Genomic DNA, 45,965 nt, shown 5'->3' with positions numbered 1-45,965 from the left:
GCTCGTGCTCATTAAAAGCTTGTACTGTTGCAGAAGGCAAAGCAGATTGTTTTTTAAGAATTGGTCCAACGGGAGAGTGGGATACAGGTGCTTCACAAGTTATTGTTGAAGAAGCCGGTGGTTGTATTACCGATGCAGAATTTAACCCGCTAACGTACAACCAACGCGAGAGTACTGAGAACCCTGACTTTATAGTGATGGGACATCCAGACTGGGAATGGCAAAAAATGATTAATCCGCATCAAAGGTTGAGCGCAGAATAGCAATTTGATTGCTTTTTGTTCGGTTGAACAACTTTAATTAGTTTAGGCCTTGCATTAAATGTTTATTCCTATATAGTAGCGCTCTCTTCAAGGCAGGCTCGTAAATATTACGAAAATGTTTTAAAGAAATTACAGGCGCGGGATGGAGCAGTCTGGTAGCTCGTCGGGCTCATAACCCGAAGGTCGTCGGTTCAAATCCGGCTCCCGCAACCAATTTTTATAAGATTTGGTTACTGTAAACTCTAGCTTAAGAGATAAAATAAAGTAGTCGATAGACTTAAAATATACAGGCGCGGGATGGAGCAGTCTGGTAGCTCGTCGGGCTCATAACCCGAAGGTCGTCGGTTCAAATCCGGCTCCCGCAACCAATTTTTAATTGGAAGCCAAGTTGTAATGTAAGCAACTTTAAATAAGTCTACAAATTTCAGGCGCGGGATGGAGCAGTCTGGTAGCTCGTCGGGCTCATAACCCGAAGGTCGTCGGTTCAAATCCGGCTCCCGCAACCACTGAAATAAATAAGAATGAAACGACACGCTTAAAGCGTGTTTTTTTATGCCTGAAATTTGATGAGTGTGGTGATTTAGCTTATAGGTTAAAGATAATCTTCACTGCATGAGGCATTCACTTCTCATAAGCGCAAGCTCCCGCCCCCTGAGATACACTTCAAAAATGTTATAAACTTCTTAAAATAAATCGTTATTACTTAAAACCTTGTTTGGTTTGTGTTAAAACGGCACAAATGTTTTTGGGTTGTTACAAATATGACTGAACTTTACCACTGGTTTGATTTAATAGGCATTGCGGTGTTTGCTGTATCGGGCACTTTGCTAGCGTACGAGAAAAAAATGGATGGCTTTGGGGTCGTAGTTTTAGCGACAGTAACTGCTATTGGTGGTGGTACAGTGCGAGATCTAATTTTAGATGTTCCTGTGTTTTGGTTACACGATCAAAGTTACTTTTTTGCCATACTCGCTTCAGTATTTGTTACAACACGCCTTATAAATAAACAAAAGCCGATACCTCATTATATTTTACAAACAGCGGATGCGTTTGGTTTAGCTTTTTTTGCAGTAATGGGGGCACAAAAAGCGCAGCTTGTTGGTATGCCCGATATGACTGCGGTAATTATGGCTGTAATTACAGGCTGCTTTGGTGGATTAATTCGAGATGTGCTTGCACGCGAGATCCCTATGCTATTAAAAGGTGAGCTTTACGCTATTACCTGTATAGCGGGTGGCACTGTTTATACGCTTGGCATTAGTTTTTCGTTAGTAACCGAAATGGCGATGGTATTAGGTATGTTAATGACCTTATTACTTCGTTTGGCTGCTATAAAATGGCAAATCACATTACACGTTTTTAAATATCCTGACTAAACTGGTGTAATCACACCATTTACTAGGATAAGGAATGTCGTTAGCTCGTATATTTTCTCGTGCTCAAGTGGGTATAAATGCCCCTGAAGTTATTGTAGAAGTTCACCTAGGAAATGGTTTACCTGCTTTTCATATTGTAGGCCTGCCCGAAGCGTCTGTTAAAGAGTCGAAAGACAGGGTACGTAGCGCACTCGAAAACTCACAATTTGGTTTTCCCGATCAACGAATAACTGTAAATTTAGCCCCTGCCGATTTGCCAAAAGATGGTGGACGGTTTGATCTTGCTATTGCGGTGGGTATTTTAGTCGCCTCTGGACAAATAGTGTGTCCTGATATTCATAAGTATGAGTTTTATGGGGAGCTTGCTCTTAATGGTGAGGTGCGTGGTGTAAACGCTATTTTACCTTCGGTACTTGCTGCAAAAGAGCAAGATCGCTGCTGCTTTTTACCTCTTGCAAACGACAGCCTAGCAAGCCTAGTTAATGGCGTTAAACGCAAAGCCGTAAGCTCTATTCAAGAAGTGTGGGGGGACTTACTTAATCAACAACCCTTACCATTAAATATAGAGTATCCCGACTGCACACAAGCCCCTGATTTTTTACTCGATTTAAGCGACGTGAAAGGTCAGCCCGGTGCAAAGCGAGTACTCGAAATTGCTGCAGCTGGCGGGCATAATTTACTATTTTTAGGTCCTCCAGGTACTGGTAAATCGATGCTGGCCCAGCGAATGGCAACTATAATGCCTACTATGTCGGACGATGAAGCTATTTCGACAGCTGCGCTTTACTCTATTATTGGACAATCTATAGATTTAACTAATTGGCGACAGCGGCCATTTCGTAATCCACATCATACGTGCTCAGCTGTTGCTTTGGTGGGGGGCTCTTCAAATCCCAAGCCTGGTGAAATTTCTCTGGCACACAATGGCGTACTTTTTTTGGATGAATTGCCTGAGTTCGAACGCAAGGTACTTGATTCACTGCGTGAGCCAATGGAAACCGGTACGGTTACTATTTCACGTGCAGCTAGGCAAATGGAGTTTCCGGCGCAGTTTCAGCTTATTACAGCATTAAATCCAAGCCCAACAGGGAGTCATACAGATAAGCGGGCAACTCCCGATCAAGTTATGCGTTATTTATCGCGTGTGTCGGGGCCTTTTATTGACCGTATTGATTTGCAAATAGAACTACCTCGTTTAACGAGTGTTGAACTACAAAGTACTCAGCCAGAGGAAAGTAGTGCTGAGGTTAGAGCAAGAGTTGAAGCGGCTTATTACCTACAGCTAAAACGCCAAGGTAAGGTTAATGCGAGGCTTAATAATAAAGAAATGAGTGTGCACTGTGTACTGGCGCCAGCAGAGTTGCAGTTTTTAGCCAGAGCAAGCGAAAAGTTGTCTTTATCGCCACGCTCTTATCATAGAGTAATTAAGGTGGCGCGAACTATTAGTGATTTAAAGGGGGCTGAAAATATTAGTTTAAATGAGCTTAAGGAAGCTCTTAATTACCGTGCATTTGAGCGCCTTATTGCGCAATTAACTAAATATTAAATAGAGAGCATATAGCCTTTACCGCGAACGGTAACAATACGTTTTTGATCTTTTTCGTCATTTAATTTTTTACGTAAACGACCAATCAGCACATCAACAGTACGATCGTTTGGACTCCAATCGGGCTGGCCTATTTCTTCTGATATTTTTTCACGGGATGTGGCTTTACCCGCATTACTAATTAAGCAAATAAGCACTTTATGTTCGGCTTCAGTTAAGCGTGATTCAACGCCTGCAGCAGTAATTAGTGTGCGGTTATCGGGGTGAAGCTTAAAGTCAGCATATTCTATAAATTCTTCGCTTTCGTCGTCTTCTAGGTTAACGGCAACACGCTTATAGAGCGCGCGCATGCGAAGTTCTAACTCAAGTAAATCGACAGGCTTACAAATATAGTCATCAGCACCTTGTGCAAGGCCTGCAATACGATCGGCTTGGGAGTCACGACTCGATAATACAATAACGCCAATATCGGTAAGTGTGTTTAATTCTTTTGCCAGCTGAAGCCCATCGCGCTTTGGCAAAACAATGTCAATTATGGCTAATGATATAGCACCGCGCAGGTTTACCCGCTGCCTTACAATGTTAAGTGCATCAGCGCCAGTTGGGTCTACCTCTATTGTAAATTCGGTATCTGCAAAGTGATTTTGGATGCGTTTAACGAGTAGTTCATCGTCTTCAACCAATAAAACATTAATAGCCATAGTACTTTATTTTGAATGCTTATAGCTCTGTATGGTAGCACCATTAGGTAAATGCTGAGAAGGGGGTTTATTAGTTTTAAGTAACTTAATATTTCAAAGGTGTATAAGACGTTATTAGAGGATGAGGTTAGCACCTTTAAACTAATTAAAAGGTGCTAAATAATTAATACTACTATTAATAAATCTGTATTAAGTCGTTATTTTAAAGGTTCAGGCTCAGTCATTTTTATACATTGAGTCCCACCATTGAGGTTCATCTTTTAGCTTTTTATCAAAGTATGCGAGCATGGTGTTCCACCAATCAAATCGTTTATCGCGTGCAAAAATTTGGTGGTCGGCGCCTTTGTATTCGATTAACTCTACGTCCTTATTAAGCAGTTTAAGCGCAGTGTACATTGTTAAGCTTTCGCCAACAGGTACATTGGTATCACTATCACCATGAAGAAGTAGCATAGGTGTTGTTACTTTGTCGGCATGAAATACAGGGCTATGTTGGCTGTAAAGCTCTGGGTTATTCCATGGGAAGCTATTTTTTGATGCTTCGCCAGAATATAAGTAGCCCCACCAACCTTCACCCCAATACGAGGTAATATTAGAAATACCCGCATGAGCTATTGAAGCACTAAATATATCGGTTTTAGTTGCCAATAACATGGTCATGAAGCCACCGTATGATGCCCCTAAATTTCCTACCTTTTCACTATCAACATAGTTGTATTTCTTTAAAAAGGCTTGCGTGCCTTCGATAATATCGTCTGCAGTGTAGTCGCCCCAGGCATTAACATGCTGCGCTGAAAACTTTTGTCCAAACCCTGTTGCGCCAGTAGGTTGTACTACATAAACAACGTAGCCATTTTCTGCCCATAAGTTAAACGGGTAACGACCTGTAAAACCACGCGTAACTGGTGAAGTGCCGCCGTAGTAATACACGAGCGCCGGGTGCTTTTTAGTTTTATCTAAATTGCTAGGAATATAAACGCGGCCAGTGATTTCGACACCATGTTTATTTTTAAAATTAAACTCTTCTAATGTAGGGAGTCGTGTATTTGCATAGCTACTTGGTTTTGAATCCCATATTAAATCTGTTTTATTTTTACTGACGTTAAGGCGCTTTAGCTGTTGTGGCGCTAAAGCGTTAGTGCCACTTAATAAAATTTCGGTATTACGGTCGTGTGAGTAACTAAATTGTTCAACAATATCCAATCCTGTATTTAACTTTTTAAAGCGTTGTTTACTTAAATCAAATAGGTAAAGCGGTTGAGTGTCTTGCTCTGTTACTTTAATGAGCGCATCGCCGTTTTCTAAAACTTGCAGTTGGCCAATAGCAGAATCGAATTGTTTACTAAGTGCTTTTACGTTTTTACCACCTTCAGTAAGTAGGTAAAGTTGCCCGTCATAGTTATTAGCAAGCATTGCTTTTGGTAGAACTCTGCCTGTGCCATTTTTAAAATCGGGGCCTGCAACTACATAAATATCTTTATTTGCGTATTTGGCTAAATTAAACGTTTTGAATTTACCAAGCGATGAAAGCTTGTTTGATTTTAAATCGAGTTCGGCTAACTCTGTTTCAGGGTGAGTTGATGCTTGCATTGCCATTACTGGGCGGCTCATTAATATTTTGCCACGGTTACTATTTGAATCTTCAAGGCTGTAAGAAAGAGGACCTTGGCTAAGTGCTTTTGTTAAACCACTTTTAGTATCAAACATATAAATTTGGCTGGTGGTACGTGCATACGACCAGCGATCTTGTAGACCTTTATAGTGCTTAGTTAAGCTGTTAGTGCTCTCAGGTGATTTAGACCAGCTAAACAAAAGGCTGGTGTCGTTATAAAAGGTAAAGCCATTGGCTCCTTCTAAATCGTTTGCTAATGTTTTTATTGAGAAGTTTTTACGGCTAAGTTGTTTAAGCTCACCATTTAACAAATACACTAAATATTGGTTATCTGGACTCCAAATAATGTTACTTGGTTGGCCTGCTTCGAAGCGATAAAGCGTTTGATTATCTGAATCTTTAAGTACTGTAACTGTATTTGCTTGGTTTTGTGCTTTATCGCTATAAGTGCGAGTAGTAGTAACGTACTGCTTAGCATTAGGTGCGAGTGATAATTGGCTGATTGTAGGGGCATCAAACAATTGTTTTGCAGATAAGCGTTTTGTTTGTGAGGCGCTAAGCGTAATTTTATCAACGTCGCTTTTAGGTGCAAAATCAAGCATTACGTCGTGCCAATTAGCTACTTGTTGGGCTACTATTAAAATAGAGTGAGTACTGTTATTTAAAGCTAACTTATAGCTATTTTTATCGCCTGTTTGTAGTTCGCCATTAATAAATAACTGGCCTTGTTCAATTCCTTTTAAGGTAAGCGTACCTTGTGTGAAACGGGTTGTTTCAATATTAAACTTTAGTACCTGTAACCCACCTAAAGTGAGCGCATTGATTTTATTAAATGGCTGCCAATTTTGTTTTTTCCCAAATATAGAAAAGCTATCTGAGTTTGCTTGTAGTTGCGGCAATAGGTTATTAATAATGGCATTGCCATGAGGTGTTTGAAAAGGCTTTAACTGCATGTCTTCGGCAAGTGGGCCGATAAACTGAATTTTTGATTTATCCAATGGTGCAGCTATTGCAGCAAAGCTTAAGCTGCTAAGCGTTAAAAGAGTCGCTGCATGCTTAAATAGCTTATTTTGATGACACCATGGTGCGCTAAATTTCATTATTATGCCTATTATTATTGGAAGTTTGGCCAAATATAGCATGTATTGTTACCATGCTCACATATCCAATATAGAGGAGAGAAAGTGACTTTACTGATAGTTTATATGGTAGTGGCGATTGTTATTTCGTTTTTATGTTCTGTGATGGAGGCTGTGTTATTAAGTATTTCGCCCAGCTATGTTGCATCACTTAGGAAAGAGCACCCTGAGCTGGCTAAACAGCTCGAAAAGCTTAAAAACAATATAGATCAGCCTTTAGCTGCTATTTTAACTTTAAATACGGTTGCCCATACTGCGGGTGCTGCTGGGGTAGGCGCACAGGCAGNGTCGTGTTTTCCGATGCGGCTGTAGGTATTGCATCAGCCATTATGACATTCCTCGTATTAATACTTTCTGAAATTATCCCTAAAACCTTGGGGGCTAATTACTGGCGAGCTCTAACGCCAAGTGTTACTTACGCTTTGCGGTTTTTAGTTATATCGCTAAAGCCTTTTGTATGGTTTGCACAAAAGCTAACAAATTTAATGGGTCCAAAGCACGATGAGGCTTACTATATTCGTCAAGAGATAGAGGCAATGGCTGATATAGGTACGGAGTCGGGTGCATTACATCAGGATGAGTCCGAAATAATTCGTAATCTATTGCATTTTAGACATGCAAAATTATGCGATTTAATGACGCCTCGAACTGTTATTTTTAAAATCCACAAAGACTTAACCGTGAATCAGTATTTAAACGATCACGGCTCGTCGTCATTTTCTCGTATATTGGTATTTGATAAAGACAGCGACGATATTGTAGGGTTTGTGCATAAAAACGATATTATGCTGGCATTTCATCGTTTAGGTACCGATTACAAAATTAGCAAATTGATTAAGCCTATTTATACGGTGCCGAGTTCTCAAAATGTATCGTCGTTACTGCAAACTCTTTTAACAAAGCGCACGCATATATGCCTAGTTGTAGATGAGTACGGTGACGTGCAAGGTATTGTAACGCTAGAGGACATGATTGAAGCTTTAATGGGGCTAGAGATTGTAGATGAGCGTGACCAATCTACTAATATGCGCGCAGTAGCAAGGCAGCGTTGGCACAAACGTTTAGCAAGCAGTGCGCATATAGTCAGTGAAGAAGATAAACACACTCGGGGTGATAATTAGTTAACCAGCCCCGATTAAATATTAATACCTCTTTAAGCTGGACTGCCATCAGTTTTCAGCCAATCTTTAGCCCAAGATATAAATTCGTCTTGTGGTTTAGGGCGGCTAAATAAAAAACCTTGTATGGCTAATTTTCTTTTATAATGCCTTAAATAAACGAGCTCTTCTGGGCGTTCAACACCTTCTGCCACTAGATCTAAATTATCTTTACTCGTAATATTAAATAACGAACTTACGACCACTTGAGAAAATAAATCTGTTTCTATATGGCTAATAAGTGAACGGTCTATTTTAATTTCAGTAAAAGGAAGATTTCGAAGCTGATTCATATTAGTAAAACCAACACCAAAGTCGTCTAGTGATATACCAAAGCCATGCATTCTTAATCTGTTTAGTGTTTCTAATTGCATGAGGCTTGAGAGTGCATGTTGTTCTGTTATTTCTATAATTATATTACTAGGCGTGAGTCGGTTTAGTTCTAAAATGAGTAGTAATTTATTAGGGCAGTTTAAGTCGTCGAGCTGAGTTGGCGATAAATTAAATGCCATTTTAAAATCATGACCTAGTTGCGCTTTCATATTTTTGAATTCGCTGGTGGCCTTTTCAAAAAGAGAAAATGTAATTTGATTAATTAAGTTGTGTTGTTCGGCAGTGTTTATAAAACGGTTAGGTAAAATAATATTGCCGTCTTTACTTGATAAAATACGCGCTAAGACTTCAACGCTCTCAATTTTATTGTTATCAGCGTTTATTTTTGGTTGGTAAAAAGGCGTTATTTCATCGTTTTTTAATGCATCAATAAGCTCATCTTTTGAAATGGCTGACTCTTTTAATAAAGTGTGGCTGTTTAATTGCGCCACTTTAATAAGTAACCTACTAACCTGAGACAGTTGCACTGGCTTTGAAATATTACCAATGAGGTGGGCGTTATGTTGTTTCGCGAGGTTGGCGGCTAAGCTAATAACTTTATGGTCCATTTCAGAAACAATAATAATACCGCCTTGATAATGTAACTCTCCTAAGTGGCGGATTAATTCCATGCCGTCCATTTCGGGCATATTGAGATCAGTAAAAATAGCATCAAAGTAGTTAACATCTTCTGTTACTTTTTCAAGAGCTTCAGCAGCACTCAAGCAGGTGACTACATTATCAGACATATTTAATTCATTTAATATGGCTTCCATAACAATCAAAATCGCTTTTGAGTCGTCAACAACTAAAATGTTAGGCACTATTTTGTTCACTGTTATCCCTTTCAATGTATAGCTTATGGTTACTATAAAAGTAGTAGTGTTTTTTTATTTTGTCAGTATCAAATGCTTTTATTTTGAAAATAGTTATAGAACACCTTTACTCGTGTTTTTAAGTTGATTAGGTATACTAGCGCCATTATTTTAAATGGTCTTAATTATGATAAGAATAGATCTTACTTTAGCCGAGCAGCCATTTTCGCTTATGGTGTCTGGGCAAAAAATTGTGCAGGTATTTCACGCGCAACAAGCCATTACCTTTGATAACCCTCGTGAAAACTATTATCAGTTTACTTACGACAACAAAGTAATAGGTATTGATACAGAGACAGTCGAAGAGCAAAGCATTTCGCTCTTTGTAGATGATCAATTTGCAACACAACTTGCGTTACCAGCACCTACAAATGGATCACCTAAAAAAGGCTTTTTGGGGCTGGCTGCATTAGGTTTTAAGCTTTTTAAAAGTGCTAAGGTAATTAAAGTAGTGCTTGCAGGGGCTTCTGTTGCAGGCTATGCGTGGTTATTTAGTATAGAATTTGCATTAATGCTAATTGGGTGTTTAGTTGTACACGAATACGGCCATGTGCGAGCAATGAAATACTTTGGCATAAAAACCAAAGGTATTTACTTAATCCCATTTGTAGGTGGGCTAGCTGTAAGTGACGACAAAATAACGACTCGTTGGCAAGATGTCGTTATATCGCTAATGGGACCTGCATTTGGTTTAATTACCTCGGTACTGGGTGTCGTTTTATATTACGTCACCGAAATGGAAATATTTGCAGGTGTGGCGGTTCTTAGTGCGTTATTAAATTTATTTAACTTGTTACCAATTTTACCGCTTGATGGCGGGCATGTATTAAAAAGTATTAGCTTTTCAATGCGTTCATGGATTGGTTTAAGCGTATGCTTATTAGGCGTACTATTTGGCTTATGGCTGAGCTACACCTTTGGCTTAATGTTACTGGTATTCTTTTTGTTTGTAGGTGCGCTGGAAATTGTATTTGAGTGGCGAGGCCGTCACTACTCACACTTAATGCCGCTAGATAAATATGGCCAAGGCTTTTCAGCGGTAATGTATGTAGTTGTAGTCGCTGGGCATGTAGCTGTAATGATGCACTTTGCCGATTCAGAAAATCCAATATTAAGCCTTCCAATGACTATTTTATCGAGCTAGCATTTATCGTTCTAGGTAAAAGCGGGCTGTAATATTTGTTACAGCCCGTTAAAAATTAATAAAAGCTTAATACCAGCGATATAAAAACCCCAGTTACAAATAACTGCACAACACAAAATCCCATAATATCTTTTGCTTTTAAGCCTGCTATTGCCAATACGGGTAATGCCCAAAAAGGTTGAATTAAATTAGTCCAGGCATCACCCCATGCAACAGCCATTGCAACGCGCGATATATCAGCACCTAGCTCTTGTGCTGCAGGTATTACAATAGGTGCTTGTACAGCCCATTGGCCACCGCCAGAGGGAACAAACATATTAACGAGCCCTGCACTTATAAAACTAAAAAATGGCAAGCTATCAGCATCTGCAACGGCAATAAAGCCACGTGATATCTGTTGTGCTAATCCGCTATCAACCATTACCGCCATGATGCCGGCATAAAAAGGAAATTGAATAACAATGCCAGCCCCGCTTGGAATTGCTTGTTGCAGACTGTTAAGTAAATTATGGGGTGTTTGATGCAGCGTAATAGCTAAAAACAAAAATACGGCAATAACGCTATTAAGGTTTAAGTTTCCGCCAGTAATAAAAAAGTAATAGCCTAAATATGCCAAACCTAATAAGCCAATTGTCATACCGAGTAGTTTACTTTGTTCTAAATGTTGGGCAGGTCTCGTTATTGTAGTAGGCTTAGGTGTTGTCTCTTGTAAAAGAGCTGGGTCGATATATACGCTTTCTTGCTCGCTTGGCAGCATATAGCGATTAACGAGCGGCATAATAATGAATAAACCAACTAATATGGCTATATTAAAGCCCGCAAATAAAGTGTGCTCTGTACTAATAATACCAATGCTGGCCTCTGAAAAGTGACCATCGGTTGCGATAGTTAAAGGAATCGAACCGGCTAATCCGCCATGCCATACAACAAAACCTGAGTAAGCGCTGGCTACTAATAATCGATAATCAACACGAGTATGTTTAGCAATTGCCTTGGCAAAAAGGGCACCAATAACTAAGCCAAATCCCCAATTTATCCAGCTCGCTAAAAGCGAAATAAGCGTTACTAATATAATTGCTTTAGGTGCGGTGCTTGCAAATGTTGCTAGTTTTTCTAATAACTTACTTATAGGTGGCGTACTTGCCAACATGTAGCCTGTAATTAACACTAGTAGCATTTGCATAGCAAAACTTAATAAGTTCCAAAACCCACCTCCCCACGCTTGTAATACTTCAATGTTGGTTGCGGTTGTAAATAAGCCCGCACTGACAAGAGTAATTATTGTAAGTAAAATTACAAATATAAAAGGGTCGGGAAGATAGCGCTCTACAATTTTAGTAAAAGGGCGGGCTATTTTATTAAGCATAAGCACAACTGTTTTGGTTATTATTTTAACGCTAATTAATCATGAAAAATCATCATTGGCAAACAGCATTTAGTCTTATATTTGCGGTTAAAAGCTTAAACATTGCTTAAAAGCATCGCTTACAGTAACGTACTGTTTATAGATAATTTACTAACGAAGATTTTGTATTATGCCGGTGATATTTAAAAGGCTAGCGTTACTTGTTCGCGCTCATATAGATCAGTTGAGTTGGCAAGCAGTGGCATTAGCTATTTTGACTCATATGCTATTAACATGGAGCTTACTATTTATAGCGAATGAGAAAGCGTTAACCTCGCTTACTACCTTTTTTTACTATTACACAGTAACAACATCAACAGTGGGATATGGTGACTTTAGTCCAGCTACTGATCTTGGTCGTTGGGTGGTTGCATTAATACAAATTCCATTTGGTTTAGCTTTATTTGGTGTTTTGCTAGGAAAAGCAGGACAAACTGTTACTTACTTAATTAGGCGCGCTATGACTGGTGATAAAAACTTTGCCCACAGTAACCACCATATTATTATTTTTGGTTGGCACGACACTCGTACAAAAAAGATGATTGATTACATTTTGGCAGATACGAAACGTACTGACCGTCGTATTTTACTCGCGGTAACAGAGCAAATGGATCATCCTTTTTTAGCTAACGAAAGCGTTGATTTTGCACGTTTAACGAGTTTTACAAATTTAGCTGAACTAGAGCGGGTAGCTATTCGTAGTGCTGATAAAGTGATTATTGATGGTCAAGATGACGACCAGACATTTACGACAGCCCTGCGCATAAGTCGCTTAGTAAAAGATGATTGTCATATAAGTGCTCACTTTTTAGATGAAACTAAAGTTGAGATGATGTTAGAGCATTGCCAAAATGTAGAATGTAGTAGTGCAAAATCAGCTGAGATATTAGTACGCTCAATGCAAGATCCAGGTTCGAGCCGTGTGCAAGAGGAGCTGCTATCTACTTTGCACGGCGATACACAATTTAGCTTGAAAGTACCAAGTGGCTGCAAAGATATGGAGTTTGGTACTTTGTTTCATCACTTTAAGCTTGAGCATGATGCAATACTGTTAGGTGTTGCTCATAATTTAAGTGCGCAAAATATGGATTTAAACCCACCATTAGATTACAAAGTAAGTGAAGGCGATATTTTGCACTATATATCGGTAGAACGAGTATTAAATAGTGAAGTAGACTGGTCGAGCCTAGAAAAATAATGAATGAAGTTGTATTTTTAATTGTTGTTTTAAGTGCTTACATATTACCTGTCGTTATTGTACTTAACAGTAAGCGTACACAGGGTCATGAAAAGAATGGCTGGCTAATGGGAATCATTATATTTTCTTGGTTAGGTTTAATGATGTACTTTACCATTGTGCCCAAGCATAGGCACAAAAAGAAAAAGGCTAAATAGAGTAGTTAGCCTTTATAGCAGTTTTCGTTGGAATAATTACTCTTCCAACTGTTTGAGTTTATGCTCAATTAGAGGGTCGTCAGGTAGAAGTTGCTGGGCGACTTCTAATAGCTGAATAGCATCATTAGGGTGCTCATCTTGGTGCTTAAGTGCCACATCTATTAATGGCTGAATATCAATTTTTGCTTGATGCTCTTGTACATACACTTCTTTTTCATCAGCTAAAATTTTATGCGCTGTACTCAATAATGCTAAACGATGGGGGGAGTCTGCATTAGCCGTATTGAGACTTTGATAATAATCTTCTTTTAAGCGTAAGGTTTTGGTTTGCAGGCGAAACTGTGCAATATCGATTTGCTGATGTTGAATGAAATCAACGGCTACTTGCTTATAAAACCCAAACTTATTCAAATATGTAGCGTGTGTGCCATGTCCCATACCAAATACTCGCAAGTGAGTTAACTGCTTATAGCGCTTGGCGTGCATTCGGTCTATACGATTAGTAGGATCGTAAATAATATAGCCTTGGGCATCTCCTAAATCTAGATCGTGATAATCTTGTTGCCAGTCAAACTGCTGAGCTATATCGGTACTAGAGCGGTCATCCCACGGTACTAATTCTTTATTTTTAGTACTTACCGGGTGAAAGAACAGTACTTGGTTTAGCTTTAATAGTTTAGCAAAAGCGCCAACAGCAAATCCGCCACGGCTTAAGCCATAGCCTAATCGACAATTAAACGGCGTAAGTAATGTTGATAATTGCTCGAGAAAAAAGATTAAATTACGATTACGAAACCAATTACTTTTACCTAAATGCTGAAAAGCGATTACGTTTACGTTTTGTTTTTGAGCCAAGTGATAACCCCATGGTGCAAAATCAGGGTGAAGATCTTGCTCTTGCACGTTAGTGCCTGCGGGTGAAAAGGTAAAAAGCAGGGGCTTATTAACGTCAACAAAATCATACTTAACAAATACATCGCCGAGTAAATCACTACCCGTCATGGGTAATCGAGTTTGTTGCTCATTGCGCGGGAGAGTTAACCATTCATCTAACCAATACAGTAATTTCATTAATCCTCCAGCTATAAGTCAGCGTAGATCATATCAAACTCAATGAAATTAGGTCAAACCGAGAGGGTGTTACTGCGCCATTTTGATTATTTCATCCCAGTCATTTTTAGTAACAGGCATTATTGATAGTCGTCCGCCTTTTTTAAGTGCGATTTCAGTAATATTATTATTGGCTTTAATATCTTTAAGGCTAATTAATTTTTTTAAATGGCTTTGGTAAGTAACCTCAACAACAACCCAGCGTGGTTTGTCGCTGGTGGCTTTTGCATCGTAATAGTCGCTACTTAAATCAAACTGAGTAGGATCTGGGTAGGCATCGTGTGCCACTTCGGCAATACCCGCTACACCTACGTGTTTACAGCTTGAATGGTAAATCATCACTGAATCACCGACCTTAACGCCATCACGCATGAAGTTTCGCGCTTGGTAATTACGCACGCCTTCCCAAAGAGTCGTTTGTTTTGGTGCGTTTTTTAAATCATCTAATGAAAACGCATCGGGTTCAGTTTTAAATAGCCAGTAAGCCATAACAGTATTCCTAACAAATATTTACTTCCCACTATTGTATAGTATCATTTAGATACTAGGGTAATGAGGAAGAAGTAATGAGCCAAGTATTAGATGATTTATTGTCGTTGTTAACACTTGAAGAAATTGAGCAAGGTTTATATCGAGGACAAAGCCAAGATTTAGGCTTTGGTGCTGTGTTTGGCGGTCAAGTTATGGGGCAGGCGCTTTCTGCCGCTAAAGAAACTCTACCTGAGGGGCGTATAGTTCATTCATTACATTCTTACTTTTTACGCCCAGGCGATCCAGCTAAACCGATTGTTTATGATGTAGAAACTATTCGCGATGGAAAGAGCTTTAGTACTCGCCGAGTAAAAGCGATTCAGTACGGTAAGCCAATCTTTTATATGACAGCGTCATTCCAAGGTGAAGAAAATGGTTTGTCGCATCAAGCAACAATGCCTGATGTACCCGCACCTGAAGAGTTACGTTCATCACTTGAGTTTTATCAAGATAACGCTTCGCATATCCCTGAAGTCATTCGTAATAAGTTTACGCGTGAAATGCCAATTGAAATGCGACCAGTTACTTTTCATAACCCATTTAAACCAGAAGTTATGGAGCCAGTAAAGCATATTTGGTTTAAAGCTAATGGTGAAATGCCAGACGATCAGCGCATCCACAATTACTTATTAGCATACGCCTCTGATTTTGAGTTTTTACCAACAGCATTGCAGCCTCATGGTGTATCGTTTATGCAGTCAAATATGCAAGTAGCTACTATAGATCATGCAATGTGGTTTCATCGCCCATTTAGAATGGATGATTGGATTTTGTATTCAATTGATAGTCCAAGTGCGAGTAATGGGTGTGGTTTGGTACGCGGGCAGTTTTTTGATCGCCAAGGCAACTTGGTTGCCTCAACAATGCAAGAAGGGGTTATGCGTCAGCGCTAACCCCCTTTTATAGATATAGTACTAGGGCGTGTTGAACTTTGGTGGGTGAATTTACAGCAGTATGTTTGGTTTTTAGGCAAGGCAGAGTCTATGCAGTGTGGTTATTCCCCATAAATAGGCGATAACGCAGCATAAAGACCAAACATGCGCTGCCCTTTGGGTTCTTTCTAGGGACGATTAATTCTTTGTTGCTCGGTTTTTACTTAGCCCACTAGGTTACAAACCTCGCGCCGCGATTTAATCGCCCCTAGATTGAACAAATTTCAATCCACAAAGATCAACACGCCCTAGTTACACTGATCTTGTACTATATCGCTGATTGACTGCCAGACGCGTGCTGGCAGTAATGTTTTAAGGTGTGCGTAGGTTTCGCAAAGTTGTGTACTGCCTACTAAGCCTTTATCACCATCTGTTATTAACGACTCGCCACGTAAGTTTTCGATAAAACTAACAAGTACTTTTTTATCAAAAAATTCAGGTGTTTTAATACCATGCAGTGTGCCTAAACGTTGTGCAAGCACTTGGCTCTCTCGTTCTAATTCTGCTTTTTCAATGCCATCACTTGTTTGAATAAAACCAATCACAATAGCGTAACGTTGTAGAGTAAAACTAAGTGCTCGTCCAAGCATTTCTAGCTTAGCTAAGCAGTCATTACTGTTCGTTATATGAATGTTATCGCCATCAAACTCAATTAAATTTTGATCAGCAAAATTAGCTAAAATACGCGTTATATAGTTTTCATCAAGAGGCTGTAAATACCATTCTTTAGCAAATAACGGATAAAACGTTTTTACAAGTTGCTGGCATTGCTCAATAGTTGTGCTGTGTTGTTTGAATAGATGTAGTGCAATTAAGCTTGGTACTGCAAACAAGTGCAAAATGTTGTTTCGGTAGTAATTAAACAGTACTTTTTCTTTATCGCTAATAGTAATAATTTCGCCAAATTCATCACTGATAACTTCAAACTTATTCAGCTTTAATGCATGCGTTAGTAATTGCTCTGGTGTTTCGTCTGGCGCGGTTACTTTATCGCTATAGCTTGCATCGCGCTGTAAGCGCAGATAAAAATCAAGTTGTGCTAATAGCTTTGGTTTACTCAATGCTTGTTTATCGTTAACCAGCAATATCATCGCTAGTAAGTTAACCGCATTAAGCGCGGCCGCATTATTAATTTTAACCATTACTTGGTCGGCAAGTTTAGTTACTTGTGGCGCTAACCATTGTGGCTTTTGCACATCGGTAGGGTGTATTGAATCACGCCAATCAGGTTGGTTATCGTTTAAGTATTGGTTAATCGAGATTGGATCACCAAAGTTTAAATTACCACGACCGTAGTTTTTAAGGTTTTTGATTGCCTTAAAAATACCAAATATAGATTCGCCTTTTTTATCTTTTCCATCCAGCTCTTTAAGGTAGGTGTTAATTTCCATGACGTGCTCGTAGCCAATGTACACAGGAACGATAGATATTGGTCTGTCTATTCCGCGTAGCATTGCTTGTAATGTCATAGATAGCATACCTGTTTTAGGTGGAAGTAAGCGCCCAGTTCGGCTTCGACCGCCTTCCGTGTAAAACTTAACAGAGTAACCTTTAATAAACAGTTGGCTTAAATACTCTTTGAATATGGCAGAATAAAGTTTATTGCCTGCAAACGAGCGACGAATAAAAAATGCCCCGGAGCGTCTAAATATGCCACCGGCAGGGAAAAAATTAAGATTTATANCCTGCCGCTATATGTGGTGGAACTAAGCCTAAATGATAAATAGAGTAAGTAAGCAGTAAGTAATCCATATGACTGCGATGACAAGGCATATAGATTATTTCATGGCCTTTATCTGTTAGTTCATGAATTTGTTCTGCGTGTTTAATATCAATACCGTTATAGAGCTTATTCCACAACCAAGTTAAAAATCGCTCGGCCACACGTATCATTGCTTCAGAGTAATTAGCAGCTATCTCATCAAGTAGCTTAAGTGCATTTTGGCGGGCTTCTGTTTGGCTAATGTTTTTAGCTTTAGCTTCATCTTGAATTGCTTTTTTTATTGTAGGTGACGCTAATAATGAATTAAATAATTGTTCACGAGAGGGCATTTTAGGGCCTGTAGCAGCTAGCTTTTGGCGCTTAAAGTGAACACGTGCTACACGTAATAATTTATGTGGTAACTCGCTTACATCGGCTTTTTCATTAACTAAAAGCGATAAGTCGAGTGGTTGGCTAAAGCGAATAAAGTTGTCGCGTCCTGAAAACAACACCACAAAAAACTTTCTAAACCAGCTAGGAGTTAGAGAGTGCGTAATTAAAGTTCGTAGCCCCGGCTTTTCTTTACCCGGGTCGCGACCCCATAAAATAGTAACCGGAACCACTTGTACGTTTTGCTGCCCACTTTGTATTAGGTATTCAATAATTTGTTTACCTTGAGCTAAAGCATTGGTTGGCTTAGCTTCATCACCAAACAGTGGTGGTGGATTTTTAATACCAATAAAACGGTCTAAATCTTGGTTACCTAATACTTGCTCTTCAGTTGGGCTAGGTAGACCATTTTTTTTACACGCATGTGCGAGAGCCGCTAAATCAAATCGTGAATTTAAACGCACTATATAAAATGTAGGATACTCAGGGTTTAGATCATACTGTTTAATAGGATTTTCTGGCAGCACTTTGCTTTTTACAAATAAGCGGCTAAATCCAGCAGACATAACATTTAAACAATAATTAAAAATACGCATCGACTCACCATATTGAGAGTATTAAGGGCAAAATTAGCGCAGTAGGATACCATAATATCTAAAAATCACTTAGTTTGCGTAATTAAGGTGTTAACTTGTTTATTGACTAGCAAGTAGAGCTATTAGTTCAAGTATAGCTAATAAGCATGTATGGGCGCTTATTTAATCAAATTTACAGCCATTGTATTGTTTCTAAATAGTTGTTGCATTTATCACCAATACCTCTATAATACGCAGGCTTTCAAAATTCCTCTGGGAATTAGAAAGGATAAATTAAGCTTGGATTTCAAGCTAATAAACAGGAGTTCCGATTTGGAACTCAACGTAGATATAATCAAACAGCCGACATCTTAAGTTTTAAGATTGTTTCGGTCGTTTTTTTATGCTCTTTTATATGCTCTTTATATTGAGGTTAAGAATGTCAAATCAACGCATTCGTATTCGCCTAAAAGCTTTTGACCACCGTTTGATTGACCAATCAACGGCAGAAATCGTGGAAACTGCGAAACGCACTGGCGCACAAGTACGTGGTCCAATCCCACTACCTACACGCTTTGAACGTTTTACTGTACTAACTTCACCGCACGTTAATAAAGATGCGCGTGATCAGTACGAGATCCGCACCCATAAACGTCTGATAGACATCGTAGAACCAACTGACAAGACTGTAGACGCGCTTATGCGTTTAGATCTTGCTGCTGGTGTTGATGTTCAAATCAGCCTGGGTTAATCGAAAGATTAGAGAGGTTTTAGGAAAATGGCATTAGGTCTAGTCGGTCGTAAAGTGGGTATGACACGAATCTTCACTGAAGATGGTGTATCTATCCCTGTGACAGTTATTGAAGCGACACCTAACCGCATTGCTCAGATCAAATCTGACGCAACAGACGGTTATAACGCGCTTCAAGTAACCGCAGGCACTAAAAAAGCAAGTCGTGTAAACAAAGCTAAAGCGGGTCATTTCGCTAAAGCTGGTGTTGAAGCGGGTCGCGGTCTGTGGGAATTCCGCCTTAACGGTGGTGAAGGCGATTTTGAAGTAGGCGCTGAGCTTACTGTTGAATTATTCAACGAAATCAACAAGGTTGACGTAACCGGTACTTCTAAAGGTAAAGGTTTCCAAGGTGGTGTTAAGCGCTGGAATTTCAGCATGCAAGACGCTACACATGGTAACTCTCTATCTCACCGTGCTCCTGGTTCAATCGGTCAAAACCAATCACCTGGTAAGGTGTTTAAAGGTAAGAAAATGGCCGGTCATATGGGTGCTGAGCGTGTAACGACTCAAAACTTAGAACTAGTTCGCGTTGACGCTGAGCGTAATTTGCTTTTAGTTAAGGGTGCAGTACCTGGAGCTATTGGCGGTGACGTTATCGTTAAACCAGCTGTTAAAGCATAAGTCCTGGAGATTTAGTGATGGAATTAGCAATTAAAGACGCTTCTGGCGGTCTTGAAGTTTCTGAAGCTACTTTTGGACGTGAGTTTAACGAAGCATTAGTACATCAAGTAGTTGTTGCATACGCAGCAGGTGCTCGTCAAGGTACTCGTGCTCAGAAGACACGTTCTGAAGTAAGCGGTGGTGGTAAAAAACCATGGGCTCAAAAAGGTACTGGCCGTGCACGTGCCGGTACAATCCGTAGCCCAATTTGGCGTTCAGGTGGCGTTAGCTTTGCAGCTAAACCACAAGACCACAGCCAAAAAGTAAACCGTAAAATGTACCGTGGTGCGATTAAAAGCATCTTATCTGAATTAGTTCGTCAAGAGCGTTTAATCGTTGTTGAAAGTTTTGCTCTAGCAGCACCAAAAACTAAAGAACTAGTTGCTAAGCTTAAAGAACTTGAGCTTAAAGATGTTCTTATCGTGACTGAAGAAGTAGATGAAAATCTTTTCTTATCGGCACGTAACCTTTATAAGGTTGACACACGTGATGTAGCTGGTATCGATCCTGTAAGCTTAATTGCTTTCGATAAGGTACTTATTACAGCCGCTGCTGTTAAGCAACTTGAGGAGGCGCTAGCATGATTCGCGAAGAACGTCTTTTAAAAGTGATCCTTGCTCCACATATCTCTGAAAAAAGCACAATTGCTGCTGAAGAAAACAATACTATTGTTTTTAAAGTAGTAAATGACGCAACTAAAGCTGAAATTAAAGTAGCAGTTGAGAAGCTTTTTGAAGTAGAAGTAACTGGTGTTCGCACACTTAACGTTAAGGGTAAAACAAAACGTACTGGCGCACGTTTCGGTCGTCGTAGCGACTGGAAGAAAGCTTACGTTACTCTTAAAGAAGGCAGCGAGCTAGACTTTGTCGGCGGCGCCGAGTAATAAGGGGATAGAATTATGGCACTTCAAAAGTGTAAGCCTACTTCTGCGGGCCGTCGTCACCTAGTTAAAGTGGTTAACTCTGATCTACATAAGGGTAAGCCATACGCACCACTTTTAGAGAAAAACTCTAAATCAGGTGGTCGTAATAACAATGGTCGTATTACGGTTCGTCATATCGGTGGTGGTCATAAACAACACTACCGTTTAATCGATTTTAAACGTACTAAAGATGGCATTCCAGCTACTGTTGAACGTTTAGAATACGATCCAAATCGTAGCGCAAACATCGCTCTTGTATTATATGCAGACGGTGAGCGTCGTTACATTATCGCACCTAAAGGCTTAAAAGCTGGCGATGCAATCCAGTCTGGTGTTGATGCACCAATCAAGCCTGGTAATGCATTACCAATGCGTAATATGCCTGTAGGTTCGACTGTTCACAACGTAGAATTAAAACCAGGTAAAGGTGCTCAAATCGCACGTTCTGCTGGTGCATACGTTCAAATCCTTGCTCGTGATGGTCAATATGTAACATTACGTCTTCGTTCAGGCGAAGTTCGTAAAGTTGAATCTGATTGTCGTGCGACTCTAGGTGAAGTAGGCAATGCTGAGCATATGCTTCGTTCACTTGGTAAAGCAGGTGCAAATCGCTGGCGTGGTATTCGTCCGACAGTTCGTGGTGTTGCCATGAACCCGGTAGATCACCCACACGGTGGTGGTGAAGGTCGTACATCTGGTGGTCGTCATCCTGTGTCTCCATGGGGTAAACCGACTAAAGGTGCGAAGACGCGTAAGAACAAGCGTACGGATAAATTTATAGTACGTCGTCGTACTAAGTAATATTGAGGAATAGCCATGCCACGCTCTCTCAAGAAGGGTCCTTTTATAGACCTACACTTGCTGAAGAAGGTAGAGAAAGCTTTGGAAAGCGGTGAGAAAAAGCCAATTAAAACTTGGAGCCGTCGTTCAATGATCATACCTAACATGATCGGATTGACCATTGCTGTCCATAATGGTCGCCAGCACGTACCAGTTTTCGTTTCTGACGAAATGATCGGTCACAAACTAGGTGAATTTGCACCAACTCGCACTTACCGTGGCCATGCTGCGGATAAGAAAGCGAAGAAACGATAAGAGGGGAAGATAAATGCAAGCATTAGCTAAACATAAATTCGCCTCTGGTTCGGCGCAAAAAGCACGTCTAGTTGCAGATCAGATCCGCGGGTTACCTGTAGATCGCGCACTAGAAATCCTGGCGTACAGCCCGAAGAAAGCGGCTGTATTAGTTAAGAAAGTACTTGAGTCTGCTATTGCTAACGCAGAGCATAACGAAGGTGCTGACATTGATGAGCTTCGTATAACAACGATCTTTGTGGACGATGGTCCTACAATGAAACGTATTATGCCTCGTGCTAAAGGACGCGCAGACCGCATCCTTAAGCGTACAAGCCATATCACTGTTATGGTTTCAGATAGCTAGGAGTATAAGTAATGGGACAAAAAGTTCATCCTACTGGTATTCGCCTAGGTATATCTAAACCTTGGGTTTCTACCTGGTACGCGAGTTCAAAAGATTTCTCTGCACAGCTTTTTGGCGATCACAAAGTTCGTACATTCCTTACTAAGGAATTGAAAACGGCTTCTGTGTCTAAAATCGTTATTGAGCGTCCAGCAAAATCAATCCGTGTAACAATTCATACGGCTCGTCCGGGTGTTGTTATCGGTAAAAAAGGCGAAGACGTAGAAAAATTACGTCAAGCGGTAACTAAAATCGCTGGTGTACCTGCTCAGATTAATATCTCTGAAGTACGTAAACCAGAACTAGATGCACAACTAGTAGCAGACGGCATTGCCTCTCAACTAGAACGTCGTGTTATGTTCCGTCGCGCTATGAAGCGTTCGGTACAAAATGCAATGCGCATCGGTTCTAAAGGGATTAAAGTTGAAGTTAGCGGTCGTCTTGGCGGCGCTGAAATCGCACGTTCAGAATGGTATCGTGAAGGTCGTGTACCTCTACATACTCTTCGTGCTGATATCGATTACGCAACTTCTGAAGCCTTAACCACTTATGGTATCATTGGTGTTAAAGTTTGGATCTTCAAAGGCGAAGTTATTGGTGGTTTACCACTAGTACAAGAGCAAGAGAAGCCAGCTAAACGCGCACCAAAGAAAGCCAAGAAAAGTGCTAAGTAGAGGTAGCGACTAATGTTACAGCCAAAACGTACAAAATTCCGTAAAATGCACAAAGGCCGCAACCGCGGTTTAGCGCAAAACGGTAACAAAGTAAGCTTCGGTACTTTCGGATTGAAAGCAACTGGCCGTGGCCGTATGACTGCTCGTCAAATCGAAGCAGCTCGTCGTGCTATGACGCGTCACGTGAAACGTCAAGGTAAAATCTGGATTCGTGTCTTCCCTGACAAACCGATTACAGAAAAACCTCTTGAAGTTCGTATGGGTAAAGGTAAAGGTTCTGTTGAATATTGGGTTGCTGAAATTCAGCCTGGTAAAGTACTTTACGAAATGGAAGGTGTTTCAGAAGAGCTTGCTCGTGAAGCATTCGACCTTGCTGCTCGTAAATTGCCATTCAAAACAACTTTCGTAACTCGGACGGTAATGTGATGAAAGCTAGCGAACTAAAAGACAAAAGCGTAGAAGAGCTTAATGCTGAACTTCTAGGACTACTTCGTGAGCAATTTAATATGCGCATGCAAGCTAGCACTGGTCAGTTAGCTCAGACACACACGCTAAGAACAGTACGCCGCGATATCGCGCGTGTAAAAACAGTTATTAACCAGAAGGCAGGTCAATAATGAGCGATAAAATTCGTACTCTTCAAGGCCGTGTAATCAGCGACAAGATGGAAAAATCTTTCACTATCGCTATCGCACGTTATGTGAAGCACCCAATCTATGGGAAATTCATTAAACGTACGACTAAGTTACACGTACATGACGAAAATAACACAGCAAAAGCGGGTGACGTAGTTACTATCCGTGAATGCGCACCAATTTCTAAGAATAAATCTTGGACTTTAGTAGACGTTATTTCTAGTCCAAAACAAGCTTAATTTTTTAATTAAGTTAGTTTTGTAAAAAAGCCCCGGCATTAGCTGGGGCTTTTTGTTTTTAAAGCACCTGCAAACAGTAAACTAGGATGAGCGGGTCACCTGGATCAGTCTTATATCTGAAAATACAAAGTTATCTTGGGGAGTAGTGAGAGTTTCATGTACCAGTTACTTTTTTGCTAGCAGAACCATCTACTGAATCAGAAGAAGTTAGATAATAAACTTACATATCTCAGTTAATTTAATGCCAACATGGGGTCATCTAATTCGTGGTGTTACTTTTCTTTTACAGTCTTTTAGTTTGAGAACTCACTTACCTTATTTTATTACAATGATACAGTTTCAAAGTATCGAAAATAGACATCCATACACAACTTTCATCATCAGCTTATCTGGTTTTTTTATGTCTAAAACCTCAATTTATCGCCTTAAATTAATATTCTGGTATGATTAGCAAATATGCGCTTTTGAATGAATTTTTGAGGTAGTAATGACGCGTAGTTTTGAATTTCATTTGACTGATGAAGTAGCCACGGTCGCAATGGGTAATCGCGTTGCTGATATTATAGAGCAAGGTGCGGTTATTTATTTACATGGTGATTTAGGCGCTGGTAAAACAACGTTTACTCGAGGTGTAGTGCAAGGCTTTGGACATACAGGCAAAGTTAAAAGCCCAACGTATACACTTGTTGAACCCTATGAACTCGAGCGCGCAAATGTTTATCATTTTGATTTATACCGCTTAGGTGACCCTGAAGAACTAGAATACATGGGAATACGCGATTATTTTTCACCAGATGCAATTTGCGTTGTTGAGTGGCCTGAAAAAGGTGGTGAATTTATTCCTGTGCCTGATTTAGATATTACTCTAAGCTATATGGGTAACGAACGTAAAATTGTTATTAATAGCGCCAGTGAGCGTGGTGTAGCAATTGTCGAAAAACTAAATAACAAATAATAATATAGTTAAGGCAGTAATTATCAAATGAGCCGAGGTGTAGTTAAACTCTTTATTTACCTTATGGTTATTACCATAAGCTTGCCGCTGTGGGCCAAAAATACAATTAATAGTGTACGCGTATGGCCGTCCCCTGATAGTACGCGTGTGGTATTTGATTTAAATGATAAGCCTGACTTTAGCTATTTCATGCTTAAAAACCCAAGCCGCTTAGTAATTGATTTAGAAAACACTAGCGAGTTAAAAATACTACCAGGTGTACCACCAAAACATCAAATAGTGAGCAAGCTACGCTACTCAAAACCTAAAAATAAGCACAGTGTTCGGTTAGTGTTTGAATTAAACGCACCAGTAAAGCCAGTTGTATTTGCTTTAGCGCCTACAGGCCCTTATAAAAATAGGCTCGTTGTTGATTTATACAATAAAAGCCAAGCTGCCACAGTTGTTTCTCCTGCTCAAACAGCCGNAGTTAAGACAAGAACGCGATATTGTGATTGCAATTGATGCGGGTCATGGCGGCGAAGATCCAGGTTCAATTGGTCCCTCTGGCACGTACGAAAAAACAGTAACACTGCAAATTGCAAAACGTTTAGAGCGCATGATTGATGGCGAACGTGGGATGATTTCGCGCATGGTACGAAGCGGTGACTACTTTGTAAAACTTAATACGCGTACCAATCGTGCTCGTGAAAAAAAGGCCGACTTTTTTGTCTCTATTCATGCTGATGCATTTACGAGCCCGGGACCAAATGGTGCCTCTGTTTGGGTGTTGTCGTTAAGGCGTGCTAATTCAGAGATAGGTAAATGGATAGAAGATAAAGAAAAGCACTCTGAGCTTTTAGGTGGCGCTGCGGATGTAATGAAAGATGCCGCTAACGAAAAATACTTAGCGCAAGCATTACTTGATATGTCGATGGATCACTCTATGAAAACCGGCTTAAACGTAGCTGACGAAGTGGTTAAAGAGCTACGTAAAGTTGCTAAGCTGCATAAAAAAGATCCCCAACATGCGAGTCTTGCTGTACTTAAATCACCAGATATCCCATCAATTTTAGTAGAAACAGGGTTTATATCTAACCCACGAGAAGAAAAGCTGCTTAAAAGTGCAAACCATCAAGAGCGTTTGGCTAAAGCTATATTTACTTCAATTAAAAATTACTATTTAAAAAATCCACCTGATGACTCTTTATTTGCTAAATTAAAGTCGCAATATCCCACAAAGCACAAGGTACGCCCGGGTGAATCTTTAAGTATGTTGGCGAGTCGCTATGGCATTACAGTCACTGAATTAAAACAAGTTAATAAGCTTAGCTCTAATACTTTGTTTATTGGGCAAGAGCTCGATATACCACAAAGTTAGTCATTATTATTAGCGCAATGCTTGCTAGGAAATCTCATGAATATTGAAATATTACCCGCGCGTTTAGCTAACCAAATTGCCGCAGGCGAAGTGGTTGAGCGCCCAGCGTCGGTAGTAAAAGAGCTAGTCGAAAACAGTTTAGATGCTGGCGCTACACGTATTCAGATAGATATAGAGCGTGGCGGTCATAAGCTTATTCGTATACGTGATAACGGTTCAGGGATAAGTAAAGATGAGCTAACGCTCGCGCTTTCTCGTCACGCTACGAGTAAATTAAAATCTCTTGATGACCTTGAAAATATTTGTTCACTTGGTTTTAGGGGGGAAGCGCTTGCGTCAATTAGCTCTGTATCGCGTTTAACACTGAGCTCAAAACCAAAAGATCAAGAAGCTGCTTGGCAAGCATTTGCAGAAGGTCGCGATATGGCCGTGCAAGTAAAGCCAGTAGCGCACCCTGATGGCACAACCATTGAAGTAAAAGATTTATTTTTTAACACCCCAGCTCGTCGTAAATTCTTGCGTACCGAAAAAACTGAATTTAGCCATATTGATGAGTTGATAAAGCGTATTGCGCTTAGTCGCTTTGATGTCTCTATTACACTAACTCACAACGAAAAAGTAGTAAGGCAGTATCGTGCGAAGACAGATCCCTCTCAGGCTATTACACGTGTAGCGCAAGTTGCAGGTAAGGCTTTTGCTGAGCAAGGTTTGCATATTCAATCAGGAGAGGGTGGCTTACAGCTGCATGGTTGGGTGCTACCTGTAGGTTCAGCTAATACGACTCAGTATACTTATGTTAATAATCGTATGATGCGCGATAAGCTTATTCTGCATGCTATACGCCAGGCATTTGAAGAAGTAAGTGGAACACAAGAATTACCCGGTTTTGTCATTTATATTGATATAGACCCTCGGCAGGTTGATGTAAATGTTCATCCAGCTAAGCATGAAGTGCGTTTTCATCAAGGGCGCTTAATTCATGACTTTATATTACAGGCTATTAAGCAAGTGGTAGTGCCGCTGCAAGGTGAGTTTACGAATGAACCGCTTAGCTCTGAGATGGAATCTGCGCCTGTGTTTATGGGGTCAGCGCATAGTAGTTCTAATGATACAAAAGCGGATGGAGTATTTGATTACCCTAAATCGCAATTACAGCCCTCTTACTCTGGAAGTGCTGGTAGTTCATCATCAGGTACTAGAAGTGTTGGCGGTGGCGGGGCATACCGTGCTACACCAAGTACGAGCCATCATGATGTAAACGCGTTTTATCAAGGTGTGAGTGAGCAACACGCTGCGCATTTTGATAATGTAGCAAACATACCCGTAGCACAACACCAGTTAGAGTCTGCGCATAATGTTTTAAAGACAGTTTCAATCATCAGTGTTAATGAAGGTGCGTGTGTATTTAGTGTTGAGCAGCAATTGTATTGCTCACATTTCAAATATGCATTGGTAGATGATTGGCATAATCAAATTAAAGAGTCCGGAAGTTTAGAAGGGAAAGCTCTTTTGCTGCCCGTAAGAGTAAACTTATCAAAAGAAGATTGCTTACTTATAGAAGCTCAGCAATCGTGGTTTACTTTACTTGGTTTTGAACTCGTAATAGAAAAACAGTTTATAATGGTTAAAAAATTGCCAGCGTGCTTATATTTACTTGATGTAAGTACAGCGATAGGTGAGCTACTTGATGGGTGTAAAGCAGGGCTTGAAAATATAGAGAATTGGTTAGAGTGGCAGATAAAATGTGTACCTCCCCGGTTTTATTTAAGCAATGTGTTTTTAGCGCAACAAATGCGCTTACAAAATAATCCGCAAACTATTGAACGCTTACGCGAAAAAGCAGTTAAAATAGAGCTAAATCACTATTTAATGCAATTAGATTAAGGTATCAGTGTTGAGTAATTTACCAGTCATATTTTTAATGGGTCCAACTGCTGCTGGTAAAACAGCATTGGCAATCTCACTGTGCGAGCATTTAAATACAGAAATAATCAGCGTTGATTCAGCGTTAGTGTATAAAGATATGAACATTGGTACTGCAAAACCCGATGCAGAAGAACTTGCTAAAGCTCCGCATCATCTGATCGACTTACTTGACCCGAGTGAAACATATTCAGTTGCTGATTTTAGGCGCGATGCAGTACAAAAAATTGACGAATTTCATAGACAAGGTAAAGTGCCTGTATTGGTTGGAGGTACAATGTTGTACTTTAAATCTTTAATTGATGGTTTATCGCCTTTGCCTGAAGCAGATACAGTAATAAGATCAGAGCTAGAAGCACAAGCTAAAGAATTTGGCTGGCCTCATTTATATAAAGAATTAGTTAAAGTTGACCCAAAAGCAGCCGAAAAAATAAGTGAGAATGACTCACAAAGAATTAATCGAGCTTTAGAGGTTTACAGGTTAACTGGTAAGACCATGACTGAGTTGCAAAAGCAAAAACAGCCGGCTTTACCTTATACTTTTCATCAATTTGCGATTGCACCGCAAGAACGTAGCGAATTACATTGCCGAATTGAAGAAAGGTTTAAAATAATGATTGATCAGGGGTTTGAAAATGAAGTTTCGACCCTATATCTACGTAAGGATTTACACCCCAATATGCCTTCTATTCGTTGTGTTGGTTATAGACAAATGTGGGATTACCTTGCGGGTGAAACAAGCCATGATGAAATGGTTTTTCGTGGCATCGCAGCAACACGTCAATTGGCAAAACGTCAGTTAACGTGGCTTCGTAGCTGGCCTGATGTTACTTGGTTAACAACGGGTGACGAAGAAAACTTGCATCGTGTAGTAAGTTCGCTAAGCTAGTAGTAGTTGAATATTGTTTTTTATCAAATAAGTTCAGCCACTTAATTATAATAACACCTAGAACGAAGGAACAATAACATGGCAAAAGGCCAATCGTTACAAGACCCATTTTTGAATGCACTACGACGTGAGCGCATTCCAGTATCAATCTTTTTGGTAAATGGCATAAAATTACAAGGCAAAATTCAGTCATTTGACCAATTTGTTATTTTACTAGAGAACACCGTAAATCAAATGGTTTATAAGCATGCAATTTCAACAGTTGTCCCTGCTCGCGCAGTTAACTTCCAAGCAGTTCAAGGGAGTGAAGACACTGAAGAACCAGAAGCTGGTAACTTTTAATTAGGAGCATAATGTTTGTTTGACCGCTATGAATCCGGCGAACAGGCAATTTTAGTTCATATCGACTTACCTAAAGAAGGGGATCGTGAAGATCTTCATGAATTAGAAATGTTGGTATCTTCTGCTGGTGTTAGTAGTTTGGCGGTTGTGCAAGGCAGCCGTCAAGCACCACATCCGAAACTATTCGTCGGTACCGGTAAAGCAGAAGAAATAGCTGAGATTGTCAAAATCCACAATGCAGATGTCGTAATTTTCAATCATCAACTCAGGCCGTCACAAGAGCGTAATTTAGAGCGTGTTTGTCAGTGTCGTGTGCTTGATAGAACGACGCTAATTCTTGATATTTTTGCCCAACGTGCACGTACCCATGAGGGTAAGCTGCAGGTTGAATTGGCACAACTTCGCCATATGTCGACTCGATTAATTCGGGGCTGGACCCATCTTGAACGCCAAAAAGGCGGGATTGGTTTACGTGGACCTGGTGAAACCCAACTTGAAACAGATAGACGATTACTTCGTGCCCGAATTCAAAATATCCGTGCGCGTTTAGCTAAAGTAGCAGTGCAACGCGAACAAGGTAGGCGAGCTCGTACTCGTAACGAAATACCTACGGTATCGTTAGTTGGCTATACCAATGCGGGTAAATCTACATTATTCAATCGAATTACGAATTCAGATGTATACGCGGCCGATCAGTTGTTTGCAACGCTTGACCCGACTCTACGTAAGCTTGAATTAGGTGATGTTGGTCCTGTTATCTTAGCTGATACAGTGGGCTTTATTCGTCATTTACCGCACGACTTAGTTGCTGCTTTTAAAGCAACGCTAACTGAAACTCGTGAAGCTGATTTACAGTTACATGTAATTGACGCAGCAGACTCTCGTCTTCAAGAGAATATTGAACAAGTACAATCGGTGCTTAAAGAAATTGAAGCCGATGAAGTACCACAGCTATTAATTTATAATAAAATTGATGCGCTGGATAACGTAAGCCCACGTATTGATCGAGATGACGAAGGCCAACCTATAAGAGTATGGCTTAGCGCTCAGACTGGTGAAGGGTGTGAATTACTTAGTGAGGCTATTAGTGAACTACTTGCTAAGAAGATGTTTAACGAAACATTATTTCTTACGCCATTGTATGGTCGCCTAAGAGCTGCATTGTTTAGTTTAAATGCAGTACATGAAGAGCGATTTGATGAGCAAGGTAATTGGCTGTTAGATGTTAGAATGCCAATGGTTGAGTGGAATCGTTTAATTAAAGAATTTGGTCCTGAAATTGCTGGTTTTATCAACCGTAATTAAAAATTGACGTTTTAATGTCGGTTTTTGTATGAGAAACGCGGTAGATTTGTTAGATTTAACACAATTTCCTAATTTATTTAGATAACAATGGAGTATAGCTATGGCCTGGAATGAACCGGGTAATAATGGCAATGACAAAGATCCGTGGAATAATAAAGGCGGACGTGATCAAGGCCCACCTGATTTAGACGAGGTGTTCCGCAAGTTTAGTAACAAGTTCGGCGGCTTATTTGGCGGGAAAAAATCCGGCAATGGTAGCGGCGGTGGACTTGGCGGAGCCGGTATTTCATTCATACTTATTATCGCCGTTATTGTATGGGCGTTAAGTGGTATTTATACGGTTAAAGAAGCCGAGCGTGGTGTGGTTCTTCAATTTGGTAAATATGACCGAATTGCTGATCCTGGTCTGCGTTGGAAAATGACGTTTATTGAAACGGTAATCCCAGTAGATATTGAAGCAGTTCGTTCATTATCGGCTTCTGGTTTTATGCTTACTGAAGACGAAAACGTAGTGAGCGTTGAGTTTCAGGTGCAATACCGTGTTATTGACCCATACCTTTATGAATTTAGCGTAACTAACGCTGATAGTAGCTTAGAAGAAGCACTAGATAGTGCACTACGTTACGTTGTGGGCCATGCAAAAATGGACCAAGTATTAACTAATGGCCGTGAGGTTGTGCGTCAAAATACATGGGATGAGCTTAATAAGATTATCGAACCATATAACTTAGGTTTAATTGTTACTGACGTGAACTTTAAAGACTCTCGTCCGCCAACTGAAGTTAAAGATGCATTTGATGATGCGATTGCTGCACAAGAAGATGAAGAACGTTTCATTCGTGAAGCAGAAGCATATGCTCGTGAAATTGAACCGCGTGCTCGTGGTCAAGTAACGCGTATGACTCAAGAAGCGGAAGGTTACCAAGAGCGTATTACATTAGAAGCACAAGGTGAAGTAGCTCGTTTTGAAAAGCTATTACCTGAATATCAAGCAGCTAAAGAAGTTACTCGTGAGCGCTTATACATTGATGCAATGGAAGAAGTGTTAGGGAGTAGTTCTAAAATATTGGTTGATGTTAAAGGCGGTAATAACATGCTTTATTTACCACTTGATAAGATCATGGATAAGCAAGGGACAGCAACACGTGTTGCACTTCCAAGCTCTAGTGATATTCAAGATTTACGCAATAAAGTAAATACGTCGCGCAATAGCTCTGTTAATAGTGGCAATGACCGCTTTAACAACGACCGCTTCAATGATGGGAGATAATCATAATGAAAAACTTTAGTTTAGTAATACTATTAGCTGCCATTGTTATGTCTTTCTCATCGGTATTTGTTGTACCTGAAGGGCAAAAAGCAATTGTAATGTTATTCAGTAAAGTACAAAAAGACAGCGACGATCAAGCGATTGTATATGGCCCAGGCCTACAATTTAAGGTGCCATTTTTTAGCCAAGTACGTCGCATTGATGCACGTATTCAAACGCTAGATGGTGCGCCGGACCGCTTTGTTACTAGTGAGAAAAAAGACTTAATTGTTGATTCGTTTGTAAAATGGCGTGTTAATGACTTTAGCGCTTTTTACTTGCGTGCCCGTGGCGATAAGCAATATGCTGAAACGCTACTTAAACAAAAAGTAAATAATGGTCTTCGTACAAACTTTGGTACACGTACAATTCGCGAAATTGTATCGGGTGAGCGTAGCGAGTTGATGGAAGAAGCGTTAGTACAAGCTTCTGAAAGTGCACGTGAGCTTGGTATTGAGGTGCTAGACGTACGTGTTAAGCAAATTAACCTACCACAAGAAGTGAGTAGCTCTATTTACCAACGTATGCGCGCTGAGCGTACTGCTGTTGCAAAAGAGCACCGTTCTGAAGGTCAGGAAAAAGCCGAGACTATTCGTGCGGGTGTTGACCGTCGTGTAACAGTAATGCTTGCCGATGCAGAGCGTAATGCGCGTTCTGTACGTGGTCAAGGCGATGCTGATGCAGCAGGCATCTATGCAAGCGCGTATAACAAAGACCCTGAGTTCTTTAGTTTTGTGCGTTCGCTCGAGGCTTACAAAAAGACTTTTAAAAATAAGCAAGACGTTATGGTGCTTTCACCAGATAGCGACTTCTTCCAATATATGAAAGGCGCTAAAGCTCAATAGGCTTTACGCTAATTATTTAAAAGTTAAAAAGCCTCGCATTTGCGGGGCTTTTTGTTAAACACAGTCTAGTGCTTTAAATCACTGTTATTTATGTGGTTATTAGCTAATATTTGGATATAACAAATGCGCGCAGAAAAAATAAGCTGAACAGGGGTGATCTTTACTTTAGTTTTCTGGTAAAATCTCGTCCTAATTTTCTCTAAGTGAATTTACGATGGGTAAAAACGTTGTTGTATTAGGCACCCAATGGGGTGACGAAGGAAAGGGTAAGGTAGTTGATCTCCTTACAGACAAAGCATCTTTAGTAGTTCGTTATCAAGGTGGCCACAATGCGGGTCATACTTTAGTTATCGAAGGTGAAAAGACGGTTCTACACCTTATTCCATCGGGTGTATTACGTGACAATGTTAAATGTGTGATTGGTAATGGTGTAGTTTTATCACCAGAAGCGCTAATGAGAGAAATTGGCATGCTTGAAGAACGCGGCGTACCAGTACGCGAGCGTCTTTTAATAAGTGAAGCATGTCCGCTAATCTTGCCTTTCCATGTTGCATTAGATGTAGCCCGCGAAACTGCTCGTGGCGATAAGCCAATTGGTACAACTGGCCGTGGTATTGGTCCTGCGTACGAAGATAAAGTGGCTCGCCGTGGTTTACGCGTAGGCGATTTATTTAATCCTGAATTATTTGCAGCTAAATTAAAAGAAGTTCTTGAATACCATAACTTCACTTTAGTTAACTACTACAAAGTAGACGCTGTAGATTTCCAAAAAACGTTTGATGATGCAATGGCTGTTGCTGATATCTTAAAAGCAATGGTTGTAGATGTAACTGAGCTTTTAGATCAAACGCGTTTAGCAGGCGAAAACATTTTATTTGAAGGTGCACAAGGTACGTTACTTGATATCGATCACGGTACTTACCCTTATGTAACATCTTCAAATACTACAGCTGGTGGCGTTGCTACTGGTGCAGGTTTTGGTCCATTAAACCTTGATTACGTTTTAGGTATTATTAAAGCGTACACTACACGTGTTGGTTCAGGCCCTTTCCCTACAGAGCTTTACGACGGTCTTGAGAAACAAGATCCAGTTGGTAAGCACTTAGGTGATAAAGGCCATGAGTTTGGCGCTACAACAGGTCGACTTCGTCGTACTGGTTGGTTAGATGCAGTGGCTATGCGCCGTGCGGTTCAAATCAACAGTATTTCAGGTTTTTGTTTAACTAAGCTTGATGTTTTAGATGGCTTAGAAACGCTTAAAATCTGTATTGGTTACAAGCTTGAAGATGGCACAGTTACTAACGTAACACCATTAGCAGCTGAAGGTTACGATAAAGTAACGCCAGTATACGAAGAAATGCCAGGTTGGTCAGAAAACACTGTTGGTGTAACGAGTCTTGACGGTTTACCAAAAGCTGCGATTGACTACATCAAGCGTATTGAAGAAATTACGGGTGTTCCAATTGATATTATTTCTACAGGTCCAGACCGCGTAGAAACTATGGTACTTCGCAACCCGTTTGCGTAATTACCATTAGATTAAAAAAAGCTGCCTAGTGCAGCTTTTTTTGTATCTAAAATTCACCTTGGAACGATCTTTGTATATATTTTAATAAGTTTATTTTTATAAGTGGTGAGCATGCGTTTATTTTACCGTAATTGCGTATTAAGGCTTTCGTTAATTCCGCTGTCTTTATTTATAGCAACCAACAGCTTAGCTACAGAAAGCCCTGCTGCTGTACCGCTGTATACAGAATCTGAGCTAATTGCGTTAATAAATAAAAATACGCATTTAGCGCGGGTAAAGGCAGATGATTGCCAGTTAGTGCAAGATATAGAAGCACGAGCCAATAAAATGGCATTGCCGTCTTATCAATTTTTATACGGCGATATGCTGGCTTATAACGTGTGCGTGGATCGTAATGTAGAGTTAGGTGTGTATTACATGCGAAAAGCGGCTGAGCAAGGCTTAGCGGCAGCGCTAGAGCAGTTAGGGCGTTACTACGACACTGGGCGTTTAGTCCAGCAAGATAAAGCAATGGCAATTACGTATTTGCGTGAAGCGTCGTCGCAAGGCAATTTAAAAGCACAACTACGTTTGGTTAAATTATTTAATGATGGCTATGGCAGCCCGCGAGATTTTGAAGATGCATACCGTTGGCTATTTAATTCTATGGTGGCAGATAAAGCTACTCATAAAAAAATTGAGCGAGCGTTGACTAAGTTAGCGCAAAAAATGCCAGATAGTGTGGTTGCGCGAGCTCGTCTTCCTATTTAATGGCCCTTAAAAACAAAACCCTAACTTTTTAAGTTAGGGTTTTTGAGTTTTTACTACCTGTAAAAGTGTTTAACTTTCTTCTTTAGCCTTTGTTTGCGGGTCTTTTAAAACCGACATTTTAGGCGGCTGTAATGCAACAACACGTTCACCTTCTTGCGGTGGTTTTTCCATGTTGATTGTAAACGGTCTTAGCTTAATAGGCGTATCGTCGTCGCTGTCTTTATCACCTTTAAGAATAAACAAAGGGATAGCCTCAGGGTTCATTTCTAGGTATTGCTCCCAGCTAAACTCATCCGAGATACGTGTTGAACTAACCTTACCGCCTTTAGCTATAATACTGCTTAAACGTGCATACGAGCCTTCGTCTCCAAACAATATTTGTCTAGATAAAAACGTTGCACTGTCTTTATTTGCTTTAGCATGCGACGTTGATGAGCGAAGCGAAAATACATTTTTTTCATTAAGTAAATGCGAAAAGTATTGAACGCCTAGCGCATTATGATGACGGTTTGGCGATAGCGCTAAGACACTGCGAATAGTTGTTAGAGGTAAGTAGCGTTCAGCATGCTCTGATTGCGGGTTACCATAATAACAAGCCAAGCCATCCATACGTGCCATTCTGCAGTTTTCCCATGCAGGGTCTGAAAGGTGAACCGGAATACTCTGCTCTTGTAAGCCACGTCCAATTGCACGCGATACATGGTTTGCACCAATAATTAATATTGTATTTGGTGATGGTTGGCGTACACCTAATAGCTTGGCAACAGGAATGGCTGTTAAGCTTTGCAGCACAACCGTAATGATGATCACCGTAAATATAAGTGGCACCATCTTTTCAGCATCAGCAACGCCAGCTTCCATCATACTTAGTGCAAATACCGACCCAACTGCTGCGGCAACTATACCGCGTGGAGCAATCCAGGCAAGTACCAAGCGAGACTTCATTGGTAAGTCAGTACCAAAGGTCGAAATAGCAATACACAGTGGGCGTGCAACAAAAAGCACAATAGCTAAAAATATAAATACATCGCTGTCGAGCATCATCAAATCAGAAAGCTGTAAACGTGCTGCAAGTAAAATGAACAGCGTTGATATTAATATCATCGACAAGTCTTCTTTAAACTCAAGTACAGAATCTATTTCTAAATCGTCTTGGTTCGCAAGCCAAATACCAAATACAGTTACTGCTAATAAGCCTGATTCATGGCTTAAATAATTTGATACAGAAAAACTAATAAGGACTAGTGCTAAAATCCCAAACTTATGTAATTCAAATGGCAGCCACTCGCGGCGCATTAATAGGGTTGTTAGCCAACCTGCAGCAACACCAATACTTAAACCGACACCTAGGGTTTTAACTAAAGCAATAATAGTATGACTAAATACTTCGCCTTGGCCTACAAGCATTACAGCTTCAAATACCAATACAGCAAATAATGCGCCAATTGGGTCTATTACAATACCTTCCCAGCGAAGTATACGGTCTATGTCTTGTGTTGGGCGCATTGAGTTTAATAGCGGTGCTATAACGGTAGGGCCAGTAACAACGAGTACTGCGCCTAGTACCGCAGCAACACGCCAGTTAAGCTCAAGCAACCAGTAGGCGCTTAGGCTAATAATAATGCAGGTAGTAAGCATACCGATTGAGCAGAGATTCCTTACAACTTTTCCTATCCCTTTTAATTCTCTGAAATGCAGAGTTAAGGAACCTTCAAATAAAATGATGGCAACGCTTAGTGATACTACTGGAAACAGTAAATCACCTAAAAGTGCATCAGGGTCTAAAACACCACTAAATGGTCCAAGTAAAAGACCAGTAAGCAATAAGAAAAGAATAGCGGGTACTCTAAAAGCCCACGCGACCCATTGGGCAAGCACAGAGCAAAGTGCGATACCGGCTATGTAAATTGCTGACATAGATTAAGAATTCCTTATTTATGACGATATGTTTAGAAAGTATAACTTTTGTTAATTATTAATACAGGGGTATACACCGGAAACTCAAATATTACTAATCAATTTTAGCTGCTTATAAAAGATTAGTAGGCTTAAATTATTTAGCGAGAACTTAGCCACCTTATTTTAAAGTGTATTAATTGTTTAATTTATTGAATTTTAATAACAATATAAAGGGTATGAGTGTTTTGTATTAACTTAGTTCGAATTTTAACCTTGATTTTAAAGGGGTATTTGGTGTATTATACTTCGTGTTCTAATAATTAGTCATCTAACGAAGTTTATTGAAGATAAAACAGGCTTGTTAATCTTAACGTCATTTTTAATCTTTATAATCATGTGTTAGTGATGTTTCTAGTATTTGAGCATTACAAAATATCATTTGCCGAATTCTTGGTATGGTTTTGCCAAACAAGTTTATTTAATTATTTAAGTAAATAAAGGTTTGAGTTGAACTATTACTTTCAATATTTAGCCCCCCATCGTGGCGGTTAAATCTCGGTCCTTTGGTCTTCACCCTATCTGTTGGTGTATCAGACTTTAGAGGCTCTATGTATGTTGTTAATAAAAAAGCCACACACAGCTTTTTACAGCGATGCATAAACAACACTTTTAAATTTTTTGATTAGTGCTGCTCAATATTATTGGGTTGTTGCTACTTTTACTTAACCTCAAATCTAAGCTTCTTGTTTTAGATATGGTTTTTGCGTGTGTGTAAAAAAGTGTTGCCTAAATGAAAAGAAAAATTCGAAGCTATGTTTTAAACCTAGCTACTTAGTTTTAGCTCGTCTAATTAAGATGAGCGCAGATAAAATGGAAAGTTGAGCATTTATGCAAAAGTTAAATTGGCGACGTATCGTACTTAAAGTAGGTAGTGCATTAATTGCACCAGATCAAGATGGCTGCCGTTCGCGTTACATATTAACCATCGCACAGTTCATTGTTCGTTGTCGTGCCCGTGGAATCGAGGTGATTTTAGTATCATCGGGTTCTGTAGCGGCTGGAGCGCATTTATTCCCATCAGACAAACCTCGCTCTGTGGTGATGAAAAAAGCAATGGCGGCAGCAGGCCAAACAGAAATGATCGCCATGTGGGACCGCTTTTTTGACTTTCCATCTGCGCAGTTATTATTAACGCATGGCGATTTACGTGACCGCGAGCGTTATCAAAGTATTCGCGAAACAGTGTTTACTTTACTTGAGCATGGTGTTTTTCCTATCATTAATGAAAATGATGCTGTAACTACCGACGACTTAAGAGTGGGTGATAACGACAACTTATCAGCAATGGTCGCAGCAGCTGCCGATGCCGATGCTTTATTAATATTCTCAGACGTTGATGGGCTGTATGATAAAAATCCTAACTTGCATGATGATGCTGTGTTACTGCCTGAAATAAAATCAATTGATGAATCTATTTATGCTATGGCAGGATGTGCTACAAGTGCCGTTGGTACTGGTGGCATGAAAACCAAAATAGAAGCGGCAGAAAAAGCAACGTCACATGGTATAGCGACTTATATTATAAACGGCTTTAAAGAAGAAACATTTACAAAACTGCTAGCTGGGGAAAATCCTGGCAGCATATTTTTACCGTACGAAAAACCGATGCAGGACTCTGTACATTGGATGACACACACAGCAAATGAGCAAGGTGAAGTTGTTGTTGATGGATCATTTGATGAATCCCTTGAAGGTGAAAGTGGATGTATTCGCGGTGATGAAATCATGGAAGTCCATGGTGAATTTGCTGTTGGTGATACCATTTTAGTACGTAGTGAAGACGGTACGCGTTTAGCTAAAGCGACCGCAAATTATAGTAGCTGTTTGTTAAACTTTATTGCAGACAACGAACAGAGTGAATTCAGCGAAAAAATGCAGGATTCAATTGGACCAGTTATATCTGAAAAACATATCGCATTATTGGAGAAGTCATGAGTTTAATTACGGACATTTCACGCCAGACAGCTAAAGCTGCCCATACACTTGCTTTACTCGATACCGAGACTAAAAATCAAGTACTAGTTGAAATGGCAGCGGCATTAAGAGAGCAAAAAGCATTTATAATCAAAGAAAACGAAAGTGACCTAAGCGCAGCACGCGACAATAACTTAGCAGCCTCAATGATCGACCGCTTAACGCTAAACGATGAGCGTATTGAAGCAATGGCAGAAGGTATTGAAGTAATCGTAAGCCTGGACGATCCTGTTGGTCAGCTACGTGATATTACAGAGCGTCCAAATGGCATTAAAATTCGTAAAATGCGCGTACCTCTTGGCGTTGTATGTATGATTTACGAAGCACGCCCAAATGTAACAGCAGACGCTGGCGCATTATGTTTTAAATCAGGTAATGGCGTAATTTTACGTGGCGGTAAAGAAGCACTTAAAAGTTCGCAAGCTATCGCAAGTGTAATGCACAGCGTACTTGAAAAGCATAACTTACCAGTATCACTTATTTCAGTGATTCCAGATCCAGATCGTGCACTATTAATGGAATTAATGCAGCAACGTGAAAGCATTGACTTAATAATTCCACGTGGCGGTGAAGGCTTAATTAACTTTGTTACTGAAAACAGTACGATTCCAGTAATTCAGCATTACAAAGGCGTTTGTCATCTATATGTAGATAAAGATGCAGACCTAGAAATTGCGCTTAACTTACTACTTAACGGTAAAACGCAGCGTACCGGTGTTTGTAATGCACTTGAGGGCTTAGTAGTTCATCAAGATGTTGCAGATGAGTTTTTAAATCTGTGCGCAGTTGTATTACGCCAAGAAGGTGTAAAAATAAATGCTGACAGCTTTGCAGCTAAATACTTTGATAATGCAACTGTGTTAGCCGATAACGAATTTGGTGAAGAATATCTAGACCTAGAAATCGCTATTCGTGTTGTACCAAACTTTACGGCAGCGGTTGAACACATTGCACAGTTTGGTTCAAACCACACTGAAGTAATTTGTACTAAAAACGCAGCCGCTGCAGAGCTATTCCAGCGTAGTGTTGATGCTTCTGTAGTTATGGTTAATACATCATCTCGCTTTTCTGATGGCTCACAGCTGGGTCTAGGCGCAGAGATTGGTATAGCAACTTCTAAGCTTCATGCATACGGCCCTATGGGACTTGAGTCACTTACTACTGAGAAGTACTTAGTGAATGGTGAAGGCCAAGTTCGCGAGTAACCGCTAAAGCTTAATTTCATTAAAAAGCCGAGTATGGAAATACTCGGCTTTTTTGTTTTTTCAGACTACTCTGTAATTAATTTAGTTTTTCAAGCCAGTCGCTTGCAGGTTCAGGCCTGTGTAAATAATAGCCTTGAAGAATAACTTCTGGATATTCCTGCAATAAATCAAAGTGGGACTGGTTCTCAACACCTTCAGCAACTATCTCGAGTTCAAATAAACGGCCTAAGCTTACAATCATATCAATAATTAACTTATCGTTATTATCAGTCGGTGCTTCCAATACAAAAGAACGATCAATTTTAAGTTCTTGTATTGGTAGTTGTTTAAGATAAGTTAAACTCGAATATCCAGTACCAAAGTCATCAATTGATACCCTAATACCTAGCTTCTTGAGAAAGTGAACAGCCTCAATAGCCGCTTCCATGTGATTAAGTAATGTACCTTCAATTATCTCAATAGTGAGTTGCTGAGGATTAATGCTATGTTGCTTTATTTGTTGGCTAATAAAGCTTAAAAAACGCGCTTCATGAAAGTGCCTGCCACTTACATTAATTGATAGGTTTAACTTAGGGTGAGTTTTACTAAGTTGCGTTAATATTTCAAGTGCATTTGAAGTTACCCAGCAATCTAAGTCATAAATTATATCTGATTCTTCAGCTATAGATATAAACTCACCAGGGCTAATAAAGCCTTTTTGAGGATGCTCCCATCTTAATAAAACCTCAGCGCCTTTAAGGGTTTGGCTTCGGTCAAATTGAGATTGTAAATATAGGGATAACTCATTATTTGAAATAGCTTTACGTAAATCTTGCTCTATTTCAAAACGGCGTTTTGCTTGCTCGCCAAACGAAGTATCAAAAAAGGTAACCCTATTGCCGCCTTTCTCTTTTGCCTTGTAGCAGGCAGCTTCACAGTTACGAATTGTTTCAATAGCGCTTTCCCACTGATCTTCTCGAGGAAAAATATACGTGCCAATACTTACTGTTAAGCTAACGTCTTGTTCATCAACCACAAAGGGGTGGTTTACACTTATGAGCAGTTCTTGGGCTTTATTTTCAGCCATAGCTTGGGCTCTGATCCTGCCAACGCCTTTTTCAACTGTACACAGTACTGCAAATTCATCACTGCCTAAGCGAGCAATAACATCTTTTTTACTCACCTTAGAATGAATTCGTTTAGTTAATTCTTTTAAAATGTTATCGCCAGCGAGTAGGCCTAATCCATCATTTATTGAGTGGAAGCTGTCTATGTCAATAATATAAATATAGGCATAACTATTTTCGGTACTACAAACCTGAAGTTGCTGCTCCAACTGCTTTAAAAAACCATTTCGGTTGGGCAAACCTGTAAGTTCATCATGCCATGTGAGGTAGTGAATTCTTTCTTGCGTTATCTTAACGCTAGAAATATCACTAAATACACCAATATAGTGCACGTTGGTATCTTGCTCGCCTTTTACCATACTGAGAGTTAGCAGCTCAGGGTAAAGCTCGCCATTTTTTCGTCTAGTTACTAGCTCTCCACTCCAATAGCCTGCTTGGCTAGCATGTTCCCATACTTGGTCAAAGCTAATACTAGGGTGGTTATTTTGTTTAATATCATGCAACTGCATTTGTAGTGAGTCAGATTCAGAGTAACCTGTAATCCGGCAAAATGAAGGGTTTACGGCAATAATTTTTCCGTTACTGTCGGTAATAACAACGCCATCGGCGGTTCCCGTTAGGGCTTGATAAAATAACTTTTGTTTTGAGGAGAGTTCTTTTAATTCTTCTTCACGCTGACTTAATTCTTTCGCCAGTGACTCTATTTCAAGTAGTTTGTCGTGCAGGTCGAAGTTTTTTTCTATAAGCCTATCTAGCATGCCTTGAGCGGTAATATGAGTGCGAATGCGTGCTCTAACGAGCGCTAACTTGTAAGGTTTGTGTATGTAGTCAATTGCGCCCATAGCAAAGCCTTTTTCTTCAGACTCTTCTTCGGTAAGCGCAGTTACAAATATAACGGGGATGCCTTTGGTATTTTGTTTCGCTTTGAGTATATTACATACTTCGTAGCCGTCCATGCCAGGCATCATTATGTCTAATAAAATCAAGTCAGGCCGAGTTGACTCAATAAAGATCAAAGCCTGCTCACCACTAGTAGAAATACGTACATCGTAGTCAGTTAAAAGTCCTTCTACTAATACGTGTAAATTACTAGGTTCGTCATCAACAATAAGAATTAAAGGTTTATGCTTTTGTTCTGTGGTTAATCCATTATTGTTTGCGAGGTAATTTGAATGCACTATCTGTCCTTCTCTGCGTTCTTTACAATATTAAATCTAGTTCAGGTTAGTGGTTATGCCTAATTTTTATTATCGTTTCTATACTTATCAATAAGCTCAATTACTAACGCGTAGTTAAAATGATCAATTGCTTCTTTGAGCTTAAATAGAGAGTGGCCTCTCTCATATTGATTCATTTCTAGCTGTCTAATCAAACTGCTAGGTACGGGGCGAGCCGTTAATGCTAATGAGTATATATTATCAATAACCGAGTCTTCGTTTTCTAGTTCATGTTGCTGTATATGTTCTTTTTTAAAGCTGTCAGCTATCAAAAATTGTTTTACAGCAAAAAGTGTAAGTATTAATTGCTCATTAAAATGAGATAAATTAATACTTTTCTTATCTATTAAGCTTTTCTCGACACTTTGCGCGCTTTGTTGCAGTAGCTCAAAGCCTAATGTGCCGGCCAAGCCTTTGAGTGTATGTACTAGTCGAATTAAGCTTTCTAACTCTCTATTTTTGATTAATATATCAGCTTTAATCGAAAAGTCATTGTAATCGTTAACAAACTGAGTAAATAATTTAGCTAACAATTCGTCATTGCTTTCTAGGTTTTCTTTTGCTAAAGGCAGGTTTATAGTGCTCAGAGATTCGCTACTTTGCAGATGCTTTTCTATACTTTCGTAAAGCGCATCAAAAATAATCGGTTTTACTAAAAAGTCATCCATACCCGCTCTAAACGCTGCTTTTTTATCATTAGGATCTGCGGNTGCCGTAATGGCAATTATGGGAGTTTTGTAGCCTCGCTCTCTTAATGTGCTTGTTGCTTCAAGCCCATCCATAACTGGCATTTGAACATCCATAAAAATAATATCGATGTCATTTATCTCTACTTTATCTAATGCATCATGTCCATTATCAGCAATGATCACGGTCATATCTAATCTTGCTAAAAGGGCGGAGGCTATTTCTTGGTTAATTCTATTATCATCAACAACTAATGCATTAAAACCCGAGAATTTAGGGTGAGGCTTTAATTGCTTTTCTTTAAAATTATTTGGTGAAAGCTTTCTTAAAATTTCTACGTCACTATTTTTATTACCAATAATTATAATGTCTATATTTTCATTTTTTGCAATTGGCTCAGGAGACTCTTCATCGGTAATTAATAAAATCAGTGTCAATTTTTCATTAACGTTTTTATTTTGAGCGTACAGTTGTTGTAAAATAAAGTTATCGTTGAGCTCTTTTTTTTCTATCGACATTATTACAATACTAAATGGGCTACTAGGCTGAGACATTTTTGCAATGGCTCTTAATGGTTCTTGTGTTGTTTCTGTCGTTATATTTATATCACTTAGTAAGTCCATTAATTTTTTAATTTGCTCATTATCAGGGCTAATTAATAAGGCGTGTTTTTTAAGCTTTTGTTGCTCAGATAAAGTAAAGGGTAGAGTAAAGAAAAACTCGCTACCTTGATTAATCGTGCTCCTTACTTGTATATCTCCGCCCAGCAATTTAGTTAATTGTTTGCTTATAGTGAGTCCTAAACCGGTCCCACCATACTTTCTTGTTGTGCTTGAATCACCTTGCGAGAAAGACTGGAATATAATTTTTGATTGCTCTTGCGTCATCCCAATACCCGTGTCTTTTATACTAAAGCGAAGGTTTATTGTTTTTTCGTGTTGAGATGTCGCTTCTATAATTAATGATATTTCACCATGCTCAGTAAACTTAATTGCGTTACCTACACAGTTATTTATTATTTGGCTTAAGTGCATTGGGTCGCCAATAAGTTCAAGCCCTGCATCAACGTGTAAAGTAAAGTTTAATAACAAGCCTTTTTGCTTAGCATTTGTTGAGAATAAATTTTGAACGTTAGAAACTATAGTATGTAAGGTAAAAGGGATTTGCTCTAACTGAACTTTTTCCGATTCTAGTTTAGAAAAATCTAGAATATTATTTAAAATCTGCAATAAATTTTGAGCACTTGAAAAGGCTTTATCTGCATAGTGTTTTTGCCTTGAGGGAAGCTCACTGCTTTGTAAAAGTTGCAACATACCTAATATGCCATTCATTGGGGTGCGAAGTTCATGACTCATATTGGCTACAAAATCTATTTTTGTTTTATTGGCTTTATCGGTTTGCTCCATAGCACTCGTCAGGTCGGCATTCATTGCTTCCATTTGGGAATTTAATACGCGGGTTTTATTGAGTAGCTCTTTGGTTTGCTTATTTTTTAAATATAAAGCGTTAGCTGCTTTTATTACCGATGCTATTTCAGTTTGATTTTGGCTGTTATTTGAAATAGTCACTGGCTTTTCGCTATTCATATCTTTAAGTAATAAAGTGAGCTGAGTAATTGGTTTTATAACCGATCTAAAAATAAAATAGCTTAAAAATAAAATGATTAACATAATTAAAACGGCAAATATATTTGCCTGTTCTGTATTTTTTGTTAAGTGGCTACTTAGTAGCTCTTCTGTTTTGATTAGTTTATTTTTTTCTATGTTTTTAATTTCATTAGTTAAATACAGCAATTCGTTTTCTATGCCTGTAAGCACTACATTTACAGAAAAAGTGTAGCTACGGGTGAGTAATACAAGTTGGTTATAAGCTTGTTTTAAGCTTGTTGTTTTATTGGAGAGGGATTCATTTATTACAGAGGTGCTCGTTAGTTTTTTATGTAAGTGATTTAAGTTTTGTTTTACATTTTGTGCTTCATCAAAATTAGGTTTATAGAGATAGCTTATAATTGCGTGTTTTAAATTACTTATTGTGAGTAAAACATCGTTAAAAATAACTTTATTATCATTGTTTGAAGACCCTTCTAAATCACTAATTGTTACCTGTAGGTCATCAATAGGCTGTTTGAACTGAGTAGTGTAAAGGTGTTCGCGTTTTTGTCTGTTTACGACAACTTGGCCAAATGTATCTTGGTAATTATTTAGATACTCGCCAAGGCGTATTAGTGAGTTTTTGTACTGTGGTGTATGGTTTTGAGTGTTTGCTTTTAGTTGCTTAAGATCTAGATTTGCCTTATTTAAGTAAAAATTAAATTTGGTAATCGTATTTTCATTTGCATTGTCAATAAATGAAACTGCATGCCCTTGCAGGGAAATAATATCGTTTTCTAAGTGATTCACAGCTTCACTTTGAATAAGCGCGTTATGCTGCGACTTTTGCAAGTTAAGTAAGGACGTTTGTGAATAGTTAAACAAATAGCTTTGTAAAAGAAGTAATCCAATCAGCGAACACAAAGCTAATATTATTTTTGATTTAATTGAATTTATTATCATTATCGGCTAATCAACTCATACCATTTTTGTAGACTGTAGTCATAGGTTGGCATAACTGTATTCCATACTGCTACATTGCTAAAGCGTTTATGGTAACTACCGCCATTACGTTGTCCACCTGCTTTTACTGCTACGTCGCCATTTGTATTTAATAAATCTATGCTTGTTACTTTTCCACCGTACCAGTAATCCCATTCGGCCGGCGATAAGAGTAGTTTAGAGCGTTGTGGGTTACTAATGTAATAACCTTGGCGAGCAATAAATGCACCAGGCCAACCCGAAAGCCACCAGTTCATATAATCGTAAGCTGCATCTTTTACGCTACTTTGTGTTTGTGACGATAAACACATAACACCATGCCAGCCTCGGTAGCCTTCTTTTGGCGCGGCAAAACGAACATTAATATTTTGGCTGTTTAACGCAGAGACGGC

General features: G+C 39.5%; 37 protein-coding genes, 3 tRNA genes and 5 pseudogenes (1 of these 45 running past the window's edge). 34 read left to right on the top strand and 11 right to left on the bottom strand.

What is annotated here, in order from left to right; all coding sequences use genetic code 11:
• The 6 genes and pseudogenes from cysQ to L654_RS0113390 all read left to right on the top strand — a co-directional run.
• Positions 1-263, top strand: a pseudogene (gene cysQ, locus L654_RS01000000126075) (3'(2'),5'-bisphosphate nucleotidase CysQ) (it extends 545 nt beyond the left edge of the window).
• Positions 264-399: 136 nt separating this feature from the next.
• Positions 400-476 (top strand) — tRNA-Met (locus tag L654_RS0113410).
• Between the two features lie 78 nt (positions 477-554).
• Positions 555-631, top strand: a tRNA-Met gene (locus L654_RS0113405).
• Between the two features lie 61 nt (positions 632-692).
• Positions 693-769: transfer RNA gene (locus L654_RS0113400), tRNA-Met, on the top strand.
• 255 nt (positions 770-1,024) lie between these two features.
• On the top strand, positions 1,025-1,639 hold the full coding sequence (locus tag L654_RS0113395; protein ID WP_007587018.1) for a trimeric intracellular cation channel family protein: 615 nt from the start codon (positions 1,025-1,027) through the stop codon (positions 1,637-1,639).
• Between the two features lie 34 nt (positions 1,640-1,673).
• The gene (locus L654_RS0113390; RefSeq protein WP_024590552.1) at positions 1,674-3,185 is read left to right on the top strand and encodes a YifB family Mg chelatase-like AAA ATPase; all 1,512 of its coding nucleotides are present in this window, start codon (positions 1,674-1,676) and stop codon (positions 3,183-3,185) included.
• Here the strand turns inward: L654_RS0113390 and L654_RS0113385 are convergent.
• Entirely contained in the window at positions 3,182-3,886 is a 705-nt protein-coding gene (locus L654_RS0113385) for a response regulator transcription factor (RefSeq protein ID WP_002957913.1), read from the bottom strand. The two genes, L654_RS0113390 and L654_RS0113385, sit on opposite strands and share 4 nt — an antisense overlap.
• A gap of 216 nt (positions 3,887-4,102) precedes the next feature.
• Positions 4,103-6,598 (bottom strand): prolyl oligopeptidase family serine peptidase, encoded by a 2,496-nt coding sequence (locus L654_RS0113380; protein ID WP_024608199.1) that lies wholly within the window; start codon positions 6,596-6,598, stop codon positions 4,103-4,105.
• An 84-nt stretch (positions 6,599-6,682) separates the two neighbouring features.
• On the opposite strand from L654_RS0113380, the pseudogene L654_RS01000000126070 reads away from it, so the two are divergent.
• Positions 6,683-7,758: pseudogene (locus tag L654_RS01000000126070) on the top strand (hemolysin family protein).
• A gap of 32 nt (positions 7,759-7,790) precedes the next feature.
• Here the strand turns inward: L654_RS01000000126070 and L654_RS0113370 are convergent.
• Entirely contained in the window at positions 7,791-9,002 is a 1,212-nt protein-coding gene (locus tag L654_RS0113370; RefSeq protein WP_024608198.1) for an EAL domain-containing response regulator, read from the bottom strand.
• 166 nt (positions 9,003-9,168) lie between these two features.
• Here L654_RS0113370 and L654_RS0113365 point away from each other — a divergent pair, with 166 nt between their 5' ends.
• Positions 9,169-10,185 (top strand): site-2 protease family protein, encoded by a 1,017-nt coding sequence (locus L654_RS0113365; protein WP_024608197.1) that lies wholly within the window; start codon positions 9,169-9,171, stop codon positions 10,183-10,185.
• A gap of 55 nt (positions 10,186-10,240) precedes the next feature.
• Here the strand turns inward: L654_RS0113365 and L654_RS0113360 are convergent, their stop codons facing one another.
• Positions 10,241-11,551: a TIGR00366 family protein gene (locus L654_RS0113360; RefSeq protein WP_024608196.1), complete on the bottom strand. Its 1,311-nt coding sequence runs from the start codon at positions 11,549-11,551 to the stop codon at positions 10,241-10,243.
• A 169-nt stretch (positions 11,552-11,720) separates the two neighbouring features.
• On the opposite strand from L654_RS0113360, the gene L654_RS0113355 reads away from it, so the two are divergent.
• Complete coding sequence (locus tag L654_RS0113355; protein WP_024608195.1) at positions 11,721-12,788, top strand: potassium channel family protein; 1,068 nt, start codon at positions 11,721-11,723, stop codon at positions 12,786-12,788.
• Positions 12,788-12,985: a PLDc N-terminal domain-containing protein gene (locus L654_RS0113350; protein WP_007587044.1), complete on the top strand. Its 198-nt coding sequence runs from the start codon at positions 12,788-12,790 to the stop codon at positions 12,983-12,985. Before L654_RS0113355 ends, L654_RS0113350 begins: the two co-directional genes overlap by 1 nt.
• A 36-nt stretch (positions 12,986-13,021) precedes the next feature.
• Here L654_RS0113350 and L654_RS0113345 read toward each other — a convergent pair whose 3' ends face one another.
• On the bottom strand, positions 13,022-14,056 hold the full coding sequence (locus tag L654_RS0113345) for a hypothetical protein (RefSeq protein WP_007587047.1): 1,035 nt from the start codon (positions 14,054-14,056) through the stop codon (positions 13,022-13,024).
• A 69-nt stretch (positions 14,057-14,125) separates the two neighbouring features.
• The gene (locus L654_RS0113340) at positions 14,126-14,584 is read right to left on the bottom strand and encodes an EVE domain-containing protein (protein ID WP_024590563.1); all 459 of its coding nucleotides are present in this window, start codon (positions 14,582-14,584) and stop codon (positions 14,126-14,128) included.
• Positions 14,585-14,661: 77 nt separating this feature from the next.
• On the opposite strand from L654_RS0113340, the gene tesB reads away from it, so the two are divergent.
• The gene (gene tesB / locus L654_RS0113335) at positions 14,662-15,519 is read left to right on the top strand and encodes an acyl-CoA thioesterase II (protein WP_024590564.1); all 858 of its coding nucleotides are present in this window, start codon (positions 14,662-14,664) and stop codon (positions 15,517-15,519) included.
• Positions 15,520-15,806: 287 nt separating this feature from the next.
• On the opposite strand, the pseudogene plsB reads toward tesB, so the two are convergent.
• A pseudogene (gene plsB, locus L654_RS01000000126065) lies at positions 15,807-18,246 on the bottom strand (glycerol-3-phosphate 1-O-acyltransferase PlsB).
• 418 nt (positions 18,247-18,664) lie between these two features.
• Here plsB and rpsJ point away from each other — a divergent pair.
• The 21 genes and pseudogenes from rpsJ (at position 18,665) to L654_RS0113225 (ending at position 34,834) form a co-directional block, all read left to right on the top strand.
• The gene (rpsJ, locus tag L654_RS0113325) at positions 18,665-18,976 is read left to right on the top strand and encodes a 30S ribosomal protein S10 (RefSeq protein ID WP_002957900.1); all 312 of its coding nucleotides are present in this window, start codon (positions 18,665-18,667) and stop codon (positions 18,974-18,976) included.
• Between the two features lie 27 nt (positions 18,977-19,003).
• Positions 19,004-19,639, top strand: a complete 636-nt coding sequence (gene rplC, locus L654_RS0113320) for a 50S ribosomal protein L3 (RefSeq protein ID WP_002957898.1) — start codon at positions 19,004-19,006, stop codon at positions 19,637-19,639.
• Positions 19,640-19,656: 17 nt separating this feature from the next.
• A complete protein-coding gene (rplD, locus tag L654_RS0113315; protein WP_002957897.1) occupies positions 19,657-20,262 on the top strand; it encodes a 50S ribosomal protein L4 in 606 nt (201 codons plus the stop codon).
• On the top strand, positions 20,259-20,561 hold the full coding sequence (gene rplW / locus L654_RS0113310) for a 50S ribosomal protein L23 (protein WP_002957896.1): 303 nt from the start codon (positions 20,259-20,261) through the stop codon (positions 20,559-20,561). Before rplD ends, rplW begins: the two co-directional genes overlap by 4 nt.
• 15 nt (positions 20,562-20,576) lie before the next feature.
• Positions 20,577-21,401 (top strand): 50S ribosomal protein L2, encoded by an 825-nt coding sequence (gene rplB, locus L654_RS0113305; protein ID WP_002957895.1) that lies wholly within the window; start codon positions 20,577-20,579, stop codon positions 21,399-21,401.
• A gap of 15 nt (positions 21,402-21,416) precedes the next feature.
• The gene (gene rpsS / locus L654_RS0113300; protein WP_004588689.1) at positions 21,417-21,695 is read left to right on the top strand and encodes a 30S ribosomal protein S19; all 279 of its coding nucleotides are present in this window, start codon (positions 21,417-21,419) and stop codon (positions 21,693-21,695) included.
• 13 nt (positions 21,696-21,708) lie between these two features.
• Positions 21,709-22,041: a 50S ribosomal protein L22 gene (rplV, locus tag L654_RS0113295; protein WP_002957892.1), complete on the top strand. Its 333-nt coding sequence runs from the start codon at positions 21,709-21,711 to the stop codon at positions 22,039-22,041.
• 11 nt (positions 22,042-22,052) lie between these two features.
• Positions 22,053-22,754: a 30S ribosomal protein S3 gene (rpsC, locus tag L654_RS0113290; RefSeq protein WP_002957891.1), complete on the top strand. Its 702-nt coding sequence runs from the start codon at positions 22,053-22,055 to the stop codon at positions 22,752-22,754.
• 12 nt (positions 22,755-22,766) lie between these two features.
• The gene (gene rplP, locus L654_RS0113285) at positions 22,767-23,180 is read left to right on the top strand and encodes a 50S ribosomal protein L16 (RefSeq protein WP_002957890.1); all 414 of its coding nucleotides are present in this window, start codon (positions 22,767-22,769) and stop codon (positions 23,178-23,180) included.
• A complete protein-coding gene (gene rpmC, locus L654_RS0113280; protein WP_002957889.1) occupies positions 23,180-23,371 on the top strand; it encodes a 50S ribosomal protein L29 in 192 nt (63 codons plus the stop codon). Before rplP ends, rpmC begins: the two co-directional genes overlap by 1 nt.
• Positions 23,371-23,628, top strand: coding sequence for a 30S ribosomal protein S17 (rpsQ, locus tag L654_RS0113275; RefSeq protein ID WP_002957888.1), 258 nt, complete (start codon positions 23,371-23,373; stop codon positions 23,626-23,628). The genes rpmC and rpsQ overlap by 1 nt, the downstream gene beginning before the upstream one ends.
• A gap of 487 nt (positions 23,629-24,115) precedes the next feature.
• Positions 24,116-24,583, top strand: a complete 468-nt coding sequence (gene tsaE, locus L654_RS0113270) for a tRNA (adenosine(37)-N6)-threonylcarbamoyltransferase complex ATPase subunit type 1 TsaE (protein ID WP_024608194.1) — start codon at positions 24,116-24,118, stop codon at positions 24,581-24,583.
• A gap of 27 nt (positions 24,584-24,610) precedes the next feature.
• Positions 24,611-25,943 (top strand): annotated as a pseudogene (locus L654_RS01000000126060) (N-acetylmuramoyl-L-alanine amidase).
• 36 nt (positions 25,944-25,979) lie between these two features.
• The gene (mutL, locus tag L654_RS0113260; RefSeq protein WP_024608193.1) at positions 25,980-27,827 is read left to right on the top strand and encodes a DNA mismatch repair endonuclease MutL; all 1,848 of its coding nucleotides are present in this window, start codon (positions 25,980-25,982) and stop codon (positions 27,825-27,827) included.
• Positions 27,828-27,837: 10 nt separating this feature from the next.
• Positions 27,838-28,755: a tRNA (adenosine(37)-N6)-dimethylallyltransferase MiaA gene (miaA, locus tag L654_RS0113255; RefSeq protein ID WP_024608192.1), complete on the top strand. Its 918-nt coding sequence runs from the start codon at positions 27,838-27,840 to the stop codon at positions 28,753-28,755.
• 78 nt (positions 28,756-28,833) lie between these two features.
• Positions 28,834-29,097: an RNA chaperone Hfq gene (gene hfq / locus L654_RS0113250; protein WP_007586402.1), complete on the top strand. Its 264-nt coding sequence runs from the start codon at positions 28,834-28,836 to the stop codon at positions 29,095-29,097.
• A gap of 15 nt (positions 29,098-29,112) precedes the next feature.
• Entirely contained in the window at positions 29,113-30,402 is a 1,290-nt protein-coding gene (hflX, locus tag L654_RS0113245) for a ribosome rescue GTPase HflX (protein WP_007586404.1), read from the top strand.
• A 100-nt stretch (positions 30,403-30,502) separates the two neighbouring features.
• Positions 30,503-31,672, top strand: coding sequence for an FtsH protease activity modulator HflK (hflK, locus tag L654_RS0113240; protein ID WP_010554352.1), 1,170 nt, complete (start codon positions 30,503-30,505; stop codon positions 31,670-31,672).
• A 5-nt stretch (positions 31,673-31,677) separates the two neighbouring features.
• Complete coding sequence (gene hflC / locus L654_RS0113235) at positions 31,678-32,556, top strand: protease modulator HflC (RefSeq protein ID WP_010554353.1); 879 nt, start codon at positions 31,678-31,680, stop codon at positions 32,554-32,556.
• A 214-nt stretch (positions 32,557-32,770) separates the two neighbouring features.
• Positions 32,771-34,084, top strand: coding sequence for an adenylosuccinate synthase (locus tag L654_RS0113230; protein WP_010554354.1), 1,314 nt, complete (start codon positions 32,771-32,773; stop codon positions 34,082-34,084).
• Positions 34,085-34,195: 111 nt separating this feature from the next.
• Positions 34,196-34,834: an SEL1-like repeat protein gene (locus L654_RS0113225; protein ID WP_007586412.1), complete on the top strand. Its 639-nt coding sequence runs from the start codon at positions 34,196-34,198 to the stop codon at positions 34,832-34,834.
• A 69-nt stretch (positions 34,835-34,903) separates the two neighbouring features.
• Here the strand turns inward: L654_RS0113225 and L654_RS0113220 are convergent, their stop codons facing one another.
• On the bottom strand, positions 34,904-36,751 hold the full coding sequence (locus tag L654_RS0113220) for a sodium:proton antiporter (RefSeq protein ID WP_024608191.1): 1,848 nt from the start codon (positions 36,749-36,751) through the stop codon (positions 34,904-34,906).
• 870 nt (positions 36,752-37,621) lie between these two features.
• Here L654_RS0113220 and proB point away from each other — a divergent pair.
• The gene (gene proB / locus L654_RS0113215; RefSeq protein WP_024608190.1) at positions 37,622-38,728 is read left to right on the top strand and encodes a glutamate 5-kinase; all 1,107 of its coding nucleotides are present in this window, start codon (positions 37,622-37,624) and stop codon (positions 38,726-38,728) included.
• Positions 38,725-39,972: a glutamate-5-semialdehyde dehydrogenase gene (locus L654_RS0113210; protein ID WP_007586417.1), complete on the top strand. Its 1,248-nt coding sequence runs from the start codon at positions 38,725-38,727 to the stop codon at positions 39,970-39,972. Before proB ends, L654_RS0113210 begins: the two co-directional genes overlap by 4 nt.
• A gap of 76 nt (positions 39,973-40,048) precedes the next feature.
• On the opposite strand, the gene L654_RS0113205 is transcribed toward L654_RS0113210, so the two are convergent.
• The 3 genes and pseudogenes from L654_RS0113205 to L654_RS0113195 all read right to left on the bottom strand — a co-directional run.
• Positions 40,049-42,256 carry an EAL domain-containing protein gene (locus L654_RS0113205; protein ID WP_024608189.1) on the bottom strand — a complete coding sequence of 736 codons (2,208 nt, stop codon included), beginning with the start codon at positions 42,254-42,256 and terminating at the stop codon, positions 40,049-40,051.
• A gap of 59 nt (positions 42,257-42,315) precedes the next feature.
• Positions 42,316-45,534: an ATP-binding protein gene (locus tag L654_RS0113200; RefSeq protein WP_024608188.1), complete on the bottom strand. Its 3,219-nt coding sequence runs from the start codon at positions 45,532-45,534 to the stop codon at positions 42,316-42,318.
• Positions 45,534-45,965: pseudogene (locus L654_RS0113195) on the bottom strand (signal peptide prediction); the annotation flags it as partial. The pseudogene L654_RS0113195 and the gene L654_RS0113200, both read right to left, overlap by 1 nt.

This window comes from Pseudoalteromonas sp. TAB23, assembly GCF_000498075.1.
GTDB classification, from domain to species: domain Bacteria; phylum Pseudomonadota; class Gammaproteobacteria; order Enterobacterales; family Alteromonadaceae; genus Pseudoalteromonas; species Pseudoalteromonas arctica.
The sequence above is the reverse complement of the archived record's forward strand: the minus strand, read 5'-3'. Positions and strand labels throughout refer to the sequence as shown.

What these genes read in the sequence shown, in the direction of transcription:
- L654_RS0113395 (WP_007587018.1), top strand. Translation starts at nt 1,025, where the DNA reads ATGACTGAACTTTACCACTGGTTTGATTTAATAGGCATTGCGGTGTTT.
- L654_RS0113390 (WP_024590552.1), top strand. Translation starts at nt 1,674, where the DNA reads ATGTCGTTAGCTCGTATATTTTCTCGTGCTCAAGTGGGTATAAATGCC.
- L654_RS0113385 (WP_002957913.1), bottom strand. Translation starts at nt 3,886, where the DNA reads ATGGCTATTAATGTTTTATTGGTTGAAGACGATGAACTACTCGTTAAA.
- L654_RS0113380 (WP_024608199.1), bottom strand. Translation starts at nt 6,598, where the DNA reads ATGAAATTTAGCGCACCATGGTGTCATCAAAATAAGCTATTTAAGCAT.
- L654_RS0113365 (WP_024608197.1), top strand. Translation starts at nt 9,169, where the DNA reads ATGATAAGAATAGATCTTACTTTAGCCGAGCAGCCATTTTCGCTTATG.
- L654_RS0113360 (WP_024608196.1), bottom strand. Translation starts at nt 11,551, where the DNA reads ATGCTTAATAAAATAGCCCGCCCTTTTACTAAAATTGTAGAGCGCTAT.
- L654_RS0113355 (WP_024608195.1), top strand. Translation starts at nt 11,721, where the DNA reads ATGCCGGTGATATTTAAAAGGCTAGCGTTACTTGTTCGCGCTCATATA.
- L654_RS0113350 (WP_007587044.1), top strand. Translation starts at nt 12,788, where the DNA reads ATGAATGAAGTTGTATTTTTAATTGTTGTTTTAAGTGCTTACATATTA.
- L654_RS0113345 (WP_007587047.1), bottom strand. Translation starts at nt 14,056, where the DNA reads ATGAAATTACTGTATTGGTTAGATGAATGGTTAACTCTCCCGCGCAAT.
- L654_RS0113340 (WP_024590563.1), bottom strand. Translation starts at nt 14,584, where the DNA reads ATGGCTTACTGGCTATTTAAAACTGAACCCGATGCGTTTTCATTAGAT.
- tesB (WP_024590564.1), top strand. Translation starts at nt 14,662, where the DNA reads ATGAGCCAAGTATTAGATGATTTATTGTCGTTGTTAACACTTGAAGAA.
- rpsJ (WP_002957900.1), top strand. Translation starts at nt 18,665, where the DNA reads ATGTCAAATCAACGCATTCGTATTCGCCTAAAAGCTTTTGACCACCGT.
- rplC (WP_002957898.1), top strand. Translation starts at nt 19,004, where the DNA reads ATGGCATTAGGTCTAGTCGGTCGTAAAGTGGGTATGACACGAATCTTC.
- rplD (WP_002957897.1), top strand. Translation starts at nt 19,657, where the DNA reads ATGGAATTAGCAATTAAAGACGCTTCTGGCGGTCTTGAAGTTTCTGAA.
- rplW (WP_002957896.1), top strand. Translation starts at nt 20,259, where the DNA reads ATGATTCGCGAAGAACGTCTTTTAAAAGTGATCCTTGCTCCACATATC.
- rplB (WP_002957895.1), top strand. Translation starts at nt 20,577, where the DNA reads ATGGCACTTCAAAAGTGTAAGCCTACTTCTGCGGGCCGTCGTCACCTA.
- rpsS (WP_004588689.1), top strand. Translation starts at nt 21,417, where the DNA reads ATGCCACGCTCTCTCAAGAAGGGTCCTTTTATAGACCTACACTTGCTG.
- rplV (WP_002957892.1), top strand. Translation starts at nt 21,709, where the DNA reads ATGCAAGCATTAGCTAAACATAAATTCGCCTCTGGTTCGGCGCAAAAA.
- rpsC (WP_002957891.1), top strand. Translation starts at nt 22,053, where the DNA reads ATGGGACAAAAAGTTCATCCTACTGGTATTCGCCTAGGTATATCTAAA.
- rplP (WP_002957890.1), top strand. Translation starts at nt 22,767, where the DNA reads ATGTTACAGCCAAAACGTACAAAATTCCGTAAAATGCACAAAGGCCGC.
- rpmC (WP_002957889.1), top strand. Translation starts at nt 23,180, where the DNA reads ATGAAAGCTAGCGAACTAAAAGACAAAAGCGTAGAAGAGCTTAATGCT.
- rpsQ (WP_002957888.1), top strand. Translation starts at nt 23,371, where the DNA reads ATGAGCGATAAAATTCGTACTCTTCAAGGCCGTGTAATCAGCGACAAG.
- tsaE (WP_024608194.1), top strand. Translation starts at nt 24,116, where the DNA reads ATGACGCGTAGTTTTGAATTTCATTTGACTGATGAAGTAGCCACGGTC.
- mutL (WP_024608193.1), top strand. Translation starts at nt 25,980, where the DNA reads ATGAATATTGAAATATTACCCGCGCGTTTAGCTAACCAAATTGCCGCA.
- hfq (WP_007586402.1), top strand. Translation starts at nt 28,834, where the DNA reads ATGGCAAAAGGCCAATCGTTACAAGACCCATTTTTGAATGCACTACGA.
- hflK (WP_010554352.1), top strand. Translation starts at nt 30,503, where the DNA reads ATGGCCTGGAATGAACCGGGTAATAATGGCAATGACAAAGATCCGTGG.
- hflC (WP_010554353.1), top strand. Translation starts at nt 31,678, where the DNA reads ATGAAAAACTTTAGTTTAGTAATACTATTAGCTGCCATTGTTATGTCT.
- L654_RS0113230 (WP_010554354.1), top strand. Translation starts at nt 32,771, where the DNA reads ATGGGTAAAAACGTTGTTGTATTAGGCACCCAATGGGGTGACGAAGGA.
- L654_RS0113225 (WP_007586412.1), top strand. Translation starts at nt 34,196, where the DNA reads ATGCGTTTATTTTACCGTAATTGCGTATTAAGGCTTTCGTTAATTCCG.
- L654_RS0113220 (WP_024608191.1), bottom strand. Translation starts at nt 36,751, where the DNA reads ATGTCAGCAATTTACATAGCCGGTATCGCACTTTGCTCTGTGCTTGCC.
- proB (WP_024608190.1), top strand. Translation starts at nt 37,622, where the DNA reads ATGCAAAAGTTAAATTGGCGACGTATCGTACTTAAAGTAGGTAGTGCA.
- L654_RS0113210 (WP_007586417.1), top strand. Translation starts at nt 38,725, where the DNA reads ATGAGTTTAATTACGGACATTTCACGCCAGACAGCTAAAGCTGCCCAT.